Source organism: Bacteroides sp. B1-V-101 (assembly GCF_023656585.1).
Taxonomy (GTDB): Bacteria; Bacteroidota; Bacteroidia; order Bacteroidales; family Bacteroidaceae; genus Bacteroides; species Bacteroides thetaiotaomicron.
Window position 1 is genome coordinate 1 of sequence record NZ_JAMOKH010000037.1, and the last position, 57,671, is coordinate 57,671.

General features: G+C 43.1%; 38 protein-coding genes and 2 pseudogenes (1 of these 40 running past the window's edge). 21 read left to right on the forward strand and 19 right to left on the reverse strand.

What is annotated here, in order from left to right; translation table 11 throughout:
• Positions 1-488 precede the first annotated feature (488 nt).
• Complete coding sequence (locus tag NBH01_RS20980) at positions 489-1,013, reverse strand: hypothetical protein (protein WP_250700277.1); 525 nt, start codon at positions 1,011-1,013, stop codon at positions 489-491.
• 161 nt (positions 1,014-1,174) lie between these two features.
• Between NBH01_RS20980 and NBH01_RS20985 the strand changes: the two genes are divergently transcribed.
• Positions 1,175-2,383 carry a hexokinase family protein gene (locus NBH01_RS20985; protein ID WP_143919892.1) on the forward strand — a complete coding sequence of 403 codons (1,209 nt, stop codon included), beginning with the start codon at positions 1,175-1,177 and terminating at the stop codon, positions 2,381-2,383.
• Between the two features lie 206 nt (positions 2,384-2,589).
• Here NBH01_RS20985 and NBH01_RS20990 read toward each other — a convergent pair whose 3' ends face one another.
• Entirely contained in the window at positions 2,590-5,523 is a 2,934-nt protein-coding gene (locus NBH01_RS20990) for a discoidin domain-containing protein (protein WP_250700278.1), read from the reverse strand.
• An 89-nt stretch (positions 5,524-5,612) separates the two neighbouring features.
• On the reverse strand, positions 5,613-6,953 hold the full coding sequence (locus NBH01_RS20995; RefSeq protein WP_008763641.1) for a sigma-54-dependent transcriptional regulator: 1,341 nt from the start codon (positions 6,951-6,953) through the stop codon (positions 5,613-5,615).
• 127 nt (positions 6,954-7,080) lie between these two features.
• Here NBH01_RS20995 and NBH01_RS21000 point away from each other — a divergent pair.
• From NBH01_RS21000 to NBH01_RS21005, 3 genes and pseudogenes are all read left to right on the forward strand, one after another.
• Positions 7,081-8,743, forward strand: a pseudogene (locus tag NBH01_RS21000) (FAD-dependent oxidoreductase); the annotation flags it as partial.
• A 101-nt stretch (positions 8,744-8,844) separates the two neighbouring features.
• A pseudogene (locus NBH01_RS26830) lies at positions 8,845-9,570 on the forward strand (DsrE/DsrF/DrsH-like family protein); the annotation flags it as partial.
• Between the two features lie 30 nt (positions 9,571-9,600).
• Complete coding sequence (locus NBH01_RS21005; RefSeq protein WP_008765135.1) at positions 9,601-9,969, forward strand: MarR family transcriptional regulator; 369 nt, start codon at positions 9,601-9,603, stop codon at positions 9,967-9,969.
• A 97-nt stretch (positions 9,970-10,066) separates the two neighbouring features.
• On the opposite strand, the gene NBH01_RS21010 is transcribed toward NBH01_RS21005, so the two are convergent.
• On the reverse strand, positions 10,067-11,371 hold the full coding sequence (locus NBH01_RS21010) for a S28 family serine protease (protein WP_055221863.1): 1,305 nt from the start codon (positions 11,369-11,371) through the stop codon (positions 10,067-10,069).
• Between the two features lie 133 nt (positions 11,372-11,504).
• Here NBH01_RS21010 and NBH01_RS21015 point away from each other — a divergent pair, with 133 nt between their 5' ends.
• Entirely contained in the window at positions 11,505-12,137 is a 633-nt protein-coding gene (locus tag NBH01_RS21015; RefSeq protein WP_225680619.1) for a DUF4136 domain-containing protein, read from the forward strand.
• Positions 12,138-12,152: 15 nt separating this feature from the next.
• Positions 12,153-12,779, forward strand: coding sequence for a porin family protein (locus tag NBH01_RS21020; RefSeq protein ID WP_055221726.1), 627 nt, complete (start codon positions 12,153-12,155; stop codon positions 12,777-12,779).
• Between the two features lie 71 nt (positions 12,780-12,850).
• Here the strand turns inward: NBH01_RS21020 and NBH01_RS21025 are convergent, their stop codons facing one another.
• The 9 genes from NBH01_RS21025 to NBH01_RS21065 form a co-directional block, all read right to left on the reverse strand.
• Positions 12,851-15,856, reverse strand: coding sequence for a serine hydrolase domain-containing protein (locus NBH01_RS21025; protein ID WP_250700280.1), 3,006 nt, complete (start codon positions 15,854-15,856; stop codon positions 12,851-12,853).
• Positions 15,853-16,656 carry a bifunctional metallophosphatase/5'-nucleotidase gene (locus tag NBH01_RS21030; protein WP_225680629.1) on the reverse strand — a complete coding sequence of 268 codons (804 nt, stop codon included), beginning with the start codon at positions 16,654-16,656 and terminating at the stop codon, positions 15,853-15,855. Before NBH01_RS21030 ends, NBH01_RS21025 begins: the two co-directional genes overlap by 4 nt.
• Positions 16,657-16,775: 119 nt before the next feature.
• The gene (locus tag NBH01_RS21035) at positions 16,776-17,579 is read right to left on the reverse strand and encodes a 5'-nucleotidase C-terminal domain-containing protein (protein WP_008763633.1); all 804 of its coding nucleotides are present in this window, start codon (positions 17,577-17,579) and stop codon (positions 16,776-16,778) included.
• Positions 17,580-18,053: 474 nt separating this feature from the next.
• A complete protein-coding gene (locus tag NBH01_RS21040) occupies positions 18,054-19,148 on the reverse strand; it encodes an OmpA family protein (protein ID WP_250700281.1) in 1,095 nt (364 codons plus the stop codon).
• Positions 19,149-19,266: 118 nt separating this feature from the next.
• Entirely contained in the window at positions 19,267-21,900 is a 2,634-nt protein-coding gene (locus NBH01_RS21045) for a hypothetical protein (RefSeq protein WP_225651699.1), read from the reverse strand.
• 629 nt (positions 21,901-22,529) lie between these two features.
• Positions 22,530-23,471, reverse strand: a complete 942-nt coding sequence (locus NBH01_RS21050; RefSeq protein WP_129655840.1) for a tyrosine-type recombinase/integrase — start codon at positions 23,469-23,471, stop codon at positions 22,530-22,532.
• A gap of 454 nt (positions 23,472-23,925) precedes the next feature.
• A complete protein-coding gene (locus NBH01_RS21055) occupies positions 23,926-25,020 on the reverse strand; it encodes an OmpA family protein (RefSeq protein ID WP_016269879.1) in 1,095 nt (364 codons plus the stop codon).
• Between the two features lie 90 nt (positions 25,021-25,110).
• Positions 25,111-28,206, reverse strand: a complete 3,096-nt coding sequence (locus tag NBH01_RS21060; protein ID WP_048692238.1) for a PL29 family lyase N-terminal domain-containing protein — start codon at positions 28,204-28,206, stop codon at positions 25,111-25,113.
• 367 nt (positions 28,207-28,573) lie between these two features.
• Entirely contained in the window at positions 28,574-29,521 is a 948-nt protein-coding gene (locus NBH01_RS21065; RefSeq protein ID WP_129655833.1) for a tyrosine-type recombinase/integrase, read from the reverse strand.
• 301 nt (positions 29,522-29,822) lie between these two features.
• Between NBH01_RS21065 and rplS the strand changes: the two genes are divergently transcribed.
• Positions 29,823-30,176, forward strand: a complete 354-nt coding sequence (gene rplS / locus NBH01_RS21070; RefSeq protein ID WP_005675578.1) for a 50S ribosomal protein L19 — start codon at positions 29,823-29,825, stop codon at positions 30,174-30,176.
• A gap of 927 nt (positions 30,177-31,103) precedes the next feature.
• A complete protein-coding gene (locus NBH01_RS21075; protein WP_113748130.1) occupies positions 31,104-31,469 on the forward strand; it encodes a helix-turn-helix domain-containing protein in 366 nt (121 codons plus the stop codon).
• A gap of 98 nt (positions 31,470-31,567) precedes the next feature.
• Here NBH01_RS21075 and NBH01_RS21080 read toward each other — a convergent pair whose 3' ends face one another.
• On the reverse strand, positions 31,568-32,548 hold the full coding sequence (locus NBH01_RS21080; RefSeq protein WP_129655831.1) for an ROK family protein: 981 nt from the start codon (positions 32,546-32,548) through the stop codon (positions 31,568-31,570).
• A gap of 178 nt (positions 32,549-32,726) precedes the next feature.
• On the opposite strand from NBH01_RS21080, the gene NBH01_RS21085 reads away from it, so the two are divergent.
• The 6 genes from NBH01_RS21085 to msrB all read left to right on the forward strand — a co-directional run bounded on the left by NBH01_RS21085 (position 32,727) and on the right by msrB (position 39,765).
• Positions 32,727-33,443, forward strand: a complete 717-nt coding sequence (locus tag NBH01_RS21085) for an ABC transporter ATP-binding protein (protein ID WP_008765150.1) — start codon at positions 32,727-32,729, stop codon at positions 33,441-33,443.
• A 106-nt stretch (positions 33,444-33,549) separates the two neighbouring features.
• Positions 33,550-34,809: an ABC transporter permease gene (locus NBH01_RS21090; protein WP_250700282.1), complete on the forward strand. Its 1,260-nt coding sequence runs from the start codon at positions 33,550-33,552 to the stop codon at positions 34,807-34,809.
• Positions 34,810-34,814: 5 nt separating this feature from the next.
• Positions 34,815-36,056 carry an ABC transporter permease gene (locus NBH01_RS21095; protein WP_008763620.1) on the forward strand — a complete coding sequence of 414 codons (1,242 nt, stop codon included), beginning with the start codon at positions 34,815-34,817 and terminating at the stop codon, positions 36,054-36,056.
• A 55-nt stretch (positions 36,057-36,111) separates the two neighbouring features.
• Positions 36,112-37,212 (forward strand): efflux RND transporter periplasmic adaptor subunit, encoded by a 1,101-nt coding sequence (locus NBH01_RS21100; protein ID WP_008763619.1) that lies wholly within the window; start codon positions 36,112-36,114, stop codon positions 37,210-37,212.
• Between the two features lie 10 nt (positions 37,213-37,222).
• Positions 37,223-38,560 carry a TolC family protein gene (locus NBH01_RS21105; protein WP_008765151.1) on the forward strand — a complete coding sequence of 446 codons (1,338 nt, stop codon included), beginning with the start codon at positions 37,223-37,225 and terminating at the stop codon, positions 38,558-38,560.
• Between the two features lie 176 nt (positions 38,561-38,736).
• Positions 38,737-39,765, forward strand: a complete 1,029-nt coding sequence (gene msrB, locus NBH01_RS21110) for a peptide-methionine (R)-S-oxide reductase MsrB (protein ID WP_022470784.1) — start codon at positions 38,737-38,739, stop codon at positions 39,763-39,765.
• A 131-nt stretch (positions 39,766-39,896) separates the two neighbouring features.
• Here msrB and NBH01_RS21115 read toward each other — a convergent pair whose 3' ends face one another.
• Positions 39,897-40,415 (reverse strand): DUF3836 domain-containing protein, encoded by a 519-nt coding sequence (locus NBH01_RS21115; protein ID WP_008765153.1) that lies wholly within the window; start codon positions 40,413-40,415, stop codon positions 39,897-39,899.
• A 315-nt stretch (positions 40,416-40,730) separates the two neighbouring features.
• Here NBH01_RS21115 and NBH01_RS21120 point away from each other — a divergent pair, with 315 nt between their 5' ends.
• A complete protein-coding gene (locus NBH01_RS21120; RefSeq protein WP_022470785.1) occupies positions 40,731-42,680 on the forward strand; it encodes a biosynthetic peptidoglycan transglycosylase in 1,950 nt (649 codons plus the stop codon).
• Positions 42,681-42,702: 22 nt separating this feature from the next.
• Here the strand turns inward: NBH01_RS21120 and NBH01_RS21125 are convergent, their stop codons facing one another.
• The 4 genes from NBH01_RS21125 to NBH01_RS21140 form a co-directional block, all read right to left on the reverse strand.
• Complete coding sequence (locus NBH01_RS21125) at positions 42,703-43,902, reverse strand: hypothetical protein (RefSeq protein WP_055230002.1); 1,200 nt, start codon at positions 43,900-43,902, stop codon at positions 42,703-42,705.
• A 14-nt stretch (positions 43,903-43,916) separates the two neighbouring features.
• A complete protein-coding gene (locus NBH01_RS21130; RefSeq protein ID WP_011108320.1) occupies positions 43,917-44,933 on the reverse strand; it encodes a DUF4476 domain-containing protein in 1,017 nt (338 codons plus the stop codon).
• Positions 44,934-44,965: 32 nt separating this feature from the next.
• The gene (locus NBH01_RS21135) at positions 44,966-45,646 is read right to left on the reverse strand and encodes a proline and serine-rich protein 1 family protein (RefSeq protein ID WP_022470787.1); all 681 of its coding nucleotides are present in this window, start codon (positions 45,644-45,646) and stop codon (positions 44,966-44,968) included.
• 113 nt (positions 45,647-45,759) lie between these two features.
• Positions 45,760-46,599 carry a CvfB family protein gene (locus NBH01_RS21140; RefSeq protein WP_008765158.1) on the reverse strand — a complete coding sequence of 280 codons (840 nt, stop codon included), beginning with the start codon at positions 46,597-46,599 and terminating at the stop codon, positions 45,760-45,762.
• Between the two features lie 165 nt (positions 46,600-46,764).
• Here NBH01_RS21140 and NBH01_RS21145 point away from each other — a divergent pair, with 165 nt between their 5' ends.
• The 6 genes from NBH01_RS21145 to bglX all read left to right on the forward strand — a co-directional run.
• Positions 46,765-49,650, forward strand: coding sequence for a triple tyrosine motif-containing protein (locus tag NBH01_RS21145; RefSeq protein WP_061473121.1), 2,886 nt, complete (start codon positions 46,765-46,767; stop codon positions 49,648-49,650).
• A 261-nt stretch (positions 49,651-49,911) separates the two neighbouring features.
• Entirely contained in the window at positions 49,912-53,067 is a 3,156-nt protein-coding gene (locus tag NBH01_RS21150) for a SusC/RagA family TonB-linked outer membrane protein (protein WP_234141239.1), read from the forward strand.
• Positions 53,068-53,095: 28 nt separating this feature from the next.
• Positions 53,096-54,643, forward strand: coding sequence for a RagB/SusD family nutrient uptake outer membrane protein (locus NBH01_RS21155; protein WP_055300426.1), 1,548 nt, complete (start codon positions 53,096-53,098; stop codon positions 54,641-54,643).
• Positions 54,644-54,663: 20 nt separating this feature from the next.
• The gene (locus NBH01_RS21160; protein ID WP_074859166.1) at positions 54,664-56,043 is read left to right on the forward strand and encodes a hypothetical protein; all 1,380 of its coding nucleotides are present in this window, start codon (positions 54,664-54,666) and stop codon (positions 56,041-56,043) included.
• Positions 56,044-56,055: 12 nt separating this feature from the next.
• Entirely contained in the window at positions 56,056-57,159 is a 1,104-nt protein-coding gene (locus NBH01_RS21165; RefSeq protein WP_072066679.1) for a family 16 glycosylhydrolase, read from the forward strand.
• A 12-nt stretch (positions 57,160-57,171) separates the two neighbouring features.
• A protein-coding gene (bglX, locus tag NBH01_RS21170; protein WP_225680162.1) for a beta-glucosidase BglX crosses the window boundary here: on the forward strand, positions 57,172-57,671 show its beginning. 1,750 nt of this gene lie beyond the right edge of the window; the window shows 500 of its 2,250 coding nt (coding positions 1-500); its start codon is at positions 57,172-57,174; its stop codon lies beyond the right edge, outside the window.

The window sequence follows — 57,671 nt, forward strand, 5'->3', positions numbered from 1 at the left end:
TCGAACGATAGAAATCGCCAAGAAGTTCAAGCTGATAAGGACTAAAGGTCATGTCACTCTTTTTCATCTTTTATTCATTTTAGTTGATACTTATAGTAGTCAACCAAATCCAGGGTAAGACAACCGTATGGTCCGATTAGATCGACAGTAGAAGCGGGGGCAATTGACCTGTTATTTCAGAAAGAAAGAGAGAAAGAAAGAATTTATCAGCCAATAATACACACGGGGGATCAGTTATTAATGACTGATTTAGCAATTATTAAGCGCTGACACATCGGAAGATAATATACTGTATATCAAGATATAACATTTAATAAAAGATACGTAATACGATTCAGCAGAGTGAGAGCAAACACTTGCTCTCACTCTGCTGCCATTGGATCTCTAACTGCTAAAACATCGATGAATAAAGGGATACAGACGAACTGTTAGAGCATGAGAGCAAAACGGCTATCAAATCACTGTGGAAAAATAAATATAGACGGCTATCATATTAAGCAAAAAACGGTCAAAAAGAGCAGGAAATAAATGATAGTACATAAGATACCTATTCCGATCCCCGTGATTTTTGTTTTAACTGTAATATCAACAGAATCTATTTGATTGATTTTGAACAACTTTCTTTCTACCACAAAGAATACTGTAGAGTACAAAAGTGGAAGAATATAAAAGACTACTGGATTTAACTCTATAAAAATGGCATAAAACGGAAACATAGCTCTAAAAAAGACCATAAACACCAATGCCTGCGTTAAAATCCAATATATCTTTTTATTTTTCCAATAACTGATTCCTGTCAGTATAACAATTATCCAGAAAAATGCCGGACAAAATACATTCTCTTTGTACTTACAAAAATCAGCAAGTCCCCCATACAGTGCATCAGCTTCGGCCATAGAATACAAAGTACGATAGTCATGAATCTCCAAACAGAGAAAAATGATTCCTGCAATAATCTCTATAAAAGGAATCAATTTTAGTATATTCTTTTTAACTGGAGACCGCTCTTTCATGTATCAAATTATTTTTCAAACAAATATAGTTTTTATTAATTGAAAAAACAAATACATAATTATCAGATACAGGCAAATAAAGATTGGGCATTCCCGAGCAAAATCCACCTTCAGTTGTTATTCAAAGACAAGGATATTTTATACTCTAAAAAGTCAATGTCATGGAAAAAAACATTTTTAAGTTAGATAATGAACAGCTCAAAGCAATTGTATGCTCATTTCGGGATAAAACAGAAGAAGGGTTAAAAACGGAAAATGCAGAGATACAATGCATTCCTACTTTCATTGCTCCAAAAACAACCCATATTAAAGGAAAGTCACTGGTACTTGACCTGGGAGGAACCAATTATCGGGTGGCAATCGTAGATTTCGACAGGGAAACGCCAGCCGTTCACCCGAACAATGGCTGGAAAAAAGATATGTCAATTATGAAGTCCGTCGGATATACCCGCGAAGAGTTATTCAAAGAATTGGCCGATATGATTATAGGAATCAAACGTGAGGAAGAAATGCCTATCGGTTATTGTTTTTCTTATCCGGCCGAGTCCGTACCGGGTGGAGACGCCAAACTGTTACGCTGGACAAAAGGAGTAGATATTAAAGAAATGGTTGGAGAATTTATCGGAAAACCTTTACTCGACTATCTGAATGAAAGAAACAAAATTAAGTTTACAGGCATCAAGGTAGTAAACGATACTATAGCCAGTTTATTCGCAGGTCTCACAGACAATAGTTATGATGCATATATCGGTCTCATCGTAGGGACAGGAACCAATATGGCAACTTTTATCCCTGCCGATAAAATTGAAAAACTGGATCAGTCATGCAATGCACATGGATTGATTCCTGTCAATCTGGAATCAGGCAATTTCCATCCGCCCTTTCTGACCGCGGTAGATGATACCGTTGACGCTATTTCCGGTAATCCGGGAAAGCAACGTTTTGAGAAAGCGGTATCCGGTATGTATCTGGGAGACATACTGAAAACAGCCTTTCCGCTGGAAGAGTTTGAAGAGAAATTCGACGCACAGAAACTGACTTCCATTATGAATTACCCAGACATCTACAAGGATGTATATGTACAGGTAGCACAATGGATTTATGGCAGATCCGCACAATTGGTTGCCGCCTCACTTACGGGGCTTATCATGTTACTGAAATCCTATAATAAAGATATACGAAAAGTTTGCCTGGTAGCCGAAGGCAGTCTTTTCTGGAGTGAAAACAGGAAGGATAAAAACTATAACATTCTCGTTATGGAAAAACTGAGAGAACTACTTCATTTATTCGGCCTGGAAGATATTGAAGTGGATATAAAAAGTATGAATAACGCAAACCTGATAGGGACAGGCATTGCGGCATTATCATAGTTTACTCCTGATGCTGTCGGCATCCGCACAATTCTATGAAGCATTTTAATGTAGCGGATTCATCAGTAAACTTTTCTTAAAGTTTATGATGAATCACGACTACATTTAAAAAATCATAGACAAACACAAAGACTGGTAAAACCAAGTCATAAAACCGATGTTGCTACAACCGTGTTTACCTCATTTAAAGAAATGTCCGCCCGATATTATTTATTATAAGGAACCACACTTAAACTATAATTACCATCAGGCAACAAATCCGAATCAAATTCTATTTCAATATCTTTAGACTCTCCTTTCAACAATGTGAAATAATTATCGTTCATCAGAGCAGGTAATATACGCTCACCATCAGAAGAGCGAATAGCCTGTACGTGAATAGCAAAAGCGACTGATGATCCTACATTTTCAATCTTTGCTTTAATCACTTTCTTACCATTACTATCTACTAAGCTCGATGTTGTACGCAATTTGGCTTTCGGCAAATTATTCAATGCTTTATAGTCTCCCGGTTTATTGGAACGCCAATAAAAGTTATCAGAAAGCAGTTGCCCGTTTTCATCGTTCAGTTCCAACTTGATGAAATGCACAGGAGTCAAATCCGTTGGCTTCTTTTTTCTACCATATAATTCAAATTCATAAAGTGAATATCCCCACATAGTAGCCTGTTTCAACCCTTGCATTTTCACATAACGAGTACGAACAGGTTTTATCTTAATCTCTTCGACACCGCCTTTAGAGTCCTCATTGATATAAATTTCTTTCCAGTTTATTGCATCATCCGAAATCAACAGTTTATAAGCTTTTGCATGAGCAGCCTCCCAGTTCAATATGACAGAGGCTATTTCAGTAGGTTCACCCAGATCAACATAAATCCATTCTTCATCACGGGGTTCACTCGCCCAACGACTGCCATCACTGGCATCAATCGCGGCACTTGGCTCTCCGGCATCTGCCGAAATGGAGGAAGCAACCGCTTTCTTACCGAAAGCAAGGTTGTCTGTTGTAAAATTCAGATGGAAACAATAGGAATCCTTATTAGCGGCGGCATCCAAAACTACAGACTGGCTGTAACGCCCCATTTCTTTCCCATCCAGATTATAGACTTTACCTGTAGCCGTAAGTCCTTTCTGCTCTTTCAAAGTGGTATTGATCACTTTTACACTATTATCAGCATAACTCCACTGAATATGAACCGGTTCACACGCCTTTCTGATTCCCCAGTAAGCCCCCGTCAAGTCATAATAATAATCATAGGTTTGCCATACCAATGAAGGATAAGCCGACTGCCCCATCCAAGTCAATATGCCGGAAGCATCTTCCCAAATATGATGTTGAAAGCCTTCGTACATCGCTTTATTCACCTCAACATTCACTAATTGAGCTTTCCGGCAAAAATCTTCAATACCTTTCGCTTTACCATAATTGAACTCTACGGTAGAGAAATATTTGTCGGGACTGGCGTTCCCCGCCGAATTGCCAAAGAAATGCTTGTCCCACATTTCATTACGTGGCCACCAATCTTTTTCGGGCATAAATTTCTTAAAGCTATCGAAAGTAGTAAAGACAGCTGTACCTATTTCTGTACGGAATCCCCATCCTTTGGTTATATTGGCACCATATCCATAAGGGGCTTTGGTAAAATACCAGTTAGGATGAGAGTTAGTCCAAGGTCCACTCCCGGAAAGGCCGTCACTATGGGAATTGGCATGATAGGCCCGATCACCCCCATCGTATGTTCTAACGTCTTCCTCCAGCCACTTATTAAGAGGCGGTAACGGATACCCCTCATTATCACCACACCACACTGCAATACAAGCATGATTACGCAAACGCTTGATCTTTTCCACTGCATTCATATTGAAAGCAAAAACATCATCCGGAAGATTCGAATTTGAATTTAACCAGAAGTCGTCCCACACCATAATGCCGTATTTATCGCAAGCTTCATAAAACTCATCATCCGTAACCGAACCGATCCAATTGCGTATCATATTAAAATGCATCTCATTGTGAAGTTTCAATTTAAGATCATATTCTTCACCCCGACAACGCAACATATATTCGCTCATTCCCCAGTTTCCTCCTTTTACATAAACAGGTTCACCATTTATTTTAAGATGAAGCACACCGTCAACCAGCTCGGAACCGTATTCACGAATACCAAATGTAATATTCTGTTTATCAGAAGCCTTACCATTCACCATATAAGTCAGTTCGCAGGTATAAAGATTTGGCTGTCCGTAACCATTAGGCCACCACAAAGCAGGATTCTGAATTATAAATTGACTGAACTTGCTATCATCCAGAAGAAAAGTCCGCTGTTTGCCTGCCTCAATTACCAAATCTTCGGTAAATTCAATGTTGCCCGGCTGAATGATACCTTTCAACACTCCTTTCTGCTCTATATCTGTATGATTCCGTAGTTCCAACTGCAAGCTTAAAACCGCTTTGTTTTTAGAAGGAACTTTCGAACGTATCCAAGGATCGACGATAGACACTTCGCCGGTTTTTGTCAAATAGACGTCGTCAGTAATACCAGTCAAAAGACCGGGAACATAAGGCATCCAATCCCAGCCGGCACATGACATATAAGTAGGACTTGCATAATTGGGAACCGGAGTGCCTACCCAATGCACAAGGACGGCAAGCACATTCTTACCGTTTTTTGACAGCAAATCAGTTATATCGAAATTCCCCCGATGCATAAATCCATCAAGCAACCCGAGACGCGTCCCATTAAAGAATATTTCTCCTTTACGGTTAACCCCTTCAAAATTTAGCCATACCCTTTCTCCGTTTTCCACCTCCGGCGAATTAAACTCTGTACGATACCAGAAGTTACGGTCATATTTTGCTTTATCGACTTTATACGCATTATCAGCAAAATTCGGATCAGGCTCCAGTCCTTCTAATACATACGAACCAAACACCGTTCCCGGCACAGTTGCTTTGACCCAATCCCTCGTGTCATATCGGGTAGTCATCATATCAGAAGGATGCTCAACTTCTGCCTGAGCTTTCACTTTCCATATCGTCAGATTTCCATCACTATTCAATGAAATTTTTACTTTTTGTGCATGAACGGTGATACCAGTAAATAATAAAACAAGTAACAGTGTAGTCTTCCAAATATTCATATCTTCTATTTCTTTTTCACATTACAGATCAGTATATGAACGATTAATCGCTCATATACCCCTAAAAAAGAAATCAGATAGTCATATTATTATATTTTGTATTCCTCTATCTTCCTGTACAAAGTGGTAAGACCGATCTTCAGCAAGCGGGCAGTTTCCGTCTTGTTGCCTTTCGTATATTCCAGGACGCGGGCAATATGCCTTCGTTCCATAGCAGCCAGTTCAAAACTACCGATATTATCATCCGAACATTCATAATGAGTATTCTGAATCTCCAACGGAAGATCGCACACATCCAGATGCCCGCCTTCGCAGACAATCAGACTCCGTTCTATCACATTCCGCAATTCACGGATATTTCCTTTCCAGGGTTGCTGTTCCAACGCATGAAGAAAAGCAGGAGTCATCTCATTGACCGTATACGAAAGTTTCTCGGAAAAGCTCTTTGCAAAGGCAGTGGCAAGAATTCTGATATCACCGGTACGTTCGCGAAGTGCCGGCAGATGTACCTGAAATACCGAAAGACGATAAAACAGGTCTTCACGGAAACGTCCCGCTTTGATTTCCTCTGTCAGATTACGGTTGGTAGCAGCAATAATACGAACATTCACGTGCGTCGGTTTCGTATCTCCTATCTTTATATATTCGCCTGTTTCGAGAATACGCAGCAATTTGGCCTGTAGTTCAAAAGCCATTTCTCCGATTTCATCCAAAAAGATCGTACCGTTGTTGGCTTCTTCGAAGAGTCCTTTCTTGTCCTTCAAAGCTCCGGTGAAGGACCCGGCTTTATGCCCGAACATTTCACTCTCCAGCAGTTCCTTACTGAAAGACGAACAGTTCACGGCAACAAAGCTCTGTTTGCTCCGCTTACTATTATAATGTATGGCTTGTGCAAATACTTCTTTTCCGGTCCCCGTTTCTCCGGTCAACAACACCGGAACATCAGTCACCGAAACCTTCTGTGCCAGCATAACAGCTTCTTTCAGCACTTTCGATTCTCCCAGAATGGAATCAAAAGAATATAGCTGACTGACTTTCTTTTCCAGTTTCTCTAACCGGACATTCATCTTAGCCTTCTCAACGGCACGACTGATCAGAGGGATAATCTTATTATTATCGTCCCCTTTGGTTATATAATCAAATGCACCGTTCTTGATTGCCTGCACTCCGTCGGGTATATTACCGTGAGCGGTAAGAAGAATGACTTCCACATTCGGAGCTGTCTTTTTAATGTTCAACACCAGATCGACCCCGTTTCCATCGGGAAGAAAGACATCACACAAAGCCACATCCGGCTGTTGAATTTCCAACTGCCTGATAGCTGCCTTGCAATCACCTGCCTGACACACCTCATAACCCTCCAGTCCGAGCATACGAGCCAACAGGCTACGAATCTGAACCTCATCGTCAATGATAAGAATTTTACTCATAATTAATTTATAAAAAATGAAGAAAGACAAACAGGGTGCGCAAATATAAGTCTTTTTTCTATGATCCGAGAACAATTCTCCCTACTTTATTGTTATTTCCATAGGAAACTATTTACGCAACAAACTTATGAAGATCATTATTATTGGAGGCGTTGCCGGAGGAGCTACCACTGCTGCCCGGATCAGACGCACAAACGAAGCAGCTGAAATCATCCTTTTAGAAAAAGGAAAGTATATCTCTTATGCCAATTGCGGACTGCCGTATTACATCGGAGGCGTGATCAAAGAACGGGAAAAACTGTTTGTACAGACGCCCGAAGCATTTTCTACGCGCTTTCGTGTAGACGTACGAACTGAAAATGAAGTAATCTTCATCGACCGGAAGAGAAAAACAGTAACGGTAAGACAAAGTAGCGGAGACACTTACGAGGAAAGCTACGACAAATTACTGATATCGACCGGAGCCTCCCCTGTACGTCCTCCCCTGCCGGGAATCGACCTGAACGGAATCTTCACACTCAGGAATGTAGCCGACACAGACCGAATCAAAGAATATATCAACAGTCATGCTCCCCGAAAGGCTGTTGTCATCGGAGCCGGATTTATCGGGCTGGAAATGGCAGAGAACCTGCACGCACAAGGAGCTAAAGTTTCTATTGTGGAAATGGGCAATCAAGTGATGGCTCCCATCGACTTCTCCATGGCATCCCTTGTACACCAGCATTTGATGGACAAAGGAGTGAACCTGTATCTGGAGCAGGCAGTAGCCTCTTTCGAAAGAGACGGAAAAGGATTGAAAGTCATCTTCAAGAACGGACAGTCCATCTCTGCCGACATCGTTATACTTTCCATCGGCGTACGTCCGGAAACGACACTGGCACGTGCCGCAGAGCTGAAGATCGGCGAAGCCGGAGGAATCGCCGTCAACGACTACCTGCAAACGTCGGACGAATCGATTTACGCCATCGGTGACGCTATCGAATTCCGCCACCCGATCACCGGAAAACCGTGGCTCAATTACCTTGCTGGTCCCGCCAATCGTCAGGGACGAATTGTCGCAGACAACATTCAGGGAGCACACATCCCTTATGAAGGAGCCATCGGAACTTCCATTGCAAAAGTATTCGACATGACTGTTGCTTCTACCGGATTACCCGGCAAACGATTGCGGCAGGCAGAAATCAATTATATGTCTTCGACCATCCATCCGTCCTCTCACGCAGGATATTACCCGGATGCCATGCCGATGAGTATTAAAATCACTTTCGACCCGAAGACAGGTAAACTGTACGGCGGACAGATCGTCGGCTATGACGGTGTAGACAAACGAATTGACGAAATCGCGCTTGTCATCAAGCATGAAGGTACGATCTATGATCTGATGAAAGTGGAGCAGGCTTACGCCCCTCCGTTCTCTTCTGCCAAAGATCCGGTAGCCGTTGCAGGATACGTAGCCGAAAACATCATAACTGGGAAAGTACAACCCGTCTATTGGAGACAGTTGAGGGATATCGAGATGGAAAACAATTTCCTGCTGGATGTACGTACTCCTGACGAATTCTCGCTCAATACACTGCCGGGTGCAGTGAACATTCCGCTGGACGAACTGCGTGACCGGCTGGATGAACTGCCGAAAGACAAGATGATCTATACATTCTGTGCCGTCGGCCTCAGAGGATACCTTGCTTATCGCATTCTGGTACAGCATGGATTTGAAAAGGTACGCAACCTTTCCGGAGGATTGAAAACATACCACGCTGCCGCAGCACCCATCATTCTGAGGGAAGAAAGTGAGAACGAAGCGAATGAAGTACCAGTACAACCGAACGCAAGCATACAACAATCGGCAGATGCGCAACCTCAAAAGACAGTTTCACCAGTTGAAGCAGTGAAGACAATCCGTGTAGACGCTTGTGGACTGCAATGTCCGGGTCCGATTCTGAAAATGAAAAAGACAATGGATTCGCTGGTTTCCGGCGACCGGGTAGAAATTACCTCAACCGATCCGGGATTCCCGCGTGATGCTGCCGCATGGTGCAACTCGACAGGAAATCAGTTGATTTCCAAAGAGGCGGCAGGAGGAAAATCTGTAGTAGTGATCGAAAAGGGCGAACCTAAATCCTGCAATATTGTTACCTCCTGTGAAGGCAAAGGAAAAACTTTCATCATGTTCAGTGATGATTTAGACAAAGCTTTAGCTACCTTTGTGCTCGCTAATGGCGCAGCTGCCACCGGACAAAAGGTAACGATCTTTTTCACCTTCTGGGGACTGAACGTTATCAAGAAGCTGCACAAGCCAAACGTCGAAAAAGATATCTTTGGAAAAATGTTCGGAATGATGCTCCCTTCCAGCTCCCGAAAGCTGAAACTCTCTAAAATGAGCATGGGAGGAATAGGAGGAAAAATGATGCGGTACATCATGAACCGGAAAGGAATCGACTCTCTGGAGTCCTTACGCCAACAAGCTCTGGAGAACGGTGTGGAATTTATCGCCTGCCAAATGTCCATGGACGTCATGGGAGTGAAACAGGAAGAACTTCTGGACGAAGTGACAATAGGCGGAGTAGCAACATACATGGAACGGGCGGATAATGCAAATATCAACCTGTTTATATAGAAAAAGAACAAACAAAAAAACAAGTAGCATATGAAGACAATATGTGTAATGCGCGATGTATTCAAAGCAATGGCAAGATTTGAAGATGCATTTGAAAAAGTGTATCAGGTATCATTAAATGAAGCGATGATATTATGTGCCCTGCAAGAAGCCTCGCCCAATAATATGACGGCCACGAGCCTGTCCAAACGAACGGAGCTGACACCCTCGCACGCTTCAAAGATGCTCCGGATTCTGGAAGAAAAAGAACTGATTGTCAGAACACTCGGAGAAGAGGACCGGAGACTGATGCAGTTCCATCTCAGTCAGAGCGGTAAAAAACTAGTCCGACAATTAGCACTTGAAAAAGTGGAAATACCGGAATTACTGAAACCGCTATTCGAATCGGTAGATTCCTAAATCAAGCAGCCCGATATATGTAATATCGGCTTGCAGAAGAATAAAACGGTGAACCGCCTGTTCATATATTACAGGTTGTTCACCGTTTCTCGTTTCGTCATTCTTCAAGCCACCCTCTAAGAAGAGACATCACTTTCTGCTTCTGATCTTCGGACATTGTACCGATGCGCGCAAGATGACTGCCTCCCGGCTCTACAAAGACATGAATATTCTTTTTATTCTTCAGCCATGTTACTCCGGCAGCTGTCCAGGGATCATTCTGACCATAGATAAAAATCATCTTCGGATCGTTCTTCTTCAAGAACCGCACAATCTTATTGCTCAGTGTCTTATCGAATTTCATCTTCCGCATATCTTCCGGCAACATCAGTCTTCTCAGATAATCCTTGCTGGTCTTTATAGAAAGGTAAGGTTTAAAAGGAGCGATATCGTATCCATAATACCCCAATTCGCGGGCAGCCTGCACGAAGAAAGAAAGAGTCGGGCTGTCTACTATAAAATAAGAAGGTCCGCTGATTGCCAGCAAATGATCCAGCAGTGTATCGTCAGAAGCCGAGGTTTCCGGTATACTACGGATATCCGTTCCCCATTGCCAGATAGAGAAAGAGTATTCCAGCACACAGAAATCGTATATTTCTTCCAGAGGAGCGCGGAATGTATAGTTCTTTTCAGTACACATTTTTTCAAAACGGGGCAACAAACGGGCCTTTCGCTTCAATACTTCCAACTGGAAATCTTCTATTTTTTTCCTATCGGCTTCCGTACCTACCCGGCGGAGGAAAGGTTCGTGCCGGCCATCTTCACGCGCATAACAAAGAGGAGCAACATAAGGCACGGAAACATCCACATCGTCGGGGAAGAAAACACGGTATAATAAGGAGGTCTGCCCACCCTTGCTGATCCCCGTACTGATCCATTTGCCAGGATATAAAGTCTTGAAAGCGGTTGTCACGGCATGCAAATCCTCGGCAGAATTTTCTGCGGTCAGGTATTGCCAGTCGCACGGTTCGGGAGTGGATTCCAGAAAGTAGCGGTGCTCCACAAAGATCATATTGGCATCGAACAATTCAGAAAGTTCTTCCCGATAAGTGGGGCGCAAAGCATACCCTGCCCCATATCCTTCAGTAACAATCACTGTGGGACGGTCATAACCGACGTGCCCCACAATCACCCGCTGGCGGAAACTTCCCTTTTCGGGATGTCGATGATCCAGCGGCTGAGTCAGGTACATTACATACTTTTCCGGGAAGCGGCTGGTGTCGAGCGACTTTATTCCGCTGACGGACTTATTTTTTTCGATCTTCTGAATAAACGATTCCTGCGCCGACAATGAGACGGGCGCAGCTGCGATCAGCAGCACGATTGAGAACCATACGAAAAGAGGTATCCGAATGTGTTTCATAAGCATTTGAGTGTTAATTTTCTCGCAAAGATAATCATTTGCACGAACCTTTTTACACATTTCTTGTTGTTTGTAACAAAAGCCCCAAGGTACCAGGGCGTGATTTTTATATAACCTAAACATTATAAAAGATATGAAGAAATTAATTCCTATTTTATTGGCGGTCTTTGCACTCGCTTCTTGCGAAAAAGACCCGGACATGGGTAAGCTGGATGACAATTATCTGGTATACACTAACTACGACAAGCAAGCCAACTTCAAAGACTTCAGCACATTCTATCTGGCTGACAAAATCTTGGTTATCTCTGACAGCAAAGAACCGGAATATCTCGAAGGAGAAGGTGCTGAGCAAATTCTGGCTGCTTATACAGAAAATATGGAAGCAAAAGGTTATCAACCGGCTGCCGATAAAGAAAGTGCCGATCTTGGTATTCAGGTAAGCTACATCGCAAGTACTTATTATTTCACCAACTATTCTCAACCCGAATGGTGGTGGGGATATCCCGGCTATTGGGGACCTAGCTACTGGGGTAACTGGGGTGGATGGTACTATCCATACGCTGTGACCTACAGCTATAGCACCAACTCATTCATTACAGAAATGGTGAACCTGAAAGCAGATGAAGGTGAAGGCAAAAAACTTCCTGTAATCTGGACAAGCTATCTGACTGGATTTGAAACAGGCTCTAAAGCTATCAACCGCACTCTTGCTATTGAAGCAGTGAACCAGTCATTCACTCAGTCACCTTATCTTACTAACAAATAAACAACTACAACTGTTATGAAAACAAGAAAGAATATATATTTCAAGGTAGTGGCGCTAGCAGCCATTGCCATCGCCTTTGCCATGCCGGCTAAGGCACAGCTATCAGACAATGGATATGCTAATATAGACTGGCAGTTCAATGTTCCATTGAGCAACAATTTTGCAGACAAAGCCAGCGGTTGGGGTATGAACTTTGAAGGTGGTTATTTCGTTACTCCTAACCTGGGTCTGGGTCTTTTCCTGAACTATCACAGCAACCACGAGTATATTCCTCGCGAAACATTCAAGATGGGTGCAGGTGACGTTACAACTGATCAGCAACACACAATGTTCCAGTTGCCTTTCGGTGCTGCCGCCCGCTACCAATGGAATCGCGGTGGAGCCGTACAACCTTATGTCAGTGCAAAATTAGGTGCTGAATATGCTAAGATCCGTTCCAACTTCAATATGTTGGAAGCCAGAGAAAACAGCTGGGGATTCTACGCTTCTCCTGAAGTAGGTGTCAATGTATTCCCTTGGGTTTACGGACCGGGTCTGCACTTTGCTCTGTACTACAGCTATGGTACCAATAAAGCTGATGTACTGCATTACAGTGTAGACGGACTGAACAACTTCGGTTTCCGCGTGGGTGTTTCATTCTAACCCGAGCAACTACTTGATTTTACATTAATAAGCAAGAGCCCCTCTACTTCGGCAGAGGGGCTCTTCATTTTTTATTTGCTTTGAATCGCTTTATAGATCGCATCCTGTATCTGTTCGCGAATTTCCAGACGGCTTAACTTCCGGTTGGTTACGTCCGGATAAATCCGGTTGCTCAGAAATACATAAACCAAGCCATTGTCAGGGTCTACCCAGGCACACGTTCCGGTAAACCCGGTATGACCGTATACTTTTGCCGGTGTATGCTTTCCGCAAGGGCTCTTTTCCGGATTAAGGGTATCCGGTTTGTCAAATCCAAGTCCGCGACGGCTGATTTTGGAAACTTCCGTTGTAAACAACTGGCAGGTTTCCTTGCTTAAATAACGCTGTCCGTTCAACTCACCACCGTTCAGCAACATCTGATAAACCTGTGCCACTTCACGTGCATTCGAGAACAATCCGGCATTTCCCGAAACGCCTCCCTGGAAAGCGGCAGCCTCATCATGCACAAATCCCTGAAGGGTAGTCTTACGCAAGAAGCGGTCGACAGAAGAAGGTATGACTTCCGATTTCGGGAAGCGTCGCAAAGGAAGGTATCCTGTACGTTCCAGTCCCATCGGTTCATAAAATTCACGTTGCAAGTAGGCATCCATCGGCATTCCCGCAAGTTTCTCAACCAAAAGACGCAACAGGATAAAACCGACATCGCTGTATCGGTAAGTTTTAGGTTTCATCGGTGCGTCTGCAATCTTCTTCTCCATTTCCTTGAAGAAAGAAGGATTCAGCCACAGACTATCACAGATTTGCAAGGTGTAATCTCCGGTTTTAACCTTTGAAACATATTCCTTTTTAAATGCAAAATTAGGATTCGCCCATGTGGAAGTTCCCAACTGCAACGGATGCCGTGCATCTTTGCGGGACATAAACAGTCTGCCTTCATAACTATCTTCATCGATGGCTTCCCGATAAAAAGCAATTCCGGGCGGCAAGCCGGATTGATGGTAAAGCAGTTCCTGAATGGTTATGTCTTTCTTGTTAGTACGCTGGAGGAAAGGCAGATAGTCTGCAATTCTGTCCGTCAGATTAAAACGTCCCTTATCGTAAAGTTTCATTAAAGCAAGCACCGTACCAGTAGTCTTGGAGAGTGAAGCCAAGTCATAGATATCGGTCGGCTGCACACGTGCGCTTCCCGTTCCGGTGTGAGTGCCGAATGTCTTGTCTACCATCACATGCCCCTCTTTCATCACGATCACCTGGCAACCGGGATAAGCTCCCTGACGTATACCGTCCAAAGCGATCGAATCAATTCGTTGCAGGGCGACAGAAGAAAGCCCATGTTCTTCCGGAATAAAATGCAAAGGTGTTTTCGGAGTAATCGTGACGCCGTCTCCTGCCTGAAAAAGTTCTCCAAGGCTGGCCGATAATCTTCCGTCCGCCGTAGCTTTGGCAAAGAGCACATCCGCCACCTGCCGCTGCACATCTTCATTAGGGCTGTGTCCCAGCACCACTGCCGAGGCACGGGCAACCGCACGCTGTATCTGCAACATCATCTTACCCTGCGTAAAGAAAGCATAGATGACCGGAGTTTCAGTAGTAAATTTACCGAAGAAGGTCTGATAAGGTGACAGCTTCTGTTCACTTACGGAGACAATAATTCGTTTATAGGCAGCCAATGAGTCCCGTAACCGCTGATTCGCCTCTTCCGTCATACCGGGACGAAGGCGGAAACGTGACAAAGAAGTGTATTTCGACAACTGTTCCGCCAACGCATTGGTTTCACCCGCGTCACCGACTTCGAGCAATGCCATCGTTTCTTTTTGATTCGTATGCAAAGGGAGAACATGATTTTCATTATTCAGCACAGTAATCGCAGCCAAATTCAACCGGCGGATTAAATCACGTGTCTGAGGAGTATTGATCCGTTGTCCCAAACCAGACAGTTGAACAAACGGTTTCTTTTTTAGTCCGAGTACATATTTATAAGTCAATACCTTGCGGCATTTCTCTTCAATATCTTCGCGTGTCAAGTCTCCCTTATCAATGGCATCGAGTACAGCGGCTATCTCCTCCTTCAGGTTCCGGGGAGCCAGTACCATATCATTCCCTGCCTTCAGTGCCTGCAGACTGACATTTCCATTCCCCGAAACACCTTTCATGGCAAGTGCATCCGTGAAGATCAGTCCTTTGAAAGCAAATTCTTCTGTCAGCAAATCGTATACGATATTACGGGATAAAGAAGAAGGAAGTCCGCCTATCGGTTCAATAACCGGCACTTGCAGGTGTCCGACCATCATACCGCTCAATCCGGCACGGATCGCTTCTCTAAAAGGATGGAGCTCTACACTGTCCAGACGTTCGCGAGTGAAGGGAAGTACCGGAAGTGTTTTGTGCGAGTCTACATCCGTATCACCATGTCCGGGGAAGTGCTTGCAGACGGAAAGTACGCCTCCGCTTTCCAGGCCGGAAGCATAAGCTACTACCTTATCCGCCACCTGCACGGGGTCTTCACCAAAGGAACGGGTATTGATGACCGGATTCTTAGGGTTGATATTCACATCCGCCACCGGAGCAAAGTTGACTTGTACACCTAACTGTGCACATTGGCGTGCCATCTCGCGACCGTATTCATAGATTAATTTATTATCCTGAATACATCCGAGCACCATATTTCGGGGAAAGACAGGAGTACCACGCAGACGCATTGCCAGCCCCCATTCTCCGTCAAAAGTGATCATTAACGGTAACTTTGCCATGCGCTGGGCTCGATTAGTCAGTTCCGCCTGGGTCTGCATCTTCCCACCGGAAAACAGCAGTCCGCCGACTTTATAGGTATCGACGGCATCCTTCAGCAGTATCTGGTTGTGCTTGGTATCTACCGGAGCAATCGTATATATAAACAACTGACCGACTTTCTCTTTAAGCGTCAGCTTATTCATAATGGAGTCTACCCATTGTCGACAACGGACATCTTGTTTAGCTTTATAAAGTAGTAAAGGTTCTACGGGAGTATCTATTGCTTCTCCCCTGGCCTTGACAGGGAGAAATAGCAGGATAGCCAGTATATATGTTAGTAATCTCATTTTTTATTCAAAGTCAAATCTAGTCGTCCAACATAAATTCCATTCTTTCCGGTGTGCATAACGGGGACATTTTTCCCGTCTATGTTCAGATAATTCTTGGGGCTTTCCATAAAGGTATGAGAATGCCCACCCAAAATAACATCGATATTACGGGTGTTGGCTACCAGCTTCTCATCCATCTGAATACCCAAATGTGACAGGCATACAATGACATCGCATCCTTCTTCTTTCAGTTGTGCGGCAATGTCATTGGATACGGCGATCGGGTCTTTATAGATTACCCCTTCGCATTTATTAGCCTGTATCAGTCCTTCCGGCTTCGCTCCCAACCCGAAAACTCCGATCTTCAAGCCGAAACGATCCAGAATGACATAGGGCTTTACGATATCTTTGAGTACTGTGGCATCAAGATCATAGTTGGCACATACTACCGGAAACTTGGCTAATTTAAATAGACGAGCCATGTTGTCCAAACCGAAATCGAACTCGTGGTTACCGATTGTCATTGCATCGTATCCCATTTCATTCATCAGGGTGACTTCTACTTCACCTTTAAACATATTATAATAAGGAGTGCCTTGCGAGATATCGCCACAGTCGAACAGCAGTACATCCGAATTTTCTTTGCGGAACTGCTGCAGGAAACTTGCCCGACGGACAAATCCACCCTGACCGTAGTTCCGGTCGCCTTCCTGAGTCATAGGTTCAATCCGGCTGTGTACATCACTGGTTTGCAGTATGATTAGTTTTTTTGTTTCTTGGGCTGTTGCCAATGCAGGTAGTAAAAGGAGGAAAAGCATCAGCCACTTTCCGGTTCTTCCTTTGAATATATTCAAGACGGAAGTTATATGATTATGAGTTGTCATAGGATACTGAGATTTCATTGTAAACCTTGGTTATTTATTCTCTTTTCATTTTTTTATTTCCGGTCGGATGCCGGAACAACGGTGATACGTCCATCCAGTTTAGAGGTAATCTTCTTGCCTGCAGCTGTCTGTTGCCTTACGTAGTCGAGGAACAGTCCGCGCAATGTCAATCCATCCGGACATTCACGCTTATCCGCATTGATAAAGGGAGTGAGTCCGTCGTTTCCGTCCGCCAGATAGTCAATGGTAGCTACGGTATAGTCTTTGTCATCTTCGATCTCTTTTTCCTGTACGGTTGCTTTCAGAAGTTTTCCGTCTTTTGTTATTTCCAGATGTGCTCCGCTCAGTCCTTCACCGTGCAAAGAAGCTATGACTTCCATCAGTCTTTTTATTTCCGTACCTTTCATCGTCAGTACGCAGAGAGAATTTTCAAAAGGAAGTATTTCGAAAACAGCATCGACTGTGATATTACCCTGTGGAAGTATGTTGCGCAAACCGCCCATATTCATGATTCCAATATCGGCAGGATGCTTCAGTACACGCTCTGCAGAGAGTCGTAGCACTTCGGCGACCAGGTTGGAAAGCAAGCTCTCAGGACGTCCTTTGTCCATCGTCATCTCGCTGACGCCAATCACCTCATACATCATCTTATCTATTTTTTCTTTGTAGGGTTTAAGCAGGGCGGCAGCCTTTTCGTCGGGATGAGCATCCCAGGTTGAATCCATACAAATCCGGGTTCCTTCTATCTGGGCAACTTCATAATTTGCCTGAACTTCACGGGTAGATTGGCAGGAAGTGAATAGGATTAGTCCTGTCAGAATAGCTCCCGAAGTATACTTTACGTAATTTCGTTTCATCTTCTTTCTTTTGTTTATGCTACAAATGTACATTTTATATTTTAAAGTCATGCGGAAGAAGAAGAAACTTATAGCAAGTTTAGTCCTATTTCAAGGGGAATTAGCTGCAAAATGCACTTAAAAATGTTAATTAAAAGTATTCTGAGGCAGGGTTGATTTAATTAAAAAAAGGACGTTCCCAGGGAAAAAGGGGAAATTAGGAACGTCCTTTGAATAGAGTTAGCGAAAAGTCCGGTCTTTCGCAAGTGCAGACCTTTCCTCTCTTCACTAAAATAAACTAAGGACTATAGTGGGGAAATCCTTAGTGGGGAAAAACGACTATCAGCTTCTTCACAGGAGCGCATAATCGCAAAGTAGTCGCATTCGGTACTTATTCCATCAATGATATTTCTACACCATTAGAAATTCTTTTGTACCGATGAAGCAACATATTTTTTAGAATATCTTCTTATAATATCTTGTTAATAACTTTGTTTATTCGGCGATACAGATACTCACACGATTTTCTTCCGGTGCTTTATATGGCTGAACAGTGTCTCCTTTGGAATCAACCATAATTCTGTCAGTGGTTATTCCTTTTGCCTTCAAAGCATCCGCAACATTGCCTGCGCGTTTTTCAGACAACGACTTGGTGATTTTAGGATTGCCTGTATTTACATCGGCATAGCCTGTCACTTTAACCTTTGCAGCCGGATTGTTTTGCAGATATTCTACCAACATATCTATTTTTGACTTTTGATCGTCTTGTATCTTCGCTGAGTTCAAAGCAAAGAAGATATCCTGTTTCATTGGCTGTACTACAACTTCTTTCTTCGGCTGTGGCTGTTCTACCACGGGAACAGGCTTCGGTTGTTCCACTACTACAGGTTCTGCCTCATAATATACAGGTTTAGTTTCCGTATAGCCTTTACCGAATTTAATATTCAAACCAATGAGAGCATTGAACTGCCAGTCAGCATTTCCTGCCTTCTTTGAGTTGAACTTGTCGGACAAGACATTTGCATTACCTTCGATGTTGATGGACAAGCGATCATTCAGACGCAGATTACATCCTAAACCCATGCGCCCGGCAATGAGAAACTTTCCGTCCCGCCAAAGATATTCCATCTCATAGGTTCGTGTATCCAGTGCATTCGCCTCATCGTTATCAAAGCCACGATTTAATCCTCCTCCGAGAAAGACATAACCATTGAATACACGTTTGGGATTAAAACCACAAAACAATGTGCTAAGATCAGAAACGATGTCAATGTTACCTTGCAAATATTTGTACTGGTAATCCTGTTGCGGAGAAACCCAGCCTCCTTTTGCCTGCCATCCGCTGACACCAACACGTGCCCGCCATGCAGGAGCAAACTGATAACCTACGTTTATCGCTGCTGCAGGAGATATAAGATCACTAAACTTAGCTTCGCCAAGTGTGTGAGCAGCACCTACTTGCACTTGCATAAACCAATGAGGTTTGAATTCAGTTTTACCTTCTTCTTTTATTCTTTGTTCTTGTGCGGAAATGACTGTACTACTTAATAGTAAGGCGAATACAGGCATCCACAATTTCTTTATGTTCATGCTTATCTTTTCTTTTTAATATGATACTGCATTAACTTTATTAAAGAAGGGTATCCTTCTTTTGAAAAAGATACCCTTCTTATCTTTGTCGATATTGCTATCGTGAGAGATCAATCAATTACTGGTGAGTCGGAGTAATTGTTAATGTTACTGTGCTGGTTACTTCACCGAACGTATATTTAACCGTTACAGGAATAAACAGTTTGAATGGTGCATTTATAGTAAACTTACCGTTTGCATAAACAAGGTCACCATACGTTATGTCACCACCTATTTTCTGAAGATCACATGTGTAATTAATTGACATGTTAGGTGCAACGTCCTTCAACAGTTTTGGTGCAGCTTCGCTTGCATTCAATGTTGTCATGATCTGATCCTTATCAATTGAAATTGCACTACCAGTAACTCCATAATAAGTATAGAAATCGATAGGCGCTACAGCAAACGCTTGACCTCTCCAGTCTGTCAAACCAAGTAACTTGCTCATGTCGATCTTAGCAGTTCCTGTAGTTGCATCCTGCAATTCGGCAGACTTCAAGTCAACTACATTGATAGGACGCAAGAACTTCACATCAAATTTGTTACCAGTCAACGGTAAGATTTCATCGCATTCGTTAGTTACCACAATTTCAATACCTACAGTGAACGGATCCACGTTGTAAGCAGACTTATTCAACAATGCTTGTGCATTCTCGTCAGCCTTATTGTAAGTAATAATACCGTCAGCATCAATTGTAGCAATCTTAGTTGCAGTAGCACTATTCTTGCTAGCATTCAATTGAGTACCGTTAGCTGTTACAGTGAATGTGTATTTATCAGTTCCGATAGTTACATCCTTAGCTCCTGAGAAGATAAACTTCGCAGTCAACTTATCCTTCGTAAATGATGGGAAGTTCGCTTCTGTAACGTCAGAAACAACAACCTTACGACCTTCAAATACATCAAACAGATCAAGTTTGAAGTCTGTTACTGCTACAGTAACCGGTTCTTTCACATCAGCTTTTACATAAGACTTATCAGGTGACCAAGCTTCAGTAATCTTTTGGTCATTCTTAATTACTCCACTAGGCATTGCGATGCTTGCTTTCATCGTAATTGTGATATCTCCACGAGTTCCGTCTACTGATTCATAAGTCACAGTAGCGAACATCTCTGTCTTCGACTTTTTAACAAGAGCCAAAGCTTCTGCCGGAGTTACTGTCCACTCTACTACTGTAGTAGCAATAGCTTCAGGATCCGTTACTTCTGTTACTGTTCCTGTACTTCCTTCACCCAAAGCGATAGCACCTCCATCATCTTTCTTCAATGTATATGCTGTATGGAAGTCAGGCTTGTTCAACTTCGCTTCAGCATAAACATCATTCATGTTGAGGTAAGTCAATTTGGCAACATTGTTCTCACAACCATAGTAATAAGTATCTTTAGTGAATACTTTACCGAATCCGTCAATTGTACCCTTAACAATCTTTGTCTTAATCCATCCTACAGCAACCACCTGATTAGGAACCTTAGTGGTATCTACCAATTCTACACGTAACAATGGCTCGCGATGTTCAGTTGCTTCAGAATCCTGACCTTTATATTCAGGGTTAATAATACCTTTAGCAGCATCACTACCATTAAAGAATGAGTTCTGTTCTGTCTCATTATTAGCTCCACCAATGTAATTGGAAGCAGTGAAGACATATTTCAGACCGTTATCTTTAATATTAGTCATCTTAACTAATTCAGTACCATTGTTTTCTTTATAATAAGTAGAGATTTTATCTGCTAATTTAAGTGTACCATCTGTAGCTACAGTGTAATCTGCATTTGCATCAATAGCTTCTTGTGCCTTACCTGCATTAGCATTAGGAGTAGAACCAGTACGAGAAATGCTTTGTCCATATAAGATTACGTCTTCTGCATCAATTTTGGTTTCTAGAACGAAGTCGCTCATAAGTACCTTATATATACTAGCGTAATCAGAGGTAATTACTTTAGCTTCGTCAGCACCAATAGCTTTGGTCTGAGCCTGCAAAGCATATACAGCTACCTTACCAGAATTCAGTGCCGGTATCTTTTCTGCATCTGCATCCATTGCAACTTTAAGATAACGTTGTCCGTCTTCGGTTACGACATCTGATTTCTTTATATTAGCAGTTGGATCCATTGCAGCAGCACGAGAAACTGGATAATAATCCTTATCGCCTGAAAGGAATTTCAGGCTTTCAATCTGTGCCATTGAAACGCTAGCCGGATTCATGTGGTAATATGCCCAGATTTGCGGAGTAATATAAGAAAGTGTAGGATTAGACTTATATGTTTCACCGGTTTCTGACGGTTTAGCGTACGCATTTTGAGACCATGCATTATAAGTCAAGTTGTTAGCTTTCAATGCAGAGATTCCACCCACATAGCAAGTGGGCTCAAATACTAATCCCTTCAAAGGTATAGCGTCTATGACAGAGAATTCACCAGTAACTTCTTTACCGTTTTCGATCGTTACAATTCTATATCCTGTAACGACTCCTTTTTCATCAAGGATAGCAGTAATAGATCCTTTTGCGGTCTCAGGAATCGCAACAGAAGTTTTTGTGCCATCATAATAAACATAGCCATCTTTTACAGTCAGTAACAATGGATCAAATTCCTTATACGTCGGAATTTCAGGGATTTCAGGAATGTCGATAGTACCAGAACTAACTTCTTTACCATCCTTCTTCAAAGTAATCTTACCATCCTTTGTCACATCAAGAGTATACGATGGCAATTCTTCAGGCATTGGTATAGTGTACTCTTTACTATCCGCACCAGTCACTGTTAATTTGCCTGTAGATGCATCATACACCACAGACTTCACATAGCCTCCCACTTGAGCTTGCAATTCCGAGAGAGTTTTTTCAATTCCATCGACTCTGGCATTTACCGCATCAATGTCATCATCGTAGTCTTTACAACCTACGAACGATGCACCGGTAGCAAGCGCCAACGCTCCGAAAAGCATCACCCTAACAAATTTTTTCTTCATAACTACTTAAAAATTACATTAATAATATATTATTAAACACTAAGTTCAAATAATACTCGCCCGTTACTTCTTAGGTAACGGGATAATACATTTTCCCACTCCGACAGAAGCGTCTGCGGGCCATTTTCAATAAATAAGTTATGATATTTTTAACCCCTGCTTTGGAGAGACGGCAGAGGGGAGGGAAATCTTTTGCAAAAATTAGAGAGCAAGGTGTGTTCTTCACAAAAAATCCGCAGTTTTGTTTGATGTGTTTCCTTTTTTTAGTTGTTTATTAGAAATAATATCTTTTTTGTTTGCATGTTTTCCAAAATATGTCCATATTTGCAGCGTGTTTTCTTGCCGTTACCTAAGAATTAACACCATATTTATCAGCAACTTATCTTCAAAAACGTTTTTCTAAAGGGAGAGAGAACCGTTGCATTAGCCTCATCAATTTTCTTATTCTTAAAAGGTTTCAGATAAGTCTCTGTTACTGTGATAGATGAATGTCCCATAGCTTCTGAAATGATACCGGGATGCACTTCACTATAATATGCCATCGTAGCCCATGTATGACGGGCAGTATATGAACTTAAGTCAGCAGTCAATCCTAACACTCCTTTCAGAATCACCAGTTGACTATTAAAATAACGAAGGGCCAGCTGATATTCACGATACGCTTCTTCTGTTCCTTCCTTGCTGGCGATCAGCGAAAAAAGATAAGGAGAGGCAGGATCAGTATTCATGTATTGCCTGATCAGTTTCATTGCTTCGGGCAGAAGAGTTACGGTCAGCATTCTGCCGGTCTTTCTTCGGCGATAAGTCAGGACATTCCCTTCTATATCACGCTTCTTCAAGTAAGCAAGGTCTACGAATGGAATGCCGCGAAGCATAAACATTAATAAAAAGAAGGCACGTGTACGTTGTAAGTCTCTGATTCCGGAATAAAGCTGATTCGGCAGCTTTGCCATCAATCGTTCCATATCCTCTTTGTCCAGTGCACGTTTTCTGTCAGCCCTCGTCCCTGTATAGACATAACGAAAATGATGAGGCACATAAAGAGCAAGATGTCGGTCAACCGCTCGGTTATACACTGCACGTAATGTGCGCATATAGGTGGAAACCGTATTCCAGCTACAATCTTTTCCACGCAAATACGTTTCGAATTTTTTTAGAAACTCCTGATTCACTTTCCGAAAAGGAAGATTCCCACTTCCGTGGAATGAAATGACGGCTCTCATACTACTCCTGTAAATATGGGCGGTCCCATAATTCCCACTTTCCCGCAGCCCATCGGCTACGTCTTTCATGAATGAAATTAAATTCCCCATTATTATACGAATTTAAATGATACTTAAAAGGCTGTTTTAAGAGGAAGAAGATTCCCTTTCCCATGCTTCTTCCATAACACCTTTTCTTTCTATTTCCCTAAATCTTAAAAGACAAAGATAGGGATATATTTGTTCAAAATCCCAAAGTGCTATTGGGCGTGTGACATTTTTGTATATATCTTAAGTTTTATATGGGGAAGAATTATCATCAATGATATGCAATAAAAAGGGACGTTCCCAGGGAAAAAGGGGAAATTAGGAACGTCCCTTGAATAGAGTTAGCGAAAAGTCCGGTCTTTCGCAAGTGCAGACCTTTCCTCTCTTCACTAAAATAAACTAAGGACTATAGTGGGGAAATCCTTAGTGGGGAAAAACGACTATCAATCGCTTCACAGAGACAGATACCCGCAAAGTAGTCGCATCCGTTACTTACGTATCGGTTGAGCAACATGATTTATTCAGCAATACAGATACTCACCCGGTTTTCTTCCGGTGTTTTGTAGGGCTGAACAGTATCACCTTTGGAATCGGCAATGATTCTATCAGGAGTTATTCCTTTTGTTTTCAGAACTTCTGCAACATTAGCTGCACGTTTTTCGGACAGTGTTTTATTGATCTTAGAATTTCCTGTATTAGCATCCGCATAGCCAGTCACTTTTACCTTGGCAGACGGATTCTTCTGCAAATATTCTACCAACATATTGATTTTAGACTTTTGGTCGTCTTGTATCTTAGCCGAGTTCAAGGCAAAAAAGATATCCTGTTTCATTAGCTGTACTACTACCTCTTTTCTAGGTTGTGGCTGCTCTACCACAGGAGCAGGTTTCGGTTGTTCCACCACGACCGGTTCCGGTTCGTAATACACAGGCGGGATTTCTTTATAACCTTTGCCAAATTTAATAGTCAAACCCACCAAAGCATTGAACTGCCAGTCGGCATTTCCCGCTTTCTTCGAATTAAACTTGTCGGAAAGAACATTGGCATTACCTTCTATATTGATAGCCAAACGGTCATTCAAGCGCAAGTTGCATCCCAGACCTAAGCGCCCGGCAACAAGAAACTTTCCTTCTGTCCAAAGATAGCCCATCGGGTAACCGGCTGCGTTAATTGCAACAGCTTCGTCATTGTCGAAGCCACGGTTAAGACCCGCTCCGGCAAATATATAGCCATTGAATACACGCTTGGGATTGAAACCACAAAACAGCGTACTCAAATCAGATACTATATCCACATTACCTTGAAGATATTTATATTTATAATCCTGCCGTGGAGCAACCCAACTACCTTTAGCCTGCCATCCGCTAACGCCTACACGAGCACTCCATGCGGGAGCAAACTGATAACCGACATTCAATGCAACTGCAGGAGATATAAGATCAGTGAATTTGGCCTCACCAACGGTATGCGCAGCACCAGCTTGTACCTGCATAAACCAATGGGATTTGAATTCCGTCTTACCTTCTTCTTTAATTCTCTGTTCTTGTGCAGAGACGGCTATACTGCCAAATAGCAAAGAAAACGCTGCTATCCACAATTTCTTTTTATTCATGCTCATCTCTTTTCTTTAAATAAGATATTTATTAAAGAAGGGTACCCTCTCTTATGAAGATACCCTTCTAAAACTATTTACAAGTTAATGTTAGTTCAAATCAGCGTATGAGCCTAATCCTTCAGGAGCAGCCAATGTTCCAAGGAATCCTGTAGCCGGTACAGTATACTTAGTATCCGCTTTCTTAACGTATACAGTGATTTCTTGGGTTTGTGTAGTTGTCTGTTCCGGTTGACCCATCCATGAATTCTTTATCGTTACATCGATAATAATCGGCTGATCAACATCACCAACCAATACACCTTCATCGTTGTTCCATTTCAGCAAGCCAACTTCTTTACCATCTGTCGATTTAAGTATTGAAGCATGTCTCTGTACAATAGCATCATTCTTATCCGAAAGTTTATAAGAAACTTCTACTTTATGCATCTTGAACAGGCCTTTACCAATCTCAACCTCATTTCTTTCGAACCAAGGCTCTTCTTGACTTCCATCAAACATCATACCATTCGTTTCACCTCTCTTTATATCATACAATTTAACGAAGCGGTAGATAGGCAGATAAGCACCTTCCTTCAGGACAGTAGTATTAGCTTTGTCAACCAAATACCAAGCTGCCGCTGCATTTACCTGAGCATAAACTACAGGATTAACGAACATGATGTCAAATTCACTAGTCTTAGTAGCTGATACAATGTTATTGATCTTACGATTATTTTTCGCTGCATCTTTCGTTTCAATATACTCAACGGCACGGACACGAATCTTTTTGCCCATCCATTTCTTATCAAAGATATTCAGTACGTGCTTATTAGTAGCAATATCTGTTGTAAGAGTCATCTCGCTTGCAGGAGCTGTAGTTACTAACTCGAAGTCCCATTGACCACAACCATCCCATGAATCCATGAATCCATCTTCGATAGTAGCTTTCATCAAGAACGGTGCGCCATAGTCTCCTGAAGTCGGTTGACCATAACCAAGCATATACTCTGTTCCTTCCCACATTGACGGGTTATAAGTCCATGTATGTACAGGATCTTTCACTACCAATGTAGCAGTAATAGTGAATGCTTTGTATGTAGGTGCAGTATTCGTTGTAGAATAAGTAAACTTAATCACATAAGTACCGGCACGCAACTGGTTCTTCAATCCGAAGTATACATTGTTATTGTCAGTAATAGCAGATCCTTCGATGTTAGAATAATCGATTGTCAAATTCTTACCTGCTTCTTCAGAATCAAAGCTCCAGCCATCAAATTTAACGCCATCCTTCGTTACTTCCACAGTCGGATTACCTCCACCATAATATTCTACGAATTTAGCTTTGCTTACTTGTAATGCATTAAAGTATTGGTCGAAGTCTATCTTAAGACCTTCCACAACAGTAGCAGTCTGATATGCAGTAGCTGCTGCCAACTTCGCACCGCCACCATACAAAGCTGTACAAGCCAACGTCTGTTCTTTCAAATCTGTATTAACAAAGTCTTTAGTCTGTTGCTCTTGTTCTACAAACTCAATCTTCATCAACTTACTCATAACAAATTTGCCATCTACATACATCTTTACTTTCAAAACAGCCTGGCGCCCGATAGAAGCAGATTGTTTGTCGATTACAGAAATTTTGCTACCATCCAATTTCAGATAACGTTTTGTCTGATCAACTTCAGCATCCATATAACTCACTGCCTCATATTGGAATGTTACGTTTTCAAAACCAAGATCAGTCAATACATATTGACTTTCATCTGCGTCAAAGCCTGTGTTAGTATGGAATTCTGTTGCCAAACCTGTGAGCAATGGTTCCAAATCCAAAGGATCAGCAGTATACAAAAATTTCAAATTAACAGGAAGACTTGCTAAATAATCGTTTACCTTAGTTTCTGCCTTCTTGTACATATCAGACAACAAAGGAAGAGCCGGAGCTTTTACTGTAGGATCAGCATATTTATCTGCATCAACAGCAAAACCAATAGTAGTTTCCTCTTGTTCAACCACCATACGTTTTGTAGCAACATAATCAGATACTACATTGATATTTGCAGTCTCACCAAGTTGTTCATTCGTATTCTTAACCATGTAGGCAAGCATATTCACTTTACCAGCCTCACCGTATTTAGTAGATTCTTTCATCGGTTTGCCATCTGGATTATCATAAGCAGTACCCTGTTCAGAATCATCTTTATACATTTTGAACGCATTTGGGTTATTGGCGTTATCACCAGCAGAGGCCTTTACTATCAATTTGCCACGGTCTGTAGTAGTTACTACTTTAGCCAAAGGTAACCCAACTTCAGTAGCTCTGGTAGTTGTTGTAGCTGTTTGTTCAACAAACGATATTCCAGTATAATATTGAGGATTTACATTAGCAGGATTCAATTTATATTCATATTCCGCCCATCCATTAACCAAAGTACGATATAATGGTTGATTACTACTATTATACTCATACACAGCCGTATTCTTCGAGTTGTTATCATATGCAATAACTGGCAAGAATACAACATCTCCTAAATCCTTATTGATATTTGAAGGTACATGTACTAAAGAAGAAACAAAAGTAGCAGAGTATTTATAAACTGTAGCAGAAGTTGCTTCACCAGCTTCATTCTTCAGATTACTGAAGATATAGTAGTCACCCATATCAGCAACAGAAACAACTCCTGGGACAATCCAAGTCTTATCAGTCTTGTTTTCCGGCTTCACTTCATTCTTGTACCAGAATCCGTCTTCACCCGGAATATAGGTATCACCGTCTTTACCTGGAGTACCCGGCTGTCCTGGTTCTCCCGGTTCACCCGGAGTACCTGGAGTTCCCGGCTCGCCCGGAGTGCCCGGTTCTCCTTTATCACCTTTAGCCTTGAACTCTGTTTTCTTACCATCTTGATACCAGTATCCGTCTTCACCAATCGTCCACTGAGTACCATCTTTTCCGGCATCACCATTTTTAATGGTAAAGCTCTTACCGTTGCTCAATGTTACTTCCACACCACCGGTAATGTTCTCAACTTTTGTGATCACAGATCCCCCTTCGATCAGCTTGTTGATTTCCGCAATAGCGTTGGCATTTTCGGTTATCTTCTGCTCTAACCGATCGATATCGTCATCGTAGTCCTTACAACCTACATATGAAAATGTGGTTAGCGCCAATGCTCCGAAAAACATCACTCTAATAAATTTTTTCTTCATAACTACTTAAAAATTACATTAATAATATATTATTAAACACTAAGTTCAAATAATATTCGCCCGTTACTTTGTAGGTAACGGGAAAGCGTACTTTTCCACCCCGACAGAGGCGTCTGCGGACTACATTCATTGAATAAGTAAAGAATATTTTTAACCCCTGCTCTCAGACGATGGCAGAGGGGAGGGAAATCTTTTGCAAAAATTAAAGACCAAGCCGTGTTCTTCTCAAAAAATCCGCAGTTTTATTCTGTGTGTTTCCTTTTTTTAGTAGTTTATCAGAAAAAATATCATTTTTGTTTGCATGTTTTCCAAAATATACCCATATTTGCAGCGTCTTTTCTTCCCGTTACCTACAAAGTAACAGGCTTTAATTCAAACAATTACCTACCGAGAAAGACTTCCTAAAGGAAGAGAAGACCATTACATTCGCTTCATCAATTTTCTTATTCTTGAAAGGTTTCAGATAAGTCTCTGTGACAGTGATAGATGAATGTCCCATCGCTTCTGAAATGACACCGGGGTGCACCTCACAATAATAAGCCATCGTAGCCCATGTGTGACGCGCTGTATATGAACTCAGATCCGTAGTCAGTCCCAGCACTTGTTTCAGAATCATCAGCTGATAATTAAAGTTGCGCAATGCCAACTGGTATTCCTTATATGCCTCCTCCGTTCCTTCCTTGCTGGAAATCAACGAAAAGAGATAAGGAGAAGCAGGATCGGTATTCATATGCTGTTTGATCAATTTCACCGCTTCCGGCAAAAGAGTCACAGTCAGCATTCTGCCTGTTTTCCTCCGACGATAAGTAAGGACATTTCCGTCTATATCATGTTTTTTCAGATAAGCAAGATCGACGAAAGGCATACCACGCAGCAAAAACATTAATATGAAAAAACCACGAGCACGCTGCAATTCCCTGTTTCCCGAGTGCAGCTGTTTCGGAAGATCTTTCATAAGACGTTCCATATCCTCTTTTTCCAATGCACGCTTTTTATCAGCACGTGTCCCCGTATAGACATACCGGAAATGATGCGGTACATAAGGTGCAATGCGTCGGTCTACTGCTCGATTGTACACAGCTCTCAGCGTACGCATATAAGTAGAAACCGTATTCCAGCTACAATTTCTTCCACGCAGATACGCTTCAAAACTTTTCAAAAACTCCGGAGTCACTTTTCGGAAAGGCAGATTCCCGCTTTCATTGAATGCAAGGATTGCACTCATGCTACTCCTGTAAATATGGGCGGTCCCATAATTCCCACTTTCCCGTAGCCCGTCGGCTACCTTCTTCATAAATGAAATTAAATTCCCCATTTTTTACTGTTTAAAATGATCAATAAAGGCTGCTGCAAAAGAGAAGTGAACCCTTCTCCACATTCCCCGGCAGTGCCTTTTTTCCTATTCCCAATCATAAAGATACAAATCTATTGCCACATTTGTTTGATGTACCCCCAAAAACATTCGATACCAGCTCACAGCCGATCATTTTCTCCAAAACATTTGGCTATCTGATAAATAATTCGTTACTTTGCACCGCTTTCGCGCAATCGCTGTCAAGAGAAGAGATACTTGGTATGTTGCGTTGTAACGATAAAACAATTTAATAATAGCAACAATGGATTTAATTAAAATTGCAGAAGAAGCATTTGCTACCGGTAAACAGCACCCGAGCTTCAAAGCAGGAGACACTGTAACAGTAGCATATCGTATCATCGAGGGTAACAAAGAACGTGTACAGTTGTACCGTGGTGTTGTTATCAAAATCGCCGGTCACGGAGACAAGAAACGTTTTACTGTACGTAAAATGTCAGGTACTGTAGGTGTAGAAAGAATTTTCCCAATCGAATCACCGGCTATCGATAGCATCGAAGTGAACAAGGTAGGTAAAGTTCGTCGCGCTAAATTGTATTACCTGCGCGCTCTTACTGGTAAGAAAGCTAGAATCAAAGAAAAAAGAGTTAACAACTAAGCTGAACTCTGAGATTCGAAATAAAAAAGAGGAAGTTCCGGCAACGGGATTTCCTCTTTTTTATTTCAAGCCATCTCTCTTCCATACTTTTGTCATAGCGAGCATTTGAACATAGTGACACCATCCTGCCGGTATAGTGTCACTATACCTACGGGATACTGACACTATGCGATCAGGATAGTGTCACCATCGCAAAAATCTCTATTGTTCGATTGACAACAATAGTGAAAGTGGAATTCAATGTCCCATCTTTAAGATTTCTATTATTAAAAAGCAGAGAGAAACCTGTGTTCCAGACGAATTATTGCACAAAATGACTTATAAATATGCAATACGCAACTGCTTTTCTGCATAAAATCCATGGATTATGCAAGTTTTAAAGGATTAAAAAGAGTTTTTGGTTTTAAAGGAACGAGGCGTTGGTTTTAAACCAACGGAATCTTTCTTTAAAACCAAGTTCATTTTACCCGCCGAATATCACAAACTCATCTACTTTCAGACGATTTGAATTCTATTTCAACTCCTGTTCCCAACATCCAACAAATATCATTTTGTTACCTAGAAATAATATTCCCAAACAACACACTATTAAAAAGGGGACAAACAGATCAAATAAATAGCAAAACACGATATATACAAGCACAAAGAGAACCATAGATGCAAAATTTATCGGTTATTCATAGAGCGGACCAGGAATTAATGTTTTTTTAGCAACCATAGACGCATAAAATGTTCTAAAGTCTATTTCGAAGAAAAGATTCGTTTTTCCATATAAGTACCTATCACCACCTACCTCCCCACTTTATATATTGAAAAATAGTACATTGTTTTGTTTTTCAATACATAATATTTTTTTTTGAATAAAAGAGTGCAATCATGAGAGTATAGCCAAAAGTAAAATAATTGAGATGTTAAAAACGTATAGATATGGCAAAGATTCAGAATGAGACTGCTTATAAAGCTGCAATGGAAAGAATAGAAGAACTTCTTCCATTAGTTGATGATGACACTCCTTTATCTGACAAAAATCTTATTGAACTAGATTTATTGTCAGCACTTGTAGAGGAATACAAGGATGAGTATTATCCAATAAAAACTCCTTCTTTGGTTGATATCATGAAACTTCGTATGTATGAAATGGGACTCAGTCAGGCTAAATTATCAGAATTGCTTGGAGTCAGTCCTTCCCGTATCAGTGATTATTTTACTGGCAGAAGCGAACCAACCTTAAAAGTAGCTCGTGAAATTAGCAGAAAATTGAATATCGATGTCAATATTGTATTAGGGGTATAAGATTCTTTGTTATTTTTCAGCATGCCTGTAAAACCAAAAATCCCCGGAAACTCAACGCCCCCGGGGATCCAATTACCTTTATTATTAAAAAAATGATATTATTCTTTCAGATCTTTCAATTCCCAAGCCAAAGCACTGGCACCCAGTACAGCAGCATCAGAATCTTTCAGTTCGGAAACAAGCAATTTAGTCTTGCCTTTGTAGATATTCAGGATATTGTCATCGATTGCTTTCTGAATCGGCTTCATAATATAATCACCCGACTTAGCCAAACCACCGAACAATACAATTGCTTCAGGGCTGGAGAATGCAATAGCGTCTGCCAAAGCCTCACCTAAAATATTACCTGTAAATTCGAAGATTTCCTGTGCCAGTTTATCACCTTGTACAGCTGCATCATATACATCTTTTGAAGTGATGTTTTCAGCAGGAATATTACGAAGCAAGCTTGCATCAGTACGAGCAGCCAGGAATTCACGAGCAGTACGAGCTACACCGGTAGCCGAACAGTAAGTTTCCAGACAGCCTTTACGACCACAACCACAAACACGACCGTCACGACGTGCAATTACGTGGCCCAATTCTCCGGCAAAACCGTCATGACCATAAACCATCTGACCGTTGATAACGATACCGCTACCTACACCTGTACCCAGAGTAATCATGATAAAGTCTTTCATACCACGGGCAGCACCATAAGTCATTTCACCGATAGCAGCAGCATTAGCATCATTGGTCAAAGCAGTAGGGATACCCAGTCTTTCTTCAAACATAGTAGCCAACGGAAGAATTCCTTTCCAAGGCAAGTTCGGAGCAAATTCAATAGTTCCGGTATAATAGTTACCATTAGGAGCACCGACACCGATACCTCTGATCTTATCTACACCACCATTAGCGATGATCAACGGAAGCAAGTTTTTGCATACTTCGTCAGCATATTCTGCAGCAGTCGGATAGCCGGCTGTTTTAATCGAGCTACTGGCAATAATAGTTCCGCGTGCGTCTACAATCCCAAAGACGGTGTTTGTTCCGCCTATGTCAATACCTACTACGTAGGGTTTCTCCATGTTTGAATTCATGATACTTTATTTAAAAGGGTTAGTTAATTATAAAGTTTACTGCACACAAATTACGTAAAGAAGATTGAGTCTACAAAATGTTTTTTCAAAAAAGTTCACTCTGTTTGCAACTTTTCGTATCTTTCATGCGTCTAATAGTGAAAAATAAAAAGAAAAAAGAAACTTAATAAGGGAAATTGTGATAAAACTAACAGACATTAACAAGACCTACAACAACGGAGCACCTCTCCATGTACTCAAGGGCATCAATCTCGACATCCAGCGAGGTGAGTTTGTTTCCATCATGGGAGCTTCGGGTTCGGGCAAATCTACTTTACTAAACATATTAGGAATACTCGATAACTACGATACCGGGGATTATTATCTGAACAACGTACTTATCAAGGACTTGAGCGAAACGAAAGCTGCCGAGTATCGAAACCGTATGATCGGATTTATTTTCCAGTCATTCAACCTGATATCATTCAAGGATGCCGTAGAAAACGTGGCACTTCCCTTATTTTATCAAGGTGTAAGCCGCAAAAAGCGAAATGCACTCGCTCTGGAATATCTCGACCGGCTGGGACTAAAGGAGTGGGCACACCACATGCCAAATGAGATGAGTGGCGGTCAGAAACAACGTGTAGCCATCGCCCGCGCATTAATCACCCAGCCGCAGATCATCCTTGCCGACGAACCGACAGGCGCTCTGGACAGCAAAACTTCCGTAGAAGTAATGCAGATATTGAAAGACTTGCATCGAATGGGAATGACCATCGTCGTCGTAACCCACGAAAGCGGTGTTGCCAACCAAACGGACAAGATCATCCATATCAAAGATGGTATTATCGAACGGATTGAAGAGAACCTCGACCACGACGCCTCTCCATTCGGCCAAAACGGAATTATGAAATAAGTAATAGGTAATAAGTATTAAGTATTAATTCCATGCGGTCACAGCGCAGCCTAATACCTATTACCTATTACTTATAACCTATTACTTATAACTTATTACTTAAAATATGATTGATATTTGGCAAGAAATATATAGTACCATCAAACGCAATAAGTTGAGGACTTTTCTCACCGGATTTGCCGTCGCATGGGGAATATTTATGCTCATCGTCCTGCTGGGTGCCGGCAACGGGCTGATTCACGCATTCGAACAGTCGGCTTCGGAACGGGCCATGAACTCCATCAAAATTTTTCCGGGATGGACCAGTAAATCATACGACGGTCTGAAGGAAGGAAGGCGGATACGACTGGATAACAAAGACTTGAATACGACCAATAAAAATTTTCCGGATCATGTCATCAAGGCCGGAGCAACCGTATATCAGGGAGGTGTGAACCTTAGCTTCGGACCGGAATATGTCAACCTGAATCTTTCCGGAGTATATCCCAACCATACGGAAGTGGAAGTAGTAAAGCTTTTCAAGGGACGTTTCATTAACGAAATCGACATTAAAGAACGACGGAAAGTAATTGTACTCCACAAAAAGACTGCCGAAATCCTGTTCGACAAAACACATACTGACCCCATCGGACAATTCGTGAATGCGGGCAATGTTGCCTATCAGGTAGTAGGACTGTACAATGACAAAGGTGACAGCGGAGACAGCGATGCTTATCTTCCGTTCACAACCCTGCAAACGATTTATAATAAAGGAGACAAGCTGAATAACCTCATCATGACCACCAAGAATTTGGAAACAATAGAGTCTAACGAGGAATTCGAAGCCCACTACCGTAAAGTGATCGGCGCCAACCAGCGTTTTGACCCGACCGATCATAGCGCCATCTGGATATGGAACCGTTTCACCAATTATCTGCAGCAACAGCAAGGATCGGCGATGCTTCGTATTGCCATTTGGGTGATTGGCATTTTCACCTTATTAAGCGGAATTGTCGGAGTTTCGAACATTATGCTGATTACCGTTAAAGAGCGTACCCGAGAATTTGGCATCCGCAAAGCGCTCGGAGCCAAACCACTTTCTATCCTTTGGCTGATTATCGTAGAGAGCGTCACGATTACCACCATATTCGGATATATAGGTATGGTTGCAGGTATCGGAGCCACCGAATGGATGAACAATGCCTTCGGAAACCAGACTACGGACAACGGTATATGGTCCGAAACGGTATTCCTGAATCCAACGGTCGACATAGGAATCGCCATCCAAGCTACACTCACATTAGTAATAGCCGGAACATTAGCCGGATTGTTCCCTGCCCGCAAAGCAGTCAGCATCCGACCGATCGAAGCACTTAGAGCCGATTAAAGATTATGAGAATAGACATAGATACTTGTGAGGAAATCCTCATCACCATCACAAGAAATAAAACGAGAAGCCTGCTGACGGCATTCGGCGTATTCTGGGGAATCTTCATGCTCGTGGCGCTTATCGGCGGCGGACAGGGATTGCAGGATATGATGCAAAAGAACTTTGAGGGATTTGCCACCAACTCCGGCTTCCTTGCCGCCCAAAAAACGGGAGAAGCCTACAAAGGATTTCGTAAAGGACGCTGGTGGGATCTGGAAGCCATCGACATCGAACGCCTCCGCTCGCAGGTAAAGGATGTGGAAGTCATCACCCCTTCCGTTGCCCGTTGGGGATCCAACGCTATTTATGGAGACAAGAAATACGATTGTAGTGTGAAAGGATTATATCCCGACTATCTCCATATCGAATCACAAGAAATGGCATACGGGCGTTTTATCAACGACGTAGATATCCGTGAAGCGCGTAAGGTCTGCGTTATTGGCAAGCGTGTTTACGAAAGCCTGTTCAAACCGGGAGAAGACCCGTGTGGCAAATATGTACGGGTAGACGGCATCTACTATCAAGTCATCGGCATGTCTTCTTCCGAAGGAGATATGAACATACAGGGCCGTGCCTCCGAGGCTGTTACCCTTCCATTCACCACCATGCAGCAGACTTATAATCTAGGCGGACAAATTGATGTAATCTGCTTCACCGTCAAACGGGGCGTAAAGGTTTCCGATGTACAACCCCAAATGGAAGAAATCATCAAGGCAGCACACTATATTGCTCCTAATGACAAGCAGGCGCTTATGTATCTGAACGCTGAGGCTATGTTTTCCATGGTAGACAACTTATTCACCGGTATCCATATTCTGATCTGGATGGTAGGTTTGGGTACCTTGCTGGCAGGCGCCATTGGTGTATCGAATATCATGATGGTGACAGTGAAAGAACGCACTACAGAAATCGGCATACGCCGTGCCATCGGTGCACGCCCCAAAGACATCCTGCAGCAAATCTTATCTGAAAGCATGGTCTTGACAACCATCGCCGGCATGTTCGGAATTTCTTTCGCTGTCATGGTGCTGCAACTGGTTGAGATGGGAGCGAACTCCAACGGAGGAGATGCTCATTTCCAGGTCAGCTTCGGATTAGCAGTCGGAACCTGTGCCCTGCTGATCGCATTAGGTATGTTGGCAGGACTGGCACCTGCTTACCGTGCGATGGCTATCAAACCGATTGAAGCGATCAGAGATGAGTAGAAGTGGAAAGTTGAGAGTTAAATGAAGAATTAAAAATTAAACATATATATTCAAGATGAAAAAGTATCTGAAAATCACATTATTGGTAATTATTGCCATAATCCTTGTCGGAACGTTCGTATTTCTTTATCAGAAATCCAAGCCTAAAGTGATCGTATATGAAACACTGGCAGCAGAAGTCACGGACCTTGAAAAGACTACAGTAGCCACCGGAAAGGTAGAGCCGAGAGATGAAATTTTAATCAAGCCTCAGATTTCCGGTATTGTAGACGAGGTATTCAAAGAAGCGGGACAGAGCGTAAAAAAAGGGGAAGTGATCGCGAAAGTCAAAGTAATTCCCGAACTCGGACAACTGAACTCCGCAGAAAGTCGTGTCCGCCTGGCAGAGATCAATGCAAAGCAGGCCGAAACAGACTTTACCCGTATCAAGAAGTTATATGAAGATCAGCTTATCAGTCGTGAAGATTACGAAAAAGGAGAAGTAGCGGTAAAGCAGGCACGGGAAGAGAATCAGACTGCCAAAGATAATCTGGAAATTATAAAAGAAGGAATCACTAAAAACAGTGCTTCATTCAGTAGCACCATGATCCGCTCTACTATTGACGGATTAATTCTGGACGTACCAGTGAAAGCCGGTAACTCCGTAATTATGAGTAATACATTCAACGACGGTACTACCATTGCTACGGTAGCAAACATGAACGATCTGATTTTCAGGGGAAATATTGACGAAACCGAAGTGGGTCGCATCCATGAGGGAATGCCGATTAAACTGACGATCGGAGCTTTACAGAATCTGACTTTTGATGCTATTCTCGAATATATTTCACCGAAAGGAGTAGAAACCAACGGAGCCAATCAATTTGAAATCAAAGCTGCTATCACAGTTCCGGATACCGTGCAGATTCGTTCCGGCTATTCTGCCAATGCAGAGATTGTGCTCCAGCGTGCCAGCAAAGTGCTGGCAGTACCCGAAAGTACGATTGAGTTCAGCGGTGACTCTACATTTGTGTATATCATGACGGACTCCGTACCACAACAGAAATTCGAACGTACACAGGTGACTACCGGAATGAGTGACGGTATCAAGATTGAGATAAAAAAAGGTGTAACCGCTCAGACCAAGTTACGCGGTGCTGAGAAAAAAGATAAATAACTGACATCCAATGAAAGTAATCAATAAAATGATGGCAATCATCCTGTTGAGCGGAACCGGTATCGGTTCTGTTCAAGCACAGGATACCACTCCGCAGACATGGACTTTACGGCAATGCATCGACTATGCCATCGAGCATAACATCGACATCCGCCAGACAGCCAATGAAGCCGAACAAAATAAGATTAGTGTAAACACCGCTAAATGGGCACGTCTGCCGAACTTAAACGGTGGTATCAGCCAGGGGTGGAGCTGGGGACGTACAGCTTCTCCGAAAGATAATTCATATAGTGATACTAACAGTTCCAGTACGGGAGTGAACTTAAGTACTAATGTACCTCTCTTCACAGGCTTACAATTATCCAATCAATATTCCCTTGCCAAGCTCAATTTACAGGCTGCTATCGAGGACCTGAATAAAGCCAAAGAGGATATTGCAATCAATGTTACCTCTGCCTATCTGCAAGTGCTTTTCAATCTGGAATTGAACAAGGTAGCACAAAATCAGGTTGAGTTAAGCAAAGATCAGCTGAAACGTATCAAAGGACTGCATGATGTCGGCAAGGCTTCACCGGCGGAGGTAGCTGAAGCGCAGGCACGTGTAGCACAGGATGAGATGACAGCCGTACAGGCAGACAATACATATAAATTGTCACTATTAAGTCTCAGCCAGTTATTAGAACTGCCTACACCGGAAGGTTTCGTTCTTGAGAATCCAAAAGAAGAACTGAAATTTGAACCTCTAACAGCTCCGGATGACATTTATATCCAGGCGATTGCCTATAAGCCCGGCATCAAGGCAGCAGAATATCGCTTACAAGGTAGTTTAAAAAACATTCGTATCGCTCAAAGTGAATTCTACCCCCAACTTTCTTTCAGTGCAGGGCTAGGAAGCAGCTACTATACACTCAACGGTGAAGCAGAATCCGGTTTTGCCCGTCAATTAAAAAATAACCTGAGCAAATCTATTTCTTTCAACCTGAGCGTTCCGATCTTCAACCGTTTTAGCACTCGTAATCGGGTACGCACTGCCCGCCTACAACAGTCAAACCTTGCTTTGCAACTGGACAACACCAAGAAAGTTCTTTATAAAGAAATCCAGCAAGCCTGGTATAATGCAGTAGCTGCAGAAAGTAAATATAACTCCAGCGAAGTTGCAGTGAAAGCCAACGAAGAATCTTTTCGGTTGATGAGCGAAAAATTCAATAACGGTAAAGCTACTTTTGTGGAATACAATGAAGCGAAACTAAACCTGACCAAAGCACTGTCGGATAAACTGCAAGCTAAATACGATTATCTGTTCCGTACTAAAATACTGGATTTCTATAAAGGAGAAATCATAGAATAGAACAGATTTCCGGCTATTTATCAAAAAGCCTTAAAAATAGAATACATTGGAAAAGTATTCTATTTTTAAGGCTTTACTCATGTTTTCAAACTCACAAAAAACACTTGTTATTTATGTAAGAGATTTCTAAAACATATCCACCGGTTCATCCGTTACTATAGAAAGAACCAACAGTTATGAAACATATTATCATCGCAGTGATTCTAATAATTAGTAATGTATTTTTAGGAATTGCAAAACCAATGAAAAGTCAAGCGGAAATTTATTTTGCAGGAGGATGTTTTTGGGGAACCGAACACTTCCTGAAACAAATCAGAGGGGTAGAAAGTACTCAGGTGGGATATGCCAACAGCACCGTTGCCAATCCCAGTTATGAACAGGTGTGTTCGGGCAAGACAAATGCTGCCGAAACAGTGAAGGTTGTTTATGATCCGGAAGAAGTAAATCTGAGTTTATTGCTCAACCTCTATTTTCAGACAATCGATCCGACCAGCCTCAACCGACAGGGGAACGATCGTGGTACACAGTACAGAACCGGTATATATTATATCAATAAAGCCGATCTCCCCACCATCAATCAGGCGATCCAGGCATTAGCCACTCAATACAACAAACCGATTGCCGTTGAAGTGGAACCGTTGACAAACTTTTATCCGGCAGAAGTCTATCATCAGGATTATCTGGATAAGAATCCGGGCGGATATTGCCATATCAATCCGGCTTTATTTGAAATGGCACGAAAAGCGAATGCTCCCAAGACCGCAACTTATCAAAAACCGGATGATGCCACTCTCCGTAAGAAATTATCTGCCGAACAGTATGCAGTGACTCAGAAAAATGCCACAGAGCCGGCTTTCCATAACGAGTTCTGGAATGAACACCGCCCCGGCATTTATGTAGATATCACCACCGGAGAACCGTTGTTTGTTTCCACAGACAAATTTGATTCCGGTTGTGGATGGCCCAGTTTTTCCAAACCGATTCAGAAAGAGCTGATCGCAGAGAAGAAAGATACTACTCACGGAATGATACGGACAGAAGTACGCAGCAAGACAGGAGATGCGCATTTAGGACATGTATTTACAGACGGGCCAAAGGACAAAGGCGGATTGCGGTATTGTATCAATAGTGCTTCGCTGCGTTTTATCCCGAAAGAAAAAATGAAAGAAGAAGGATATGGAGAATATCTGCCGCTCATTAAATAGAACAATCTAGTAAACAGCACCGGTTTCAGACAGATACAATAAAAACGGCGGATTCCCTCGTTTGGGTAATCCACCGTTTTCGTTTGTTAAAACCTTAAGAGAGAAAGAGAATTTCACAATCCCCGGTATTGTTATCTTCCGGCAAGCAGCAAGTCTGCTTCATCTGTTACCGGAATCTGTATATTCATAGCCCAGTTGCCGGCTGATTCTTCAATCCATTTATAGTCATTCCACTTGTAGTTCATATACGCGATCGGCATATTAGCATCATTCAGTTCATAAACACTCTTTTCTACAGAATCATCATAAGCTCTGTGAGAATTATTCCAACGTGCATATACCAATGTGATTTCATTAGAAGAATAAGTATAATCGATCTTGAAATACGGAATCCATTTTTCAGTGGATGAATCCCACTTGAAAGCTTCTTTAGCTGTTACTCTCTTTTGATCATCATAAGTAAAATCATATTTCATGTGACGATAGAGAGAACCATCCAGTCTGTAAATCACCTTCGAAACAACAAGATCATCTACTTTCTCTTCATTAGTAATGAAGTTATTGTCCTGTGCTTTCAACTCTGTATTGGCGATACCGGCAACTACCATTGCCACTAAAACCATCATTCTGAATAATACTGTAGTTTTCATAATTGTATATTTTTTATTAGTTCAACTTTCTTTTTTTGTTCTTCTGTTTATTAGACGGAACGTCTATATGGAATGGTTGCAACTATCTGAACTTTTTTTTCATTTCTTTTGTTGCCCGCCTTCGAATATATAAATGCAATGGGCATGCCAAAAAGATAAATACTTAATAGTCAGCGGAAAGAAGAAAAACTGAGATGTACGAAAATGAACAGTTGTACGCTCATAAGCGGACACACTAATAAAAAAAGACTGCTTATATCTTGTTGAACAGAATATTATCTACCTTTGCAGCCAATAACTTATTAAAGGCAAAAGATGAAAAAGAACAGCAAAAAAAGTATTCTTCTTCTATCAATCGGAGGAGGCTTGTTTATCTGCCTTATCAGTATCTATTTGAGCCGCAATATGCTTCTGCAAAGCATAACTAACAAGCGTACGACTCATATCGAACAAACATACGGACTGCAAATTCATTATCAGAATCTACAGATGAAGGGATGTAGCGAAATTACTCTGCAAGGGCTTTCCATCGTTCCCGACCAACGGGATACCCTTCTTACACTACAATCTGTCAATGTCAGACTGAATTTTTGGAAACTGCTGAAAGGAAATATTGAAGTCCGCAACGTCCACATGAATGGACTGGCAATCGCTTTTATCAAACGGGACAGTGCAGCCAACTATGATTTTCTATTCTCCGGACACCACCCGGAAGCAACTACAGAGCCGGTCATAGAAACCAATTACGCCCATCGCATCAACCGAATATTAAACTTAATATATGGTTTCTTCCCCGAAAACGGTCAACTGACTCAACTTAATATAACCGAACGGAAAGACAGCAATTTCGTAACAGTCAATATCCCCACCTTTACAATCGAAAACAATCGCTTTCAGTCCACCATCAAGATAAAAGAAGATACGCTGACTCAACAATGGAAAGCAGCAGGAGAGTTGAACAGAAAGGTACATACCCTGCAGGCAGAACTTTTTGCCACAGAGCAAAAGAAAGTTTCACTACCGTATATCAACCGCCGTTTTGGAGCAGAAGTTACTTTCGATACCTTATATTATAGTATGACTAAAGAAAATCGTACCGAAAACCAACTGCAACTTGACGGTACGGCGAAAGTAAGCGGACTTGATGTATTTCACAAAGCACTCTCTCCCGAAGTGATCCATCTGGATCGCGGACAACTCACGTATCAGATGAATATCGGCAAGCAAACGCTGGAACTGGACAGTACGACGACGGTATTATTCAACCAAATAAAATTTCATCCTTATCTGCGGGCAGAAAAGAATGAAAATCAATGGCACTTCACTGCTGCCACAGATAAATCATGGTTTCCGGCCGACGAACTATTCAGTTCTTTGCCCAAAGGCTTATTCAGCAATCTGGAAGGTATAAAAACAAGTGGTGAGCTGGCTTATCATTTTCTGTTAGATATCGATTTTGCCCGACTAGACAGCCTTAAGTTTGAGTCCGAATTGAAAGAAAAAGATTTTCGGATAATAGAATATGGTGCAACATCTCTTTCAAAAATGAGTGAAGAGTTTGTCTATACCGCCTATGAAAACGGAATACCGGTCAAAACATTTCCTGTCGGACCTTCATGGGAACATTTTACTCCTTTGGACAGCATTTCTCCATTGCTGCGGATGTCTGTCATGCAAAGTGAGGACGGAGCTTTTTTCTACCACAAGGGCTTTTTGCCTGATGCGATGCGTGAAGCTTTGATTTACGACCTGCAAGTCGAACGTTTCGCCAGAGGAGGCAGCACAATTACCATGCAGCTGGTAAAAAACGTATTTCTCAACCGGAACAAGAACTTTGCCCGCAAATTGGAAGAAGCACTCATCGTATGGCTGATAGAGACAGAAAGGCTGACTTCTAAAGAACGTATGTATGAAGTTTATCTGAACATAGCCGAATGGGGACCGCTGGTTTATGGTATTCAGGAAGCCTCTGCCTATTATTTCGGCAAACGCCCTTCGCAACTCACGACCGAAGAAAGTATTTTTCTAGCTTCTATTATCCCGAAGCCTAAACACTTCCGCAGTTCCTTTGCGGAAAACGGACGGTTAAAAGAGAATATGGAAGGCTATTATAAGCTGATTGCCGGACGCCTCGCCAAGAAAGGGTTAATAAGTGAAATCGAGGCGGATAGTATCCGCCCCGATATCCAAGTTACGGGCGACGCCCTGAATAGTCTAGTCGGCGAAACGCCGGAGTCCAGTTCTCCTACCGCTGAGGAGCAATAATTTATTAATAAAGGAATAGGTTTTATCTTCTTGAGCTGCTTCCTCTTTCTGAAGAACGGGAAGAAGAACCTCGGTTGCTGTTGCTTCTCGAACTTTCTGAAGATGAGCTTCTTTCTGTTGATCTGCCGGATACGTTCCCTCTGCTGGAACTACTGCCGGAATTGCTGTTCCTACCGGAGCTGCTGCCACGGTTTGTGCTCGTACCACTACTTGTCGGACGGCGACTGGAATTCGAAGACCCTGAATTCGTTTCCGGACGACGATTAGAATTCGGAGTACTTGTACTCGTTCCCGGACGACTTCCTGAATGACGATCTCCTTCACCTCTGTTGTGGCCTCTGCCCGGAGTTACTTCCTTGTTCGGTTTATCATTTCTGCCCGGAGTGGACGGTCTCCTTGGAATAGACGGTCGTTCATTGACCGAAGGTCTTTCAGAGTTGGAAGGTCTTCCGGAAGTGGACGGCCTGCCCGATGTAGATGGTCTGCCTGAAGTGGACGGTCTATGGTCCGTTTCAGGACGAGGACGGGAAGTATTTCCCGGACGTCCTGATGTATTAGGCCGTGACGTTGTTCCCGGACGTCCCGAAGTACCCGGTCGGGTAGGTGCATTATGCGGACGAACGGAAGTGTTCGGACGGAAACGTACAGAACCGAAGTCTGAACGACGATAAGAATGGAATACCCGCTGATCTCTTACCCGATATGGCGTAGGATAGTGCACAAGATTATTATATCTTCCCCGATAATAACTCACATGATGAATATGCGGACGATAATGTGCACCACAGTAAGTCCGATAATGATAAGGTACACCAAAATAGAATAAACTACGATTCGGATAATTGATATAAATCCGGAAACTCCATCTTCCTCCGGTGACATAAATGGGACGATAGAAATACTCAGCTCCCAGGAATCTGCGGTATTGCGCATCGCTCAACACCCAACGAAGATCATCGTTGCGAATATCCAGCGCTTCATAGTAATCATCCAATGCCCACTCATCACCCCGTACTACATAATCCATAATATTACGAAGCGAATAAATGAAATCATAGTTAATCTCATACACGTCATTATATTGGGGATTATTCAGGTCCAGTTCGTATGCCATCTTATCAGTAAGGAAACGTGTCTCCTTACGTACCTTGCTGGTACTCATTCCCGCCATTACAGTGGTACTGGCAGTCACGACTAACAATATAAATAGAATTCTTTTCATGGTTTCATTCTTTTTTAGTTACGTCCGCTATCGTAAGATTCCGCAAACTCCCTCATCTCTCTTTTGTCCATCTCAAAAGTGAAAACATCCGTCAGTATGGAGAAGTTCTTCTTATCTGCGATTTTCGGATAAAGTTTCTTTATCATATTCTTTTTATCTGTCTGAAAAGTACACATATCCACCAATTTACGGCATTGGGCACAAGTGAATCCCGAAGGAGGTACAACTTCATCCAGCATTCTGGTACGGTCAGACTCAAAAGATTTACCTCTATACTCATTGAAGAAACGGTCAAAATCGGCTGAACTCATAGCTCTGGGCCGTACATATCCTACGTCTCCCGGTCGTTGGTCACCGTGGTAAGCCTGGATATATTCCTTCATCTTGTCACGGTCAAAAGACGAAAAGAGCTTATTGACGACCGAAGCAAAATTTTCTTTATCCACAATTTGCGGATACATACGTTTCATCACAGTCATCTGGGCATCCGAACCACTTATCTGATCAATGATCTTTCCGCACTGGGCAGAAGTAAAATTGCAATCCAACAAAACGTCATCTATATATTTAATCTGCTCATCAGACATGATCACCATCCGGAAATCACTAAGAAAACGATCAAACTCATCACGCATCATAAGTGTTCTGCGACGGGGACTTTCTTCATAGCGTGGCGGACGAACCGGATCCGTATTGGTTACAACAACGGAAGGAGACATCACAACCGGAGGCGGCGGAAGAAGTATTTCATCACCATTAAAGGTATCCATACCCGTAACTCTTCCATCTGCAAAATATACAATAATCTTGATCGAGTTGCCGTAAAGCACTGAAGAAATCCGGTGGTACTCCCATTCCTCGCCACCTCCGTCAAAACGTCTGTAATCCGGTTTACCCAAGATTTTTTCTACATTCTGCCGGGACATTCCCTGCTGAACCTCCATCACTTGCTTGTTGGATACGTAATAAGTAGAACAGCTACCGAGTATTACCCACAACGTGAAAAACAGGATTATATGTATATTTTTCATAACCGTATCGTTTTTAGTGAACTAATGTATGATCAGCGTCCTTCGTATTCCTTGATGAAATCGTTCATTTTGGTCTTGTTACTGGAGAATGTAAGAGTACCGATCACTGTAAAGAAAGCCTCTTTATCTACAATATTGGGATACATCATTTTCATAATCTTCAGCCGTTCATTATCAAAGGTATAGAACTTCACCAGTTGAAGACACTGCTCCGATGTAAAATCAGAGTTCGCCAATGCAGTTGTAATCAACCCCATACGATCTTTTTCAAAAGGCTCATTCTTCACACTATCAAAGAACTTCTTGAAAAGTTGGTCATTCATCACTCTGTCGTAGCGGTTATAGTCCGGACGGTGTCCACCCTGACCGTTTCCCGGTCTTCCGGGTCTGCCCGGACGGATATCTCCACGTTCTTCTACAATGATATCTTTTACTTCGTTTCCGTTAAAGTAAACGCGGTCATTATACAACCGTTCTCCTTTCCATACACGTTCTCCCGGGCGAGTCGGGCGGGAAGCGTACACTTCAATGGTATAATTTCCCGGTTTCAGATTGGCAACGAAACAAGTAGTAGTAGGATAACACATCTGCCTTCCGCCAAAATAAACAAGAATCGGAGTATCTCCGCCATCAATCCGGATTCCGCTGACAGGCTGCGCTTTTAAAGAAAGGGCAGCGAGCAAAATACAGAAACTTATTATTATCTTACGCATAGCTTATCTGTTTTTAAAATTATTATCTTTAACTGATATCACAAAAATAGGGTGAGAAAACTCCCCACCCCAATGATTCTCTCTATTCCTGCATAGGGATTTCCCTATTCTGTTTAGGATTCTGCCAAAGTGATGCCGTTCTCATGCAAAGAAATCAATCGTTTCTTATACAAGTCACCTACACCTTTCTTAAAAGTTTTCTTGCTGACACCAAAGGTATCGTAAATATCTTCCGCAGGACTTTTATCGTTCAGATTGATCCGTCCGCCATGTTCCCGAATATACTCCAACAGTGTCTTCGAGAAATCATCGACTTTCTCAAATCCCGGTTTCTGAAGTATCAGGTCCACCTTACCATCTTCGCGTACCTGTTTCACAAACGCCTTCATCTGCATACCGGTCTCCAATGCACGGAATATTTCATTTTCATACAGCAATCCGCTATACTTATTGTCTATAATCGCTTTGAAACCCAAGTCCGTCTTCTGCCAGATCAGAATATCCACTTCCGCACCCGGAGCATAATCGGGCATATCTTTCGACAGGTAGCGTTCTACCTTCGCCGAAGCTACAATACGATAACTTTCCTCATCCACATGAGCATGGACCACGTAGGATCTTCCCACCTGCATTTTCATCTTCTGCTCACTGAAAGGTACAAATAAGTCTTTCATCAATCCCCAGTTGAGGAATGCCCCGAACTGGTTCACCCAAGAGACTTCGAGACAGGCGAACTGCCCTACCTGCACCAACGGAGTCAGTGTCGTGGCAATCAGTCTTTCGTCAATATCCAGATAAAGAAATACATTCAACATATCCCCTACCTTACAGTCTTCGGGTACATAACGGGTGGGCAGCAGGATTTCACCTTCATCTCCTCCGTCGAGATACAAACCGAAATCGACTTCCTTTACCACTTCGAGTTGGTTGAATTTTCCTAATTCGATACTCATACTTTTTAAAATTATTGTTTTTATGAAAGACAAAGATAATGAAAAGCAACAGATTTCACCCAAACATTGTTGAACGGATTATTAAAAATCGGCACATAAAAATCAGCATTAAGAGGCTACATTGAAAATAAACATTATTTTTGTAGAATAAAATGATTAATACATATGAAAAAACACCTGATACGCAATCTGTTTCTCTTATTTTCCTTTTTACCTTTTATTGAAACCTTCGCCAATTGGAACAGTTTCATTATCAACTTCGATAAGAATCTCTATGGCAAAGGCGCTCAGACATGGAAGATAGCACCTTACGATGATAAATGGGTATTTTTTGCCAATAAGAACGGTATGTTACAATTCGACGGCAATGCGTGGAACGTTTTCCCGCTGAACAATACTTCAGATGTGCGTTCTGTTTTGGTATCTACCGCTCATAACCGGATTTATGCAGGAGGAATCAATGAGTTCGGCTATTATGAACCGGGCAGGGACGGCAGTTTAAAATATTACTGTATGTCGGATACGCTGAAAGATGATTGCCGCTATCTTGGCAATGTATGGAACATTCACGAAGCAGATAATATCATGTACTTTCAGGGAGACAGCCGCATAGTGAAATATCTGAACGGTAAGTATACCGCCATCGAGACGGATGCCAAGATTGACTGTTCGAGCATGATAAAGGGGATCTTGTATATCGGAACCGACCGGGGAGTATGGGTACTGGTAGGCAATACCCCTTTCCCGTTACAGGGTGCGGAAGACCTGGCATCAAAACGCATTCGTGGCATTATACCTTATAAAAGTGGCGTACTTGTGGTAACCGCCTATAATGGATTGTTTTACTGTGACGGACGCACAATGGAACCATTCGTTACCGGTGCCGAAGACTTCATGCGCGAAAATGAAGTATTCTGCGTGGCGGCAAAAAATGACCAGATTGCATTGGGTACTATTCATAAAGGCCTGATACTGATTGACTGCAAAACCATGAAGCTCAAATATTTCAATGAGAATAACGGACTTCACAATAACACAGTTCTTTCCGTTGCTTTTGATACTTTCGGCAATCTTTGGGCAGGACTGGATAGTGGCATTGACTATGTCTGCCTCACTTCTCCTTTTACGAATCTATATTCATACCCCTACTCTTATGGAGCGGGATATACGGCAGCAGTAAAAGACGGTTCTCTTTATTTAGGTACTAACCGTGGTTTATACTACACTTCCTATCCGGTGCAATCGAACGGTAACCTGCCCGATATCCGTCCCGTTCCGCAGTCAAGCGGCCAGGTCTGGAACCTCTGCCATATAGGAGACGAACTTTTCTGCCTGCACGACCGGGGAATTTTCCTGATTCAGGACAACGGAATGAAACGAGTGACGGACATCACCGGCGCATGGTGCTGTCAGCAGGTCATGAATCGTAAAGGCCTGATGTACATTGGTGTATACAACGGCATTTATCTAGTGGAAAAAACAGATGGAGAGTGGCGTGTCGTCTGCAAAATCGAAGGATTGAACGATTCCAGCCGTCTCTTCGAACAAGAGGATGCAAGAACTATCTGGATGTATAACACAGACCATATTACCCATATCAAGTTATCCGAAAATCTGACAAAGGTCACCAGCGTGAAAGATTATGATACCAAAGACGGCTTTCCTTCAAAAAATCATATATACCCCGCAAAAATTAAAGGTCGTATCTACTTTGCCACACCGTCCGGCATCTATAAACACAACATCCATAAAGATATCATGGAACCCTACCCGGATATGAACAATCTTCTGAACGGTACGGCAACCTATTCACGTCTGTTGGAATATAATGACCATCTCATCAGCTTAAGCCCTTATGAAATATGTATCGCCAATCTGGGAACTTATAAGAAAGGGGCTAATACCAGCATCAATCCTATCCGACAACCCAAGATAGAGTCGGTGCTCAACTTCGAGGCCATCATTCCCCTATCCGATTCATTGCTGGTTATTCCTAACGAAGACGGTTTCGCCCTTTTCAGCATTCCTGCTGTCAGAGAGCAACAAGACCGCAGTCACTCCTTATATATAAAGAATATGTATCTGTCTTATCCCAAAGACTCACTGGTATATACGGCCAATTTCCTAAAGCGAAAACCTGCACTGTCTATCGACTATGCACTGAATTCCATCCGTTTCGAATATGAGCTTTCTTCTTTAATTCTGAGTGACGACACCCATTTTCGTTATCGTCTGAACAAAGGAGAATGGTCGGACTTCACCGTTGCACGCACCAAGGAATACAGTAATCTGCCCGAAGGCGAATATATATTTGAAATCAAAGCCCTTTTCCCCGACGGCACTTCCTCTTCCGATGAAATATCATTCCGCATACTCCCGCCATGGTATCGCAGCGTAATGGCTTACATCTGCTACATCGTTCTGGCTCTCTTCGGTATGTGGGGTGTTTATCGATGGGACGATATGCGTGTGAAGCGTAAAAAGCAACAAGCCATTGTAGAAAAAGACAAAGAACTGTTTGAGATGGAAAAGGAATACGAAGAAGAAAAAGCCCGGAACGAAAAACAGATCATGCAACTGGAAAAAGAAAAGCTGGAGCATGACCTGCAACACAAAAGTCAGGAAATGGCCAACCTGATGATAAACTTCGTACGCAAGAACGAGATGCTGACCGAGATTAAGTCAGAAATAGCCAAAGTATCCGCCATGTTGAAAGGCGAAGGCTCCCGTGAAAGCAAACAGCAGCTCATACTGATCAACAGCAAAATTGATTCCAATATCCAGAGCGACGAGGTATTAAAGCGAATCGAAGACCAGTTCGACCTGATCCATAATAATTTCATGAAAAGGCTTCATGCCAAACACCCCGATCTCTCCAACAATGAACGCATGATGTGCGCCTATCTGAAAATGAACCTTTCTACCAAAGAGATAGCACCGCTTCTGAATATCTCCGTCCGGGGGGTAGAGACGATCCGGTATCGTCTGCGCAAGAAGTTCGGTCTGGAACGGGAAGACAGTTTGACAGATTACTTAAGCAACTACCTCTGACACAAATAGTCGCCCCGACAGATTCGGAAACTGATTATTTTTCTGAATCTGTTGTTGTGACGTATCAAACAAACGTACCCTTTATTATCTAGTTATCAATACGTTACTATAATATGACGTATTGATAGCGTATTTTTTTTCCCGGTTTGACGTATTTATGAATAACATAATTTATCAAGCCGTATACCATTTAGCCTTATGTTTGCATCGTTCGGTTGCGAACATAAAAAGAGTATAGTTAATCTTAATTTAGTAAAACTCATGAAAAAGTTATTATCAGTTTTATTTCTATTAAGCTTCACCTTAGCTGCTGTATATGCACAGAATATACAGATAAAAGGTACGGTGGTAAGTGGTACGGACAACGAACCTCTGCCCGGAGTAAATGTGGTTGTGAAAGGGAATACTTCCACAGGTACAATCACCGATTTCAACGGTACTTTCACATTATCGGCACCCGCCGACGCTATTCTTTCCATCTCTTATATAGGATTCAAGTCACAGGAAATTGCGGTAAAAGGGCATAAAGATATTAAAATTGTCCTACAGGAAGACTCCGAGACATTGGACGAAGTGGTAGTAGTGGGTTATGGCGTCCAGAAGAAAAGCGTTGTGACGGCCTCTATCGCCAAAGTATCCGCTGATGATCTGGCCTCCACAGCCCCGGTACGTATGGACAATGCTCTGAAAGGTTTAGCTTCCGGTGTTACCGTTACATCCTCTTCCGGTCAGCCGGGTGCCGCTGCACAAATCCGCGTACGTGGGGTAGGTACCATTCGTACCGAGAACGGAGCCGCCGATCCTCTTTACATTGTAGACGGTATGCCGCTTGAAGGTGGGCTGGACTACCTGAATCCGAATGATATCGCTTCTATCGAAGTATTGAAAGATGCCGCTTCCGGAGCTGTCTACGGTGCACGTGCCGCCAACGGTGTTATCCTTGTTACCACCAAAACCGGCAAGATCGGCAAAACGAAAGTAACTTACGACTTTTCGTACGGCTGGCAGAGTGCCTGGAAAAAACGGGACGTACTGAATGCTTCGGAATACGCACTCATGATCAATGAAGGTGCGATCAATGCAGGTATCGCCCCAAAATTCAGTGACCCATACTCTTACGGTCAAGGCACTAATTGGCAAGACGAAGTATTTAACAACAATGCTCCGATGATGAACCACCAAGTGAGTGTGAGTGGTGCGAGCGAAAAAGTAAATTACCTCTTTTCTCTGGGCTTCTACACACAAGACGGTATCGTGGGAGGTAACTTCGACCGTTCCAACTACGAACGTCTGACACTGCGCAGCAATACACAGTACACCCTCTTCGACGAATCGAAAGAACGTAACTGGCTAAACAGCCTGAAGGTGACTTCCAACCTCTCTTATGCCCGCATTAAAAGTACGAATTTTGATGATAACTCTACCTGGGGCACACCATTGGGATCGGCACTCGCCCTGTCTCCCATACTGAACGTGTACGACGAAACAGAAGAAGCGATAAAAGCCCAGTTCGACAAATACGGTACAACGGCAGAGTACACGCCTGTATATGACCCACGCAACGGAAAACTTTTCAGCATCCCGGGCGAATTCGGTGAAATGTCCAACCCGATTGCCAAACTTTCTTTGCCGGGCGACAAACACTGGAGTCATAAATTCGTAGCTAACTTCTCTGCAGAATTGCAATTATGGGACAACCTGAAATTCAAGACTTCCTATGGTGCCGACCTCTCTTTTTGGGGATACGATGGTTACAGACCTCTTTATTATCTGCGAAGCGGTGAATCTTCTACCCAGTCTTCCGCTTATTCAAGAAAAGAAGACGGAACCGTATGGCAGCTGGAAAACGTGCTGATGTATGACAAGAGCATCGACAAGCACTCTTTCTCCGTATTGCTGGGTCAATCCGCCAAAAAGAGTTCAGGCTCCTATCTGTACGGTTCACGCAATAACATCACCAATTACAGCCGTCCTTATATCGACGCAAGTACCGGACTGGCAGCCAATGCAGATCGTGACGCCGCAGGTGCTCCTTCGGTAGATGCCACACTGGCTTCAATCTTCGCACGTGCAAGCTACAATTATGACGAACGCTATATGTTGCAGGTGACCGTACGCCGTGACGGTTCTTCCCGCTTCGGCCCCAACAATCACTATGCCGTATTCCCCTCCTTCTCTTTGGGATGGAACCTCACCAACGAAAAGTTCATGAACAAACGCCCGAACTGGCTGACTACCACCAAAATCCGCCTTTCATGGGGTAAGAATGGTAACGAAAATATCGGTAACTTCAAATATACCGTATTGACTTCTCCCGGCAATAATGCTATCTTCGGTTCATCCGAAAACGTAATCAACGGCGTGAAAGCCAGCGGGCTGGCCAATCCCGACCTGAAATGGGAAGAGTCCGAACAACTCGACTTCGGTTTGGACTTTGGTTTCTTCAACAATGCCCTGAGCTTTACAGCAGACTATTACAAGAAGAAAACCAACGGCATGCTGATGGAAATGAATATCCCTTTCTATGTAGGTGAAGCTAAACCTATCGGTAATGTGGGTAAAATGGAAAACAGCGGTATCGAACTGGAAGCAGCCTATAAGTTCCGCGTCAGCGACTGGAACTTCCGTGTCAGCGCCAACGCCAGTTACCTAAAGAACAAACTGATAGAATATGGTAACGAATCCGGTTGGGAAAACCTGGACTCCTTCCAAGGAACGGGTGATATCAGCCGCGCCGAAAACGGCAAACCTTTCCCTTTCTTCTACGGATATAAGACAGCTGGTATCTTCCAGAACACAGACGAAGTAAAGGCTTACAAAAACGACAAGGGAGAATTACTGCAACCGACAGCCGTACCGGGCGATGTCCGCTTCGTAGATGTAGACGGCAACGGAATCATTGACGCAAACGACCGTACCGATATCGGTAAAGGCATGCCCGACTGGACATTCGGCTTCAATCTGGGTGTGAGCTGGAAAAACTTCGACCTGAACATGATGTGGCAAGGCACTGCCGGAAACGATATCTACGACGCAACCCGCCGTACGGACATCGCCACCAGCAACCTGCCCTCATGGATGCTGAACCGCTGGACAGGTGAAGGTACCTCCAACCGTATCCCCCGCTTCGTACAAGGTGACAACGTAAACTGGCAATCATCCGACCTTTACGTCTACGATGGCAGCTATCTGCGCCTGAAGAATATCCAGTTGGGATATACTCTGCCTGCCGCACTGACCCAGAAAGTATTCATCTCTTCACTACGCTTCTACGTGGCAGCCGAGAACCTGTTTACTTTCACCAAATATCACGGCTTCGACCCCGAAATCTCTTCCGGCGGAACTTCACTTGGCATTGACTACGGTGTATATCCGCAAGCCAGAGTATGGACAATCGGCGCAAGTCTTTCTTTCTGATCCTTTCATTCTAAAAACATAAAACGTTATGAAAAAATATAAATACATAGCAGTATGCCTGATGGCATCCGTTCTTCTAACCACCGGATGCGCTGACTCCTTTCTGGAAGTTTCATCTCCTACGGACGAAACAATAGACACTTACTTCACCACTGACGAACACATTCAAGAAGCCGTAGTAGCTGCTTATGACCCTTTGCACTGGCCGGACTGGGCATTCGACGAATATAATCCTGTCAATCTGATGAGCGATATCATGGCAGACGACCTTTGGGTGGGTGGTGACAGTAAAACCGACAACCAGCCGTGGCACTTGATGATGAACTTTGAAGCCATTCCCACCAATATGATCTACGGTCTGTGGAAATGTGCATATAGCGGTGTGAAGCGTTGCAACGACGTAATAACCTATCTGGACTGGGCAACCGATGTAACCGACGCCAATCGCGCCTATTACGAAGCTCAGGTCATCGTCCTGCGCGTATTCTACTACAACTGGGTGTGGAAATTCTGGGGCAATGTTCCTTATTTCGACAAGAACCTGACCGCTCCGTATGTTGCAGAGCAACTGACTGCCGACCAGCTATATGAAAAGATGGTCACCAGTCTTGAAGAAGTAATTCAGCTCAACGTACTCCCGATGAGAGAAGATTCCGAAAACTATGGTCGTGTAACCTTAGCAATGGTATATATGCTTTATGCCGAAATCGTGATGTATCAGAATGACGATTCACGCTATTCCACCGCTTTAAAATACATGGAAGAAATCATCAGCAGCCCTCAATATGACCTGATGCCGGACTACACCGATATTTTCAAGGAAACCGGTGAATGGAGTATCGAATCCATCTTCGAGATCAATTACAAAGACGATAATGCCGTACGCGACTGGGGAAGTCCCCTCGTTGCCGGAGGAACTGCCCTGCCGACACTCATCAGTCCGTATATCTGGCCTAATGGAACAGACAATCACGACCGTGGCTGGGGATTCTGCCCGGTACGTAAAGAAACCTACGAGCGCTATTCCAATAACGACACCCGCCGCAACGCCACTTGCTGGAATGCACAAGCCGTGCTTGACGCTCATAATGCGGAACACCCAGGCGATAAACTGTCATACACCACACGCTATCAGGACACCGGCTTCTTCCTTGAAAAATATGCTGCCATCACCGGCAACAACAAAGACCAGAAGTCAAGTTCGGAGCTGAACTGGAACAACAATCTACGCATTTACCGTTACTCGGAAACACTGCTCAATGCTGCCGAACTGATCACACGCGGCGCCGGTCAGGGTGATGCCAAGAAGTATCTGAACCTCGTGCACAAACGTGCCGGACTGGTAACCGAAATAGAACCTACACTCGACAACATTATCGAAGAACGTCATCTTGAATTCGTGGGCGAAGGCAAACGTTACTGGGATTTAATCCGTACAGGCAAAGCTGCCAGTGTACTGGTTCCCGATGCGTATGGTTATCGTACAAACAGCTGGTCGTCAAGCAAGAAATATCTACCTATCCCACAGAAAGAAATCGACGCAGCCAAAGGTACCTTAGTTCAGAACAATTATTAATGTACTTAAAAAGAGGAATTATGAAAAAAATATATAAACAAATCAGCGGAGCATTGCTGATGCTCACCCTTATTCTTAACATCACGGCCTGCTCGCCCGAAAGCTTCACATCACCCAACGAAGCCGGCATTCCGGTGGTATCGGACTACGAAGGCTGTATCCGCATCGACGTGAATCAGGAAACCAATTATGTGACTTTCTCTTTTCAGGGACAAAAGGGAGTAATGCCGATATGGATTATTGACGGCAAAAACTATTCTTCTTCATTCAACATGACGAAATATTACCGCAAGGCCGGTGATTACAGTGTAGAAGTGAAAATAGCCAACTCGAATGGAGTAAGCGACAGAGCAATCACCCGAAACTTCCATATCGACAAAACCATCATGACGGGCTTCGGTGGCTTCGACCCAGAAAGCAATTTCAATATATGGCGGACTGCCACAATCAGTGAACCAACATTCTGGTATGCACCGGGATGGAGTCAGATTGCGGACCCGGCCTACTCACTGGTTAACGGTACATACACAGTAACACTGCCCGAAGCAACCAGTGAGACCTGGCAGGCACAAATGCCGATAAAGACGAACATCGCAACCGATGCCGGAAAGAATTACGATTTCTCCGTCATCCTGACTTCTACAATCGACCATCCGAATGTGACGGTGAAGCTGGTTGATGCCACAGAAGATAAAATCTACTATTTCGAAGGCAAAACGCCACTGGTTGCCAACGAGCCGGTCTGTTTCTGGAAAAGCAATATGCCGGGGCTTGACATCGCCAACCTGAACCTCGTCTTCGACTTTGGAGGCAATGCAGCAGGAACAGTGATGACAATAGAAAGCATCGTACTGAAAGATCACGCCAACGATGACGGAACCATAGTACCCGAACAAGAAGAGACTCCGGAACCGACATGGAGTGCGGTAGACAGTGAAGACAACCTGTGGCACAGCGTTACATTCACCAATGAATTTTATTATGCTCCCGGTTGGAATCCGATTGCCAACCCGGCACTCAATATCGACGGGGCAACGTACACACTCAACTTCCCCACGGCAACCAATGAAAAGTGGCAGAACCAAGTTACTTTCATCAGTGACGCACTTACCGCCTCGGCAGAGGAGAACTATGACTTCCGTGTGATACTGAACGCATCTAACGACATCAGTTCCGCCACCATCAAACTCGTTCAGGTAGGAGGCGGAGATAATGACAATATCTTTGTTTTCCTGCTAGAAGATGTAAAACTCACTGCGGGAGAAGATGTAACCGCCAAAGTTATCAATGCCAAGGGAGTAGACATCACCCAGGCGAAACTGGTGTTTGACTTCGGAGGCAATCCTGCCAATACGGAAGTAATAATCAAAGACATCATTTTGCAAAAGCATAAAGATTAATCAAACAAAAGCATGAAACCAATGACAATACTTTCAATCTTCGTCTGTTTATTAAGCGTTCTGTCCTGTGGCAGTGACAATGAAGAAACAGAAGTTGCCGTAATCGACGTATCGCCCGCCCAGCTTTCAGCCACTCACGAAGGTCTCGTCACCAGCGCCACAATAAACTCGGGACTGGAGTGGACCGCTTTCAGCGACGACGCCTGCAAAGATTGGATCAGTTGCAAGATAACTGATAACGGCAGCCAGGGAACAGTTGAAGTCACGGTTAAAGCAAACACCACCTACCAGTCCCGCGAGGGAAAGGTAGTGGTGAAAGCCGGAGCCGCACGCACTTCCATCCCTGTGACACAGGCAGCCCGACCGGAACCGTCGGCCGATCCGGACATTACCGTGCCCGAAGGATACAGACTGGTGTGGAACGAAGAGTTCAACAAAGGAACTCAACCCGATCTCGACCAATGGTATTATGAAACAGGAGGAAACGGATGGGGAAATAATGAATTGCAGCATTATGTAGCCGGCAATCAAGGCAACGAACAACTCGCTGCCATAAAAGACGGCATCCTCAGCATTATCGCCAAGAAGATAGGCGAAACGGTTTATTCCATCCGTATGAACACCAAAGAAAGCTGGAAATACGGTTATTTTGAAGCCCGTCTGAAACTGCCCAAGGGAAAAGGAACATGGCCCGCCTTCTGGATGATGCCGAAGAACTATACGGCCTGGCCGGACGACGGAGAAATTGATATCATGGAGGAAGTAGGCTATAATGCAAACTACGTGTCCTCAGCGATCCATTGTAAAGCCTACCACCACTCCATCGGTACGCAAAAGACCGGCGAGACATTCCTGCCTACCGCACAGACCGAGTTTCATGTCTATGCTTTGGAGTGGACGGAAGACTTCATCCGCACCTTCGTGGACGGAAAGCAACTTTTCCGCTTCGACAATGACAAGGCCAACAACAGGAACACCTGGCCATTCAACGCCCCTTTCTATCTGAAGCTGAATCTCGCATGGGGCGGAGACTGGGGTGGTGCACAAGGGGTGGATGAGTCGGCCCTTCCCGCAACTTACGAGATCGACTATGTACGTGTATTTCAAAAAAAATAATATTTGATAGGTATGAAAGTAATAAAGATTTTCTCCGCGTGCCTTTTCCTCCTGCCATTCGTTTCCTGTACGCAAGTGACGAATGACAAAGGCGACACAGCGATAGAGAAGAAAGTAGAAGCTCTGTTGTCCAAAATGACACTGGAAGAGAAACTGGGACAGATGAACCAAATCACCTCTTACGGCAATATTGAAGACATGAGCGGATTGATAAAACAAGGCGGTGCCGGCTCTATATTGAATGAAACTGACCCGGTACGCATCAATGCGCTGCAACGCGTTGCCATCGAGGAGTCCCGCCTCAGCATCCCTTTGCTGATGGCACGTGACGTTATTCATGGTTTCAAGACCATCTTCCCCATCCCGTTGGGACAGGCGGCATCGTTCAACCCGCAAGTGGCTGAAGACGGCGCACGCGTAGCGGCCATCGAAGCCTCATCCGTAGGTATCCGCTGGACATTCGCCCCCATGATCGATATCGCCCGTGATCCTCGTTGGGGACGTATGGCGGA

What these genes read in the sequence shown, in the direction of transcription:
- NBH01_RS21125 (WP_055230002.1), bottom strand. Translation starts at nt 43,902, where the DNA reads ATGAAAAGAATTCTATTTATATTGTTAGTCGTGACTGCCAGTACCACT.
- NBH01_RS21030 (WP_225680629.1), bottom strand. Translation starts at nt 16,656, where the DNA reads ATGCTTTTCCTCCTTTTACTACCTGCATTGGCAACAGCCCAAGAAACA.
- NBH01_RS21165 (WP_072066679.1), top strand. Translation starts at nt 56,056, where the DNA reads ATGAAACCAATGACAATACTTTCAATCTTCGTCTGTTTATTAAGCGTT.
- NBH01_RS21005 (WP_008765135.1), top strand. Translation starts at nt 9,601, where the DNA reads ATGAAGACAATATGTGTAATGCGCGATGTATTCAAAGCAATGGCAAGA.
- NBH01_RS21020 (WP_055221726.1), top strand. Translation starts at nt 12,153, where the DNA reads ATGAAAACAAGAAAGAATATATATTTCAAGGTAGTGGCGCTAGCAGCC.
- NBH01_RS21115 (WP_008765153.1), bottom strand. Translation starts at nt 40,415, where the DNA reads ATGAAAACTACAGTATTATTCAGAATGATGGTTTTAGTGGCAATGGTA.
- NBH01_RS21035 (WP_008763633.1), bottom strand. Translation starts at nt 17,579, where the DNA reads ATGAAACGAAATTACGTAAAGTATACTTCGGGAGCTATTCTGACAGGA.
- NBH01_RS21140 (WP_008765158.1), bottom strand. Translation starts at nt 46,599, where the DNA reads ATGAGTATCGAATTAGGAAAATTCAACCAACTCGAAGTGGTAAAGGAA.
- NBH01_RS21150 (WP_234141239.1), top strand. Translation starts at nt 49,912, where the DNA reads ATGAAAAAGTTATTATCAGTTTTATTTCTATTAAGCTTCACCTTAGCT.
- NBH01_RS21010 (WP_055221863.1), bottom strand. Translation starts at nt 11,371, where the DNA reads ATGAAACACATTCGGATACCTCTTTTCGTATGGTTCTCAATCGTGCTG.
- NBH01_RS21105 (WP_008765151.1), top strand. Translation starts at nt 37,223, where the DNA reads ATGAAAGTAATCAATAAAATGATGGCAATCATCCTGTTGAGCGGAACC.
- NBH01_RS21095 (WP_008763620.1), top strand. Translation starts at nt 34,815, where the DNA reads ATGAGAATAGACATAGATACTTGTGAGGAAATCCTCATCACCATCACA.
- NBH01_RS21135 (WP_022470787.1), bottom strand. Translation starts at nt 45,646, where the DNA reads ATGCGTAAGATAATAATAAGTTTCTGTATTTTGCTCGCTGCCCTTTCT.
- NBH01_RS21055 (WP_016269879.1), bottom strand. Translation starts at nt 25,020, where the DNA reads ATGAATAAAAAGAAATTGTGGATAGCAGCGTTTTCTTTGCTATTTGGC.
- NBH01_RS21025 (WP_250700280.1), bottom strand. Translation starts at nt 15,856, where the DNA reads ATGAGATTACTAACATATATACTGGCTATCCTGCTATTTCTCCCTGTC.
- NBH01_RS21040 (WP_250700281.1), bottom strand. Translation starts at nt 19,148, where the DNA reads ATGAACATAAAGAAATTGTGGATGCCTGTATTCGCCTTACTATTAAGT.
- NBH01_RS21060 (WP_048692238.1), bottom strand. Translation starts at nt 28,206, where the DNA reads ATGAAGAAAAAATTTATTAGAGTGATGTTTTTCGGAGCATTGGCGCTA.
- NBH01_RS21100 (WP_008763619.1), top strand. Translation starts at nt 36,112, where the DNA reads ATGAAAAAGTATCTGAAAATCACATTATTGGTAATTATTGCCATAATC.
- NBH01_RS20995 (WP_008763641.1), bottom strand. Translation starts at nt 6,953, where the DNA reads ATGAGTAAAATTCTTATCATTGACGATGAGGTTCAGATTCGTAGCCTG.
- NBH01_RS21080 (WP_129655831.1), bottom strand. Translation starts at nt 32,548, where the DNA reads ATGAATTCAAACATGGAGAAACCCTACGTAGTAGGTATTGACATAGGC.
- NBH01_RS21160 (WP_074859166.1), top strand. Translation starts at nt 54,664, where the DNA reads ATGAAAAAAATATATAAACAAATCAGCGGAGCATTGCTGATGCTCACC.
- NBH01_RS21015 (WP_225680619.1), top strand. Translation starts at nt 11,505, where the DNA reads ATGAAGAAATTAATTCCTATTTTATTGGCGGTCTTTGCACTCGCTTCT.
- NBH01_RS21065 (WP_129655833.1), bottom strand. Translation starts at nt 29,521, where the DNA reads ATGGGGAATTTAATTTCATTTATGAAGAAGGTAGCCGACGGGCTACGG.
- NBH01_RS21050 (WP_129655840.1), bottom strand. Translation starts at nt 23,471, where the DNA reads ATGGGGAATTTAATTTCATTCATGAAAGACGTAGCCGATGGGCTGCGG.
- NBH01_RS21145 (WP_061473121.1), top strand. Translation starts at nt 46,765, where the DNA reads ATGAAAAAACACCTGATACGCAATCTGTTTCTCTTATTTTCCTTTTTA.
- NBH01_RS20980 (WP_250700277.1), bottom strand. Translation starts at nt 1,013, where the DNA reads ATGAAAGAGCGGTCTCCAGTTAAAAAGAATATACTAAAATTGATTCCT.
- NBH01_RS20990 (WP_250700278.1), bottom strand. Translation starts at nt 5,523, where the DNA reads ATGAATATTTGGAAGACTACACTGTTACTTGTTTTATTATTTACTGGT.
- rplS (WP_005675578.1), top strand. Translation starts at nt 29,823, where the DNA reads ATGGATTTAATTAAAATTGCAGAAGAAGCATTTGCTACCGGTAAACAG.
- NBH01_RS20985 (WP_143919892.1), top strand. Translation starts at nt 1,175, where the DNA reads ATGGAAAAAAACATTTTTAAGTTAGATAATGAACAGCTCAAAGCAATT.
- NBH01_RS21155 (WP_055300426.1), top strand. Translation starts at nt 53,096, where the DNA reads ATGAAAAAATATAAATACATAGCAGTATGCCTGATGGCATCCGTTCTT.
- NBH01_RS21120 (WP_022470785.1), top strand. Translation starts at nt 40,731, where the DNA reads ATGAAAAAGAACAGCAAAAAAAGTATTCTTCTTCTATCAATCGGAGGA.
- msrB (WP_022470784.1), top strand. Translation starts at nt 38,737, where the DNA reads ATGAAACATATTATCATCGCAGTGATTCTAATAATTAGTAATGTATTT.
- NBH01_RS21090 (WP_250700282.1), top strand. Translation starts at nt 33,550, where the DNA reads ATGATTGATATTTGGCAAGAAATATATAGTACCATCAAACGCAATAAG.
- NBH01_RS21130 (WP_011108320.1), bottom strand. Translation starts at nt 44,933, where the DNA reads ATGAAAAATATACATATAATCCTGTTTTTCACGTTGTGGGTAATACTC.
- NBH01_RS21075 (WP_113748130.1), top strand. Translation starts at nt 31,104, where the DNA reads ATGGCAAAGATTCAGAATGAGACTGCTTATAAAGCTGCAATGGAAAGA.